Source organism: Profundibacterium mesophilum KAUST100406-0324 (genome assembly GCF_009835145.1).
Taxonomy (GTDB): domain Bacteria; phylum Pseudomonadota; class Alphaproteobacteria; order Rhodobacterales; family Rhodobacteraceae; genus Profundibacterium; species Profundibacterium mesophilum.
In genome coordinates, this window is sequence record NZ_APKE01000014.1 from 1 (window position 1) to 55871 (window position 55871).

Annotated in this window: 51 protein-coding genes, 1 tRNA gene and 1 pseudogene (1 of these 53 running past the window's edge); 30 read left to right on the forward strand and 23 right to left on the reverse strand. The window is 66.0% G+C overall.

Annotation, left to right across the window (positions count from 1 at the left end; translation table 11 throughout):
• Positions 1-321 precede the first annotated feature (321 nt).
• Complete coding sequence (locus PMES_RS04995; RefSeq protein ID WP_159964428.1) at positions 322-675, forward strand: hypothetical protein; 354 nt, start codon at positions 322-324, stop codon at positions 673-675.
• A 15-nt stretch (positions 676-690) separates the two neighbouring features.
• Here the strand turns inward: PMES_RS04995 and PMES_RS05000 are convergent, their stop codons facing one another.
• The gene (locus PMES_RS05000) at positions 691-1023 is read right to left on the reverse strand and encodes a hypothetical protein (protein ID WP_159964429.1); all 333 of its coding nucleotides are present in this window, start codon (positions 1021-1023) and stop codon (positions 691-693) included.
• 216 nt (positions 1024-1239) lie between these two features.
• Between PMES_RS05000 and PMES_RS05005 the strand changes: the two genes are divergently transcribed.
• On the forward strand, positions 1240-2475 hold the full coding sequence (locus tag PMES_RS05005; RefSeq protein WP_159964430.1) for a MobA/MobL family protein: 1236 nt from the start codon (positions 1240-1242) through the stop codon (positions 2473-2475).
• 119 nt (positions 2476-2594) lie between these two features.
• On the opposite strand, the gene PMES_RS05010 is transcribed toward PMES_RS05005, so the two are convergent.
• Positions 2595-3317, reverse strand: coding sequence for a hypothetical protein (locus PMES_RS05010; protein ID WP_159964431.1), 723 nt, complete (start codon positions 3315-3317; stop codon positions 2595-2597).
• 501 nt (positions 3318-3818) lie between these two features.
• Here PMES_RS05010 and PMES_RS05015 point away from each other — a divergent pair.
• Complete coding sequence (locus tag PMES_RS05015) at positions 3819-4214, forward strand: hypothetical protein (protein ID WP_159964432.1); 396 nt, start codon at positions 3819-3821, stop codon at positions 4212-4214.
• A complete protein-coding gene (locus PMES_RS05020) occupies positions 4211-4675 on the forward strand; it encodes a hypothetical protein (RefSeq protein WP_159964433.1) in 465 nt (154 codons plus the stop codon). Before PMES_RS05015 ends, PMES_RS05020 begins: the two co-directional genes overlap by 4 nt.
• 186 nt (positions 4676-4861) lie before the next feature.
• Here the strand turns inward: PMES_RS05020 and PMES_RS05025 are convergent, their stop codons facing one another.
• Positions 4862-6301, reverse strand: a complete 1440-nt coding sequence (locus PMES_RS05025) for a DUF6538 domain-containing protein (RefSeq protein ID WP_159964434.1) — start codon at positions 6299-6301, stop codon at positions 4862-4864.
• A 348-nt stretch (positions 6302-6649) separates the two neighbouring features.
• Between PMES_RS05025 and PMES_RS05030 the strand changes: the two genes are divergently transcribed.
• Complete coding sequence (locus PMES_RS05030) at positions 6650-7354, forward strand: SCO family protein (RefSeq protein WP_438943225.1); 705 nt, start codon at positions 6650-6652, stop codon at positions 7352-7354.
• Positions 7355-7378: 24 nt separating this feature from the next.
• On the opposite strand, the gene purU is transcribed toward PMES_RS05030, so the two are convergent.
• The 5 genes from purU to PMES_RS05055 form a co-directional block, all read right to left on the reverse strand.
• Positions 7379-8236: a formyltetrahydrofolate deformylase gene (gene purU / locus PMES_RS05035; RefSeq protein WP_159964436.1), complete on the reverse strand. Its 858-nt coding sequence runs from the start codon at positions 8234-8236 to the stop codon at positions 7379-7381.
• A gap of 196 nt (positions 8237-8432) precedes the next feature.
• A tRNA-Thr gene (locus tag PMES_RS05040) sits at positions 8433-8508 on the reverse strand.
• 52 nt (positions 8509-8560) lie between these two features.
• Entirely contained in the window at positions 8561-10207 is a 1647-nt protein-coding gene (locus PMES_RS05045; RefSeq protein WP_159964437.1) for a heme biosynthesis protein HemY, read from the reverse strand.
• Between the two features lie 10 nt (positions 10208-10217).
• A complete protein-coding gene (locus PMES_RS05050; RefSeq protein ID WP_159964438.1) occupies positions 10218-12224 on the reverse strand; it encodes a hypothetical protein in 2007 nt (668 codons plus the stop codon).
• A 106-nt stretch (positions 12225-12330) separates the two neighbouring features.
• Complete coding sequence (locus PMES_RS05055; protein ID WP_159964439.1) at positions 12331-13044, reverse strand: uroporphyrinogen-III synthase; 714 nt, start codon at positions 13042-13044, stop codon at positions 12331-12333.
• A gap of 124 nt (positions 13045-13168) precedes the next feature.
• On the opposite strand from PMES_RS05055, the gene tsaD reads away from it, so the two are divergent.
• The 3 genes from tsaD (at position 13169) to PMES_RS05070 (ending at position 16437) form a co-directional block, all read left to right on the forward strand.
• Positions 13169-14266, forward strand: coding sequence for a tRNA (adenosine(37)-N6)-threonylcarbamoyltransferase complex transferase subunit TsaD (tsaD, locus tag PMES_RS05060; protein ID WP_159964440.1), 1098 nt, complete (start codon positions 13169-13171; stop codon positions 14264-14266).
• Positions 14267-14277: 11 nt separating this feature from the next.
• Complete coding sequence (locus PMES_RS05065; protein WP_159964441.1) at positions 14278-14706, forward strand: EVE domain-containing protein; 429 nt, start codon at positions 14278-14280, stop codon at positions 14704-14706.
• Positions 14707-14895: 189 nt separating this feature from the next.
• Positions 14896-16437: an AMP-binding protein gene (locus PMES_RS05070; protein ID WP_159964442.1), complete on the forward strand. Its 1542-nt coding sequence runs from the start codon at positions 14896-14898 to the stop codon at positions 16435-16437.
• Positions 16438-16474: 37 nt separating this feature from the next.
• On the opposite strand, the gene PMES_RS05075 is transcribed toward PMES_RS05070, so the two are convergent.
• Together PMES_RS05075 and ahcY are read right to left on the reverse strand one after the other, a co-directional pair.
• Entirely contained in the window at positions 16475-16816 is a 342-nt protein-coding gene (locus PMES_RS05075) for a DUF2853 family protein (RefSeq protein ID WP_159964443.1), read from the reverse strand.
• 178 nt (positions 16817-16994) lie between these two features.
• Complete coding sequence (gene ahcY / locus PMES_RS05080) at positions 16995-18383, reverse strand: adenosylhomocysteinase (protein ID WP_159964444.1); 1389 nt, start codon at positions 18381-18383, stop codon at positions 16995-16997.
• Positions 18384-18552: 169 nt separating this feature from the next.
• Here ahcY and PMES_RS05085 point away from each other — a divergent pair, with 169 nt between their 5' ends.
• Positions 18553-19506, forward strand: coding sequence for a glycosyltransferase family 8 protein (locus PMES_RS05085; RefSeq protein WP_159964445.1), 954 nt, complete (start codon positions 18553-18555; stop codon positions 19504-19506).
• Positions 19503-20087: a YfbR-like 5'-deoxynucleotidase gene (locus tag PMES_RS05090; RefSeq protein ID WP_159964446.1), complete on the forward strand. Its 585-nt coding sequence runs from the start codon at positions 19503-19505 to the stop codon at positions 20085-20087. The genes PMES_RS05085 and PMES_RS05090 overlap by 4 nt, the downstream gene beginning before the upstream one ends.
• A 15-nt stretch (positions 20088-20102) precedes the next feature.
• On the opposite strand, the gene PMES_RS05095 is transcribed toward PMES_RS05090, so the two are convergent.
• On the reverse strand, positions 20103-20657 hold the full coding sequence (locus tag PMES_RS05095; RefSeq protein ID WP_159964447.1) for an ActR/PrrA/RegA family redox response regulator transcription factor: 555 nt from the start codon (positions 20655-20657) through the stop codon (positions 20103-20105).
• A 196-nt stretch (positions 20658-20853) separates the two neighbouring features.
• On the opposite strand from PMES_RS05095, the gene regB reads away from it, so the two are divergent.
• From regB to hslU, 9 genes and pseudogenes are all read left to right on the forward strand, one after another.
• The gene (regB, locus tag PMES_RS05100; RefSeq protein WP_159964448.1) at positions 20854-22239 is read left to right on the forward strand and encodes a sensor histidine kinase RegB; all 1386 of its coding nucleotides are present in this window, start codon (positions 20854-20856) and stop codon (positions 22237-22239) included.
• Positions 22240-22343: 104 nt separating this feature from the next.
• A complete protein-coding gene (locus PMES_RS05105; RefSeq protein ID WP_159964449.1) occupies positions 22344-23960 on the forward strand; it encodes a PAS-domain containing protein in 1617 nt (538 codons plus the stop codon).
• 42 nt (positions 23961-24002) lie between these two features.
• A pseudogene (tsaE, locus tag PMES_RS16660) lies at positions 24003-24413 on the forward strand (tRNA (adenosine(37)-N6)-threonylcarbamoyltransferase complex ATPase subunit type 1 TsaE); the annotation flags it as partial.
• Between the two features lie 87 nt (positions 24414-24500).
• Positions 24501-25169 (forward strand): nucleotidyltransferase family protein, encoded by a 669-nt coding sequence (locus tag PMES_RS16665; protein ID WP_236549723.1) that lies wholly within the window; start codon positions 24501-24503, stop codon positions 25167-25169.
• The gene (gene addB, locus PMES_RS05115; protein ID WP_159964451.1) at positions 25162-28116 is read left to right on the forward strand and encodes a double-strand break repair protein AddB; all 2955 of its coding nucleotides are present in this window, start codon (positions 25162-25164) and stop codon (positions 28114-28116) included. Before PMES_RS16665 ends, addB begins: the two co-directional genes overlap by 8 nt.
• Positions 28113-31493 (forward strand): double-strand break repair helicase AddA, encoded by a 3381-nt coding sequence (addA, locus tag PMES_RS05120; protein WP_159964452.1) that lies wholly within the window; start codon positions 28113-28115, stop codon positions 31491-31493. Before addB ends, addA begins: the two co-directional genes overlap by 4 nt.
• Positions 31494-31547: 54 nt before the next feature.
• Positions 31548-31868: a thioredoxin gene (trxA, locus tag PMES_RS05125; RefSeq protein ID WP_159964453.1), complete on the forward strand. Its 321-nt coding sequence runs from the start codon at positions 31548-31550 to the stop codon at positions 31866-31868.
• A gap of 181 nt (positions 31869-32049) precedes the next feature.
• The gene (gene hslV / locus PMES_RS05130) at positions 32050-32607 is read left to right on the forward strand and encodes an ATP-dependent protease subunit HslV (RefSeq protein ID WP_159964454.1); all 558 of its coding nucleotides are present in this window, start codon (positions 32050-32052) and stop codon (positions 32605-32607) included.
• Positions 32608-32652: 45 nt separating this feature from the next.
• The gene (gene hslU / locus PMES_RS05135) at positions 32653-33960 is read left to right on the forward strand and encodes an ATP-dependent protease ATPase subunit HslU (protein ID WP_159964455.1); all 1308 of its coding nucleotides are present in this window, start codon (positions 32653-32655) and stop codon (positions 33958-33960) included.
• Between the two features lie 18 nt (positions 33961-33978).
• On the opposite strand, the gene PMES_RS05140 is transcribed toward hslU, so the two are convergent.
• Genes PMES_RS05140 through PMES_RS05150 form a run of 3 tightly spaced genes read right to left on the reverse strand, consistent with a single transcriptional unit; the run spans position 33979 to position 36289 of the window.
• On the reverse strand, positions 33979-34593 hold the full coding sequence (locus PMES_RS05140; RefSeq protein WP_159964456.1) for a Smr/MutS family protein: 615 nt from the start codon (positions 34591-34593) through the stop codon (positions 33979-33981).
• 2 nt (positions 34594-34595) lie between these two features.
• Positions 34596-35624 carry a murein transglycosylase A gene (mltA, locus tag PMES_RS05145; RefSeq protein ID WP_159964457.1) on the reverse strand — a complete coding sequence of 343 codons (1029 nt, stop codon included), beginning with the start codon at positions 35622-35624 and terminating at the stop codon, positions 34596-34598.
• On the reverse strand, positions 35621-36289 hold the full coding sequence (locus tag PMES_RS05150; RefSeq protein WP_159964458.1) for a Tim44/TimA family putative adaptor protein: 669 nt from the start codon (positions 36287-36289) through the stop codon (positions 35621-35623). Before PMES_RS05150 ends, mltA begins: the two co-directional genes overlap by 4 nt.
• Positions 36290-36407: 118 nt before the next feature.
• On the opposite strand from PMES_RS05150, the gene PMES_RS05155 reads away from it, so the two are divergent.
• Both PMES_RS05155 and secB read left to right on the forward strand, forming a co-directional pair.
• Positions 36408-36944 carry an FxsA family protein gene (locus tag PMES_RS05155; protein ID WP_159964459.1) on the forward strand — a complete coding sequence of 179 codons (537 nt, stop codon included), beginning with the start codon at positions 36408-36410 and terminating at the stop codon, positions 36942-36944.
• A 54-nt stretch (positions 36945-36998) separates the two neighbouring features.
• Complete coding sequence (gene secB / locus PMES_RS05160) at positions 36999-37517, forward strand: protein-export chaperone SecB (protein WP_159964460.1); 519 nt, start codon at positions 36999-37001, stop codon at positions 37515-37517.
• Here the strand turns inward: secB and dnaQ are convergent.
• The 4 genes from dnaQ to PMES_RS05180 are packed head-to-tail and all read right to left on the reverse strand — an operon-like array spanning position 37510 to position 40244.
• Positions 37510-38223 carry a DNA polymerase III subunit epsilon gene (gene dnaQ / locus PMES_RS05165; protein ID WP_159964461.1) on the reverse strand — a complete coding sequence of 238 codons (714 nt, stop codon included), beginning with the start codon at positions 38221-38223 and terminating at the stop codon, positions 37510-37512. The genes secB and dnaQ overlap by 8 nt on opposite strands.
• Positions 38216-38815 (reverse strand): dephospho-CoA kinase, encoded by a 600-nt coding sequence (gene coaE / locus PMES_RS05170; RefSeq protein WP_159964462.1) that lies wholly within the window; start codon positions 38813-38815, stop codon positions 38216-38218. Before coaE ends, dnaQ begins: the two co-directional genes overlap by 8 nt.
• Entirely contained in the window at positions 38812-39648 is an 837-nt protein-coding gene (locus PMES_RS05175; RefSeq protein WP_159964463.1) for a shikimate dehydrogenase, read from the reverse strand. Before PMES_RS05175 ends, coaE begins: the two co-directional genes overlap by 4 nt.
• Complete coding sequence (locus tag PMES_RS05180; RefSeq protein WP_159964464.1) at positions 39645-40244, reverse strand: Maf family protein; 600 nt, start codon at positions 40242-40244, stop codon at positions 39645-39647. Before PMES_RS05180 ends, PMES_RS05175 begins: the two co-directional genes overlap by 4 nt.
• A gap of 405 nt (positions 40245-40649) precedes the next feature.
• Here PMES_RS05180 and hemJ point away from each other — a divergent pair, with 405 nt between their 5' ends.
• From hemJ to PMES_RS05215, 7 genes are all read left to right on the forward strand, one after another.
• Positions 40650-41099: a protoporphyrinogen oxidase HemJ gene (gene hemJ, locus PMES_RS05185; RefSeq protein ID WP_159964465.1), complete on the forward strand. Its 450-nt coding sequence runs from the start codon at positions 40650-40652 to the stop codon at positions 41097-41099.
• Between the two features lie 117 nt (positions 41100-41216).
• On the forward strand, positions 41217-42488 hold the full coding sequence (gene rho / locus PMES_RS05190) for a transcription termination factor Rho (RefSeq protein WP_159964466.1): 1272 nt from the start codon (positions 41217-41219) through the stop codon (positions 42486-42488).
• A gap of 24 nt (positions 42489-42512) precedes the next feature.
• Entirely contained in the window at positions 42513-43802 is a 1290-nt protein-coding gene (gene mnmE, locus PMES_RS05195; RefSeq protein ID WP_159964467.1) for a tRNA uridine-5-carboxymethylaminomethyl(34) synthesis GTPase MnmE, read from the forward strand.
• Position 43803: 1 nt separating this feature from the next.
• Positions 43804-45690 carry a tRNA uridine-5-carboxymethylaminomethyl(34) synthesis enzyme MnmG gene (gene mnmG / locus PMES_RS05200; RefSeq protein WP_201288954.1) on the forward strand — a complete coding sequence of 629 codons (1887 nt, stop codon included), beginning with the start codon at positions 43804-43806 and terminating at the stop codon, positions 45688-45690.
• The gene (gene rsmG / locus PMES_RS05205; protein WP_159964469.1) at positions 45680-46270 is read left to right on the forward strand and encodes a 16S rRNA (guanine(527)-N(7))-methyltransferase RsmG; all 591 of its coding nucleotides are present in this window, start codon (positions 45680-45682) and stop codon (positions 46268-46270) included. Before mnmG ends, rsmG begins: the two co-directional genes overlap by 11 nt.
• Positions 46267-47067, forward strand: coding sequence for a ParA family protein (locus PMES_RS05210; RefSeq protein WP_159964470.1), 801 nt, complete (start codon positions 46267-46269; stop codon positions 47065-47067). The genes rsmG and PMES_RS05210 overlap by 4 nt, the downstream gene beginning before the upstream one ends.
• Before the next feature lie 13 nt (positions 47068-47080).
• Positions 47081-47986: a ParB/RepB/Spo0J family partition protein gene (locus PMES_RS05215; protein ID WP_159964471.1), complete on the forward strand. Its 906-nt coding sequence runs from the start codon at positions 47081-47083 to the stop codon at positions 47984-47986.
• 3 nt (positions 47987-47989) lie between these two features.
• On the opposite strand, the gene hemW is transcribed toward PMES_RS05215, so the two are convergent.
• Genes hemW through rph form a run of 3 tightly spaced genes read right to left on the reverse strand, consistent with a single transcriptional unit; the run spans position 47990 to position 50449 of the window.
• On the reverse strand, positions 47990-49135 hold the full coding sequence (gene hemW / locus PMES_RS05220) for a radical SAM family heme chaperone HemW (protein WP_159964764.1): 1146 nt from the start codon (positions 49133-49135) through the stop codon (positions 47990-47992).
• Entirely contained in the window at positions 49131-49742 is a 612-nt protein-coding gene (gene rdgB, locus PMES_RS05225; RefSeq protein WP_159964472.1) for an RdgB/HAM1 family non-canonical purine NTP pyrophosphatase, read from the reverse strand. The genes hemW and rdgB overlap by 5 nt, the downstream gene beginning before the upstream one ends.
• Positions 49739-50449, reverse strand: coding sequence for a ribonuclease PH (gene rph / locus PMES_RS05230; protein WP_159964473.1), 711 nt, complete (start codon positions 50447-50449; stop codon positions 49739-49741). The genes rdgB and rph overlap by 4 nt, the downstream gene beginning before the upstream one ends.
• 120 nt (positions 50450-50569) lie before the next feature.
• Here rph and hrcA point away from each other — a divergent pair, with 120 nt between their 5' ends.
• Positions 50570-51634: a heat-inducible transcriptional repressor HrcA gene (gene hrcA / locus PMES_RS05235; RefSeq protein WP_159964474.1), complete on the forward strand. Its 1065-nt coding sequence runs from the start codon at positions 50570-50572 to the stop codon at positions 51632-51634.
• Between the two features lie 56 nt (positions 51635-51690).
• Complete coding sequence (locus tag PMES_RS05240; protein ID WP_159964766.1) at positions 51691-52257, forward strand: nucleotide exchange factor GrpE; 567 nt, start codon at positions 51691-51693, stop codon at positions 52255-52257.
• On the opposite strand, the gene mutS is transcribed toward PMES_RS05240, so the two are convergent.
• A complete protein-coding gene (mutS, locus tag PMES_RS05245) occupies positions 52217-54889 on the reverse strand; it encodes a DNA mismatch repair protein MutS (RefSeq protein ID WP_236549707.1) in 2673 nt (890 codons plus the stop codon). The genes PMES_RS05240 and mutS overlap by 41 nt on opposite strands.
• Positions 54890-55074: 185 nt before the next feature.
• Positions 55075-55871, reverse strand: the 3' portion of a protein-coding gene (locus tag PMES_RS05250) for a mannitol dehydrogenase family protein (protein WP_159964475.1). The gene runs 682 nt beyond the window's last position; only the last 797 of its 1479 coding nucleotides appear in the window; the start codon falls outside the window, past its right edge; its stop codon occupies positions 55075-55077.

The window sequence follows — 55871 nt, forward strand, 5'->3', positions numbered from 1 at the left end:
CGCAAAGCCGCCTCGACGACCTGCTGCCGTGGAACTTCAAGCCGTCAAGCTGAACCGCTGGTGCTGTTCAGCTAACGCTTACGGTAATCGTCTGGCGGATCGAAGCCGCCTTCGCCCGCATCGACCGGATCACCGATGAGGCCAGCCGCGCCGCCCATCTCCTCGAACGCTCGACGAGCGCCTGCTGGCCAAGGCCTTCCGCGGAGAGCTCGTCCCCCAGGACCCCGACGACGAACCCGTCGAAGCCCTCCTCGCCCGCATCCGCGAAGCTCGCGCCGCCGCCCCCAAGGCGAAGCGTGATCGCAAGAGGGTGGCATCAGGATGACGACCGAGTATCGCAGCGCCCCCATCACCGAGGGAAACCTCAACGCCTTCCGTATCACGGTGACTCCCTTCCGGCATCTGCTGCCCCACGATGTCATCGGCTCGAACGACAAGGCCGATGCCGCCCCCTCCGCGCTGAAGCTGCACTGGCGACATCATTCTGTCGCGACCGACATCCCCCGGTATCCGCATGACAAGGCGCCGCGAGGGTTCTTTCGAGATCGGTCCTTCGCGAAGCTCGTGCTTGACGACAGCGGCGCGGAGGTCGGAGACACCGTCGTCTTCGAGAAGCTCGGCTCTCACGAATTCCGCCTGCATGTTGAGAAGCCCTCCGGCCGCCGCATCTCCTGATTTCATGCGAGCCGCTCAGGAATTCCCGAAGGGGAGACCGGGCGTCTCGCCCGATCTATCCTCCGGCTTCCTGGGCGCTTCATTCTTCTTGTCCAATGCGGGCAACCCGAGAAAGACCCGGTCCTTCGGACGCGTGATGTGCGCCTCGACGCGGGCCAGACTGCGCCTGCGCGCATCCTCCGACAAGGTCTCGAGCCCGGCCAGATAGGCCGCCCCGTAAAGCACCTTTCGGCGCACGTCGTCCTTGCGCTCCTGCTTGGTTGCCTCGGCCTTCAGATCCTTCAACCGAGCGCGTCGCTGCTCCATCTCTTTCTCGATCTTCGCGATCCTGTCGTCGATCTTGGACATGGCCGTTCCTTTCGCCGCATGATTTGACGAGGGGGAGATCGTGCCTGCTCCGGTGGGCCGCACCTCTTTTGATGGGAGATTTTCGGGTCCCACCGAGAGACCCCGCCAAGCCCGCGGCCAAAGCCAAGGGCGCAATTACGCAAACCGAAGGTTTGCAGCGCGCCTGCCGCGGGCTTTTCTTCAGCGGAGATCGGTTGCAGGCCCGATCTCCACTCCATGGAACAGACAAAGCTTCATCCTGCGAGCCACTGCCCTCTCTTTGTCCTGTCGCGGTCAGACGGGCGCTCGTCGGTCGCGGCTGCCGCCTACGCCTCACGCTCCCGCATGACGGACCAACGGACCGGCCTCATTTACAATTACCGCAGCGTGCCTGGCCTGCTTGGCGAGGGTCTTGTCCACTGGGATGGTAGCGCAGAGGAACTCTGGAATGCGGCCGAGGCGAGCGAGAGTCGCATCAATGCGCGTGTCGCTCGGGAACTGCGGCCCGCGCTGCCTGCCGAGCTGCCGCTCGACGATCAGCTGCGCCTGGTTCGAGGGTTCTGTCTCTTCCTGAAGGATCGCTACGGTGTGGCGGCTCAATGGGTTGTGCATGCGCCAACGTTTCTTGATGAGGGCGTGGGTAAGCACCTTTGGAAAGGGCGCAACTCTGACGAGGGGCGGAAAAATTACCTCGATGCTCTCAACGATCCCGACAGAACGAACCTGAATTTTCACGCTCACATCCGATGGACAGTGCGGGAAGTCGATCGCGACACTGGAGTGTTTGGCAAGAAGACCCGAACCCTCGATGACAAGGCTACAGGGGCTAAGGAGGTCAAGGCGATCCGTGCCGAGTGGGAGCGGCGGACAAACGCCGCGCTGGAGAGAGCCGGGTCTCACGCGAGGATCGACCTCCGGTCCTACAAGGACATGGCGGCCGCGGGCGATGCGCCAGAAGACTTACAGGCGCAAGAACACGCGGGACCTCGCCGGACAGCAAAACTCCGGAAAGCGATGGACCTCTTCGACGAGCCCTTGGTCGCGGGGCGCAACGCGATGGTGCGCGAAGAAAACGAGATGCGGTGGGAGACCTGGTTCGAACTCCGCCGCCTCGCTCGCAAGAAGGCTCGGCTCGAGGGCGAGTCCGAACGCGTCGCTCAAGAGAACGAGCAGCGGCGGCGGGCGCAGGCCGAAGTCGACAAGAAAAAACTTCGGGAAGCTACGACGGCCGATGAGCGTGCTCTCGCACTCGCGCAAGCCGGCGCGGTGGATGCTCCTGTAGCGGGCGATGCGATGGATGCCGCGCTGGCGTGGGCGCAGAACTCTGATGCGTCGCCCGAAGGTTCGGGGGACGCATTCGAGCGGCCCGTTGATCTGGAGGCCCCTCGTGATCCAGATGCGCCGCCACCGCCCGGCGAACCTCTCCGGGTTAAGCGCTACGCGCCCGAAAGGGTCCGCGTCAGAAATGATTGAGGGGCTGGGTCAGTGGTCCCCCAAAGAAAGCTTTCCACTAAGGCAAGAGCCCCCCTGGCAGTTCCCCTGGCGTCGCCAACGACATCACGGCGCATGGCGGCGCGTGAGCCTGAGCGGGCCTATGCTACTTTCCGTGCGGATGACTTTCCGCCGCCGGCGCGTTTGGACCTCTTCGCGGCCTGAAGCTGGCCGAGATCGACGCGGCAGGTCCCCCCAGGAAGCCTCTTACGACTCTTCTCAAGGAAATCCCGGTAGGTGAAGATGGCTCGTGAGGCCGTGGGTAGATCCTTGCAGTCATAATGTGGAAGTCTACTCCGGTCGTGGGGCGCCAGGCTGTCCCACCAGGCGCTGGCTCGCAGTGCTTCAACGGCCAGAAACTCCTTCGCTTCAGCGAGGGCGGCGACCGCTTCCATTCGCGCATGGGCCGACTCGTCGCAACGTGCCTCACGCTCGTTCTTGGCGATCTCTGTCAAAACGGCGTCATTTAAGTGTTTCGAGCCGTCGAAATCGTGCACCGGTCTCCGATAGCCTGAAATCGCCTCCAGTTCCTCTACCGTCAGGGCAGCGAGTTCTCGGCCATGCGCGCTACGTCGGCGGGTGACCTCGTGTGCGAACCAGAAATCCTCCGCTGCCCGGCTCAGATCATGCTCGGCCCGCCAGAAACCCTCCGCCAGTGACATGGAACAATGGAACGCGTGGGGAGGCACTGAAGAGGGCTCAGCGGCCACTTCGAAGCTTGCCGCCTCGAAGGTGCCATCCTGCCCGCATTGCACAGACACGAGCACGCCGATGGAAGCGCCATGGTCCGGTGTCATGAAGCGCTCGAGTTTCTCGAGCGTCATTTTGCGAGCTGCCTCGCGAATTTCGTATGCGGCCGCGGACGCGGCCTCGACCAAAGGTCGTGGGCTTGGGCAGGGGCAAAGGATCATTTGGATCTCCATTATCTCTTGGAGTTCGGAAGATTGGATCGAGCCCTCGCAGACGAAAAAGCGGCAAGCCAATCTTTATGCCCCGGGTCGCACTTTTTTGGAGCAGTAGGCGTGAATAGACGCCTGATCTTGGTCACGATGGTGCAATGCGTGCTGGGGGAGGCGAAAGGTCGAGAGGGGGCACCCCTCTCGACACTCTCCCCGTCAGGCCGTGACCGCGGTCCCGCGGACAGAGCCGCGCATCCGGCTGCGCCGGGAAAGAAGAGGCGGTCCGCGTAGGTCCCTCCTTCCCGCCCAGCTCCTCGGGTGAGAGCCGAACGGGAAGGAGGGACGCGCCGGCTCGAGGAAGAGGTGGATCGAACATCCGAACATTGACCCGGCCCCAGCCGGAACACTCCGAAGAATGGAGACACCATGTTCGACTTCACCAACACCATCGCCACCCCACTGTCGCCCGCTCTCGGGGACCTGCGATCCTTCGCTGCCGAGAACGCCGAAGGGCTCGCCTGCGCCGCCGCGCTCTTGGGCGCGGCGCCGGGAGTGCGCACCGCCCTGACGGCGCTGGACGGTCTGGCCGTCCCCGGCCGCCCGACAGGACGCACGATGCGCGCGCTCGACGATCTGGTCGACCTTCTCACGCTCGAGCATGTGCATGAGCCGCATCGGATCGAAGCCGCCTGCTTCGCAGTGCTCGATCCGACCGAACCGGTTGTCGAGGAGATCTGCATCCTCGCCGACGGCCTCGCCGATGCACTCGACGCATACCGCGAGGAAGCGCCCGAGCAGGTCACCCCGGGTGTGGCGGCGTGAGCCGGCCCCTCACGCTCCCCCGCTTCTCCGCCCTGATCGACGGCATCGACATGACGCCCAATCTGATCACTGGGCTCGTCACTGCGGCGCTGTTGCAGGCCGATGCCGTCGCGAACGAACTCTACGACACCGTCATGCCGGAGCTGCCACCTGCGCAGCGCGCGTTCCCGTCCATGATCGCGAGCAAGATCGCACGTCGCGACATCTTCGACGACAGCTTCGCCCGGGATCTCAAGGCGCTCATCGAGCGGCTCGGCGGGCAGGTCAAAGACCGCACGCACGTCTACTTCCATGCAGACGAGAACCACGTCCGCGGCGGCTACGAGAGCATCTTCCGCGAGCCCGGCGCACAGCCTCTCGTCGCGGCCATCGGCGAACTCGATCTGCTCTACGATCTCGTCGCCGCAGCACTCAGCGCCGCCGGCGCGGCGCGCGTTGCGGAGAACCTGATCGACGGATGAGCATCACGGCGCCCCGCGAAGGGGCGCCGTCCTTGAGGGTCGAATGGCCCGTGTCCATGGAAGGATCACCATGGGCAGGCGTGTTGGCCTCCACTCCTTCTACTGCGCCAGCTGACACGCCCTTGACCCACCGCTTGCGATGCGGCCGATGAAATGCGCTGCCAAGACGATAGGATCTTGAGCGGTCTACTTCAGCCGGAAACCCTCCGCCTCGATCAGTCGGTCGATCTCCTTCCAGAGGCGCTTTACTGGTCGGGGTTTCCAGTCATGGGTCTCGAACGTGATCATTTCCTGAAGAAGTGCGCGAATGCGCAGGTCAAGATCGCTTCCATAGACTGGGCGTCCCCGGACGCGACCGATCGAGTGCCCCATGAGATAAGCCCGCTCCTCGTTGGGCATCCCAACTTTCCCCATGCGATCCTCAAAGGAGTGTCGGGTGCCGCTGATGACGTAGCGGTCGTCCTTCTTGTCCTCCGGCAAAGGAGGAAAGAGACCGTTGTCACGCAGAAAGCCATTCACCTTGCCCGAGTAGGTCGCTTTCCCCCGGTATTGGGTGAAGCCACGCGGATGACGACGCATGGCCTCCAGCGCCGGTCCCAACAGGACCACTGCGCGCTTCGAAGACGGACCTTTCAGTTGCCGGCGATCGGGGCCCTCCTTGACGACCTGTAGCATGAGATGCGGGATCGGATCATCAAGATGGATGTCTGCTTCCGGCAGATCGTAGATCTCGGACGCCCGGCACCCGCAGATCGCCGCGATAATGGCGATGTCGGAGGCCTCCTGATCCAGCCCTTCGAGAATTCGGTCCCGAACCAGTCGCTCTTTGATCCAAAGCTCCGGCAAAGGAAGCTTCTTCCGCTCGTCGCCGTCCTCGTGAGCGAGCTTCTCCACGCGCATGTCCTTGAACACGTTGATCCGCTTGCTCTTGGGAAGCCGGATATCCTCGAAGTGCGCGTCAATCATCTGGCGAACGTAGCGCACCTGCTTGTTCGCGTAGTTGGTAGTGACGGCGCCGGACCTGGCGCGCTTCTTCCAGAAGTCTTCGTAGTCAGCGGCGTCTTGCTCGGAGATCGTGAGGACTGTCCGCTTCCCGATGTGGGTGGCGAAGTCCTTGGCTGCCCGCTTGTAGTTGCCGAGCCACTCGCGACGCTGACGATCATTCTTGGCCCGGATTTCCGCCTCCCTCAACACCGGCATCCGTTTCGCCATCTCTTCAAGAGTGGCGTCCGGCAGATCGATGGCCCCGAGGGCCGCCGGAATGGCCGCCGAGTTGGGTTCCAAATTTGCGATCGCCTCGATCCGCGAGAGAAGGTCGTCGACGGGGCCGTTGAGGAGATCATCCATGGGGCTAAACGACATGCCCCAGCCCTTGAGCAACTCGATCGACGTATCAAAGATCGCGCGGGTGTCGGCGGCCTTTCCAGCGCGCCGTGCCCGCCATTCGTTGATGAGCGCTGCCCGCATGATCGCGCACTGCGCTTCAGCCTCAACTCTGTCGCGAGTCTTCAGAGATCGGTTGATCTCGTCGAGCGGCTCGACATCGGCGAACTCAGCCGGGACGCGCATTCGAAGGTAGTAGGTCTTTCCTCGAAGATCGAGGTAATCGGCGGTAGTCGTTGGCACAGGATCTGCCCCACAAAGTGCCCCACATTTGGGCGGTTTTCAGGAACCCCACCCGTCGCCAGATGGAGCGGTTTCGCCCTGAAAACTTGGGTTCATCTTGTCCGACAGGGAAAAACCGGATCTCCCTCAGGACAGCCTCTCCTGGGCACCAAAGTCGGCTCCCCTATATTGTCCGCAAGAATGCGTCCCCCGCTTATGGCCGGGTATGACTTTCTTTGGGAAACGGGTCGTGTTTTTCAGATTGGCAACGCTTGGACTGCGACAGTATGACCGGGCGCGTTCAGCGGACCCGGCGGCGATACACCGTTCACCGGCGCAACCGTGCGCGCAACGAAAGGTCGAGAAATGATGCACGTGAAACGTCTGATCCTGGCCGCGGGCCTCGCGATGTCGCTGGCCCCGCCCGCCGCGGCCGATCATCCCGGCGCGCATCTCGACCGCGAGATGTTCGAGAAAGAAACCTATTTCCAACCCGCGGATCACGAGACCGCGCCCGGCTTCGCGCTCGTCGACGCGCAGGGCACCCCCGTCTCGCTCGATGAGCTGAGGGGCAAGATCGTCATCCTGAACTTCATCTATGCGAGCTGTCCCGATTTCTGCCCCCTCCACAGCCAGAAGATCGCCGATGTCCAGGAGTTGATCAACGCCTCGGCGATGAAGGACATGGTGGAATTCGTCTCGATCACCACCGATCCCGAAGAGGACACGCCCGAAGTGCTCGCCGGCTACGGCGAACTGCACGGGCTCGACGGTGCGAACTGGCGTATCCTGACGGCCGGTCCCGACGACGCGGCCGATGTCACCCGCGAACTGGCCAGGGCCTACGGCGTCGACTTCATGACCAGCGAGATGAGCGATGAGATGATGCACGGCGTCGTGACATTCGTCATCGACCAGGAGGGTGAACTCGCCGGGCGTTTCCACGGGCTCGCGTTCACAGACACGAACTTGGTGCTCTACGTGAACGGGTTGATCAACAACGCCCAGCACGCGGCCGGCAAGGCGGAGCAGGGCGGGCTGAAGGGCTGGCTTGGGGGCCTCGTGGGCAACTAGCCGCCGCCCTTCCGCGCGCCCCGCTCAGCGGCCGAAGACAACCGTCTTGCTGCCATTGATGAGCACCCTATCCTCCAGGAAGGAGGACACCGCGCGCGCCAGGACGCGGCGCTCGATGTCGCGTCCCTTGCGCACCAGGTCATCCGGGCTGTCGACATGGGTGATCCGCTCGACATCCTGTTCGATGATCGGCCCCTCATCCAGGTCGGAGGTGACGAAATGCGCCGTCGCACCGATCAGCTTCACCCCCCGCGCATGGGCTTGGTGATAGGGCCTGGCGCCCTTGAAGCCCGGCAGGAACGAGTGGTGGATGTTGATGCAGCGCCCCGACAGGAACCTCGCCAGATCGTCCGACAGGATCTGCATGTAGCGGGCGAGAACCACCAGCTCGGCCCCGGTGGCATCGACCAGCTCCTTGATTCGCGCCTCCTGCGCGGGCTTGGTGTCGCGGGTGATCGGCAGATGCGTGTAGGGCACATCGCCCAGCGGGCCGAGATCGAGCGCCTCGAGCGGGTGGTTGCCCGCGATGCCGACAAGCTCCATCGGCAACTCGCCGATCCGGTGGCGATAAAGCAGATCGACAAGACAGTGATCGAACTTGCTCACCAGCAGCAGCACCTTCCGGCGCGTATCGCCGCGGCGCAACATGTGGTCCATTCCGAATTGCTCGGCGCAGGGCGCGAACGCCTCACGGAAAGCTTCGAACTCCTTTGGCGCCATGGCATCGAAGGCCAGACGCATGAAGAACCGCCCGGTCTCGGGATCGTCGAACTGCGCGGCCTCGACGATATTGCCCCCGTGCCGGGCAAGAAGGCTCGTCACCGCCGCCACGATGCCGGGACGGTTGACGCATGACAGGGTGAGCAGGTTGGGTCGGGTCACTGTGGTCAATCTCCTCAAGCGCCGGGCCGGCAGCGGGCTGCCGCGTGGCGGTCTGTCGCAAGCCCGGGGCCATGGCAGCCCGAGCATGAAAGCGCAAGCGCTATCCGCGACGCGCAAGGCTTCGGCCGGGGCTGCGGACGATCAACGATGAACTGGGAGAGGGGCTGAACCGGAACAATGCCCCGGTGGGGGCAAGTGGTGCCGCTGAAGGGACTCGAACCCCCGACCCCATCATTACGAATGACGTGCTCTACCAGCTGAGCTACAGCGGCCCCGGCGCGCTCTTAGCAAGCTTTGCGCCGGGGGAAAAGAGCTGTTTTCACATCAGACGACGCCGGTCTTGCGTTCGTCCGCCTGTGCCGGGGTCGTCGCGGCGTCCGAACTCGCCGGCGCGCCGGGTCCGGCAGGCGTGACGATCGGTGCCGTGTCATCGGCCGGTGCGCGTTCTGGCACGGGAGCGAGCGTCGGATCCTCGCTGCCGGGCGCTTTCGAAGCGGAAGCGGACACACCCTGCGCGCCGCCGGTGGAGGGCGCCGACGCGGTCTGTGTGTCCTCATGCGAGCGATCGGTTTCGACGACCGTCCCCTGCTCCTCGACCTGCCCCACGATGAGCGGCAGCATTTCCGGCGATCCGGGGAGGACCGTGGTGCCGCTATGCGGCTCGCGCCAGCTCAGCGTGTCGAAGGCGCCGCAATTCTCGCAGACGGGCGACCAGTCGGAATGGATGTTCTGACAGTTGTCGCACACCCATTGCGGCCCGCGCGAGACGCTCAGCGCACGGGTCAGCCAACCGCGCACGATCGCGTCGCTCGCGCCCTCGCCCCGCTCGATCGCCGCCATGATGGTGACGGAGCGCGCCGTGGGGTGGCTGGTGGCCAGATCGCCGAGCGCCCGGCGCGCCGCGGGGAAATCCTCGTTCGCGATATGCAGCTCGGCGAGCAGCATCCGCGTTTCGGGATCCTCTGGGTGGATGCGCGTGAGGGTGCCGAAGCGCCTGATCCTGGCCTCCGGCGTCTCGTTGGGCTCGATCTTGGCGAATACCGCGGCGAGATCGGGATGCGGCTGATTCTCCCAGGCCTTCTTGATCACCCGCGTGGCATAGCGCTGCTGATTGTTGGCGATATAGGCCTTCGCGGCCAGGACGGCGGCCGGGATCAGGTCGGGCGACAGACGGTTCGCCTCGATGGCGTGATCGCGGGCCGCCATGCTCATCGCCGGGCCGCCATCCTCGTTCGCTTCCGAAAGGGCGAGGACCGCGTCGCGGCGCTTGTAGACATCGCGCGGCAGGGTGCCGTGCTTGAGCTTGGCGCCAAGCGTGCGCCGCGCGCCGCCCCAGTCTTCCTTGCCCGCCTGAAGGCGCAGCAGGATATCCTGCGTCTCGTCATGCTTGGGCTTCAGGGCGAACGCCTTCTCGGCGAGCTTGAGCGCGGTATCCGTATCGCCCTCGTCGAGCTTGTGCTTGAGCAGGCCGCGCACACCCACGAAGCGCGTGCGATCGTCGGCAAGCAGCTCCTTGTAGACAGTCTCCGCGCGGCGCTTGTCACCGACCATCTCCGCCGCCTGCGCGGTGATGAGATTGGTCAGTTCGGGACGGTGCAGATATTTCTCGGCCTTCTCCGCCTTGGAAAGAGCGACCCGCCCCTCCCCGGAAGCCAGCGCGAGCATTCCGTCGGCAAGGGCACGATAGCCCTTCGATTCGCGGCGGCGCGCGAAGTGGCGCGACAGGGCCGTCTGATCACCGTTGAGAAAACGGATCACGGCCAGAAGCATTCCGAGGATCTTGATGACGATCCAGACGGCGAGGACGAGAAGCGCCGCGGCGATGGCCGCCTGGAGCGGGCCGAGGGTGAATTCGGTGCCGCCGAAGGCGACCCTGATGGCACCGTCGGTTTCGAGCAGGTAACCCGCCCCGATGGTCAACGCCACGACGACAGCGATGAAGAGGACGATCTTGATAAGGGACCAGAGCATTCGGACGTCCTCAGTTGCTGGACAGTTGGGCGGTCAGATCCGAGAGCGCAGCGCGCGCCTCGAGCCGTCGTGTGGCGCGTGAGAGCCATGTATCCATGGCCTCGCGGCCGGATTGGGGCAGCGCCTGGAGTTCTTCGACGGCAGCGGCGAGATCACCTTCGCGAAGGCGCGCCTCGGCCCGCGACAGGATCGCATCGGCATCCGCGCCTTCCTTCTCGCTGAGCGAGCGCGCCCCGGTCTGGGACTTGAGGAAGGCACCGATGCGGTTGAGTGCGCCATCGCCCGCCGTCTGCGACAGGGACGCGTCGAGCCCGGCCCGCGCCAGGTCGGGATACTCGGCCTGAAGCTGCGCGAGGGTGGCCACGCCCTCCGGCGCGGGATCGGCGAGGGCCTGGGGCACCTGCGCATCGCTGCTCGCCTCGAAGGCGCCCAGCGCGTCCTGATAGGCCGTGCCGTTCTCGAGGGCCGCCTCGATCTGCGACAGCGCGGCGCGGCTCGAGACGCGCCGCGTCTCCTCCTCCGCCGCGGCCTCGGCCTCGGCGATCTGGGCGGCCTGCGCCTCGATGGTGCCGTTCAACTCGGCGATACGGCTCTCGATTTCCTGGTCAAGCTGCGCGATGCGCTCGTCGATCTGCCCGTTGATCTGGGAGACCCGGCTCTCGAGCGCGGCAAGATCCTCGGTGCTGGGGAATTCCTGTGCCTCGATCTGCGCGGCGAGCGCGCCGAGCTGTTCGGTCACGGTCGAAAGGCGACTGTCGAACTCGGCAAGGCCCTGCGCATCCTGCGTGCCGCCCTGCCCCGCGATCTCCTCGAGCCGCGCGGAAAGGGCCGCGCTGCCTTCCGCCGCGCTGCGCCGGATCTCCTCCAGCGCTTCCTGCGTGGCGGCGGGGGTCTCGTTGCCGGAAAGGCCGGCGACCGCTTCGCGCAGATCGTTGAGTTCGGTCTGAAGCCCGCCCACGGTCTCGTTCACGCCGGCAAGACGGTCATCCTGCGGAGCCTGCGACATTTGCGCCAGCTCATCCTGCAGCGCCGCGATGCGCGCGGCCTGCTCGTCGAGCCGAACCGTCAGCGGATCGGACTGCGCCTCATCGGTGGTTTGCTCGGTCGTGAAGGGGCGGAACTCCGTGTAATAGGCGGCAAGATAGCCGATCGCGCCGGCCGCGATACCGCCAAGCAGCATCGTCATGAAGCCCGGTCCCGATTTCATCCGCGGGGTGCGGGGCGGGGTCGAAGACCCTCCGCCATGTCCGGTCGCATCCGCGCCGCCATCGCCCGAGCGGGCGGCCGCGCCGCCTTGGGTGGTGGCGGCATCGGCATCGCGCGCGCCCGGCCCGCGGCCGGAGCGCGGCACGGAGCTGCTCGTGGCCATGCCGGTTTCGGATTTGCCGGCTTCGGGCTTGCCGGCTTCGGATTTGGAGGTTTCGGATTTGGCGCCGGCGGCGGTGGCACTGCCGGAGGACGGCGTTCCCGTCACGCCCGCATTCGCCCTGTCGTTCTTTGTCATGTCGGTTTCAGGCGTGTTCGTCTTTGTCATATCCGTCTTTCCGGCCGATCCCGCATCCCTGGGCGCGGCGGCATCCTTGTCCGAGGCTTTCGACTCGGCATCCGTGCCCGCGGCCTTCGACAACGGCGCGGGCGCGGCGGAAACGCCGACCGGCTCGTTGAGGCCCGGCTCGGAGGGGGAGGCGCCGGCACCCGGTCCATCCGCCATCGGCGCGGTCTTTTCCGCATCACGTCCCGTCGGAGCGTCGCCGTGTCCCGGCGCGGTGCCGGATGCGGCATCCGATGTCGAGCCCGGACCGGTCGTCCCGGCGGAGGAGGCATCGCCCGCGGCCTTGCCCTCGACCCCTTCGGAACCTGCCGCGGTATCGCCGCGATCGGGCGCGCCGGATAGCCGGGCACTCGCCGCGTCGAGCCGGTCGATCTCGGTGTCCTGCCCCGTGGCATTAGCGGTAGAAGTCCCGTCTTGACGGGCCCGTTTCGCCGACGAAGACGCCGGTTTCCTCGATTTTGCCACGGTCGTCACACCTCTCGTGATTGTCATTCCGGTAATAAGATACGCCAGCGCAAGCCAAAATCGACCTTATAGTTCCGTATCCCGGTCAACAAGCCCGCCGGAGCGGTCAGGTCTGTGCCGCGAGACGCACGACGATCCGCAAGATCTCATCCAGCATGGCCCTTGCCGTGGGCATCGGAACAACACTTGCCGGCGTCGTTCCGTTCCAGCATGCCGCCACGGCGGCGCTCATCGCCACCGCCCGGACCGGCGCCTCGGCCGCCGCGCTCGCCGATGACAAAAGCATCGCCGAGCGCGGCGAGAACAGCGGAACGATGACCGGCACCCGACCCCGCAGAAGCCCCAGCGCCGCCGTTGATAGCGCCGCCGCTTCCTGTGCATAGACGGTGATCCCGGCCGCATCGAACCCCTCTGCCGCCAGCATCCCTGCCAGGTCACCGGCAAGATGCGTGCCATGCAGATGGCGCAGTGGCCCGTCGGGCGCCTCCCTCACGATCAGGCGCACCAGGTCGCCCATGTCTCCCGCCGAGGACAGGCAGACCGCCCCGGCGGCCCGCGCCGCCGCCGCCGTGCGCGCACCCACCGCGAAGGCCCTGCGCCCGGCCATCGGCCAGAGCGCGGCGGCCGCCTCGACACCGTGTACCGAGGTGAAGATCGCCGCCGCGTCGGGCTCGAGCGGGCGGTCCGGGCGGCAGTGCACGATCGACAGGATCGGCGAGACCACGATGTCTCCGGCGAAACCGGCGGCGCGACAATCCTGGGCGAAGCCATGCGACTGTGCGCCGGGGCGGGTCAGCAGGAGGGCGGGCATCTGCGGCATCGGGGGCCTCGCGGGTTCGGGGCGGCCTGCCGGCGAGGCTTGCCGACATCGTGCGCCGCGGGGCATTGTCTGAGCGACACCCAGATGCTACGCGCCCCGCGGCCCCCGTGCAACCGGCAGGATCATGACCAACACGCTGACCATACTCGGCATCGAAAGCAGCTGCGACGACACCGCGGCCGCGATCGTGCGCCATGCGCCCGGTACCGAACCCCGGATCCTGGCGAATATCGTCTACGGGCAGGCCGAGCTGCACGCGGATTTCGGCGGTGTCGTGCCGGAGATCGCCGCCCGCGCCCATGCCGAGAAGGTCGATCTCGCGGTCGAGGCGGCCCTTTCCGAGGCCGGACTGGGTCTGCGCGAATGCGACGGGATCGCCGTCACCGCCGGCCCGGGACTGATCGGGGGGGTCCTGTCCGGCGTCATGCATGCCAAGGGCCTCGCCGCCGCGACCGGCCTGCCGCTTGTCGGGGTGAACCATCTTGCCGGGCATGCCCTGACGCCGCGCCTGGTGGGCACGGCGCCCTATCCCTACCTGATGCTGCTGGTCTCAGGGGGCCATTGCCAGTTCCTGATCGTGGAGGGCCCGGAAAGCTTCGTGCGCCTTGGCGGCACGATCGACGACGCGCCGGGCGGGGCCTTCGACAAGACCGCCCGGCTGCTGGGCCTGCCGCAACCGGGGGGCCCGCATGTCGAGGCCGAGGCGGCGAAGGGCGATCCGGACCGGTTCGCCTTTCCCCGCCCGCTCCTTGACCGGCCGGGGGCCGACATGTCCTTCTCGGGGCTGAAGACCGCCCTGATGCGGGCGCGCGATGGCTGCGTGGCGCGCTCGGGAGGGATCACCGCGCAGGAGCGCGCGGACCTGTGCGCCGGGTTCCAGGCCGCGATGCGCGACGTGCTGGCAGAGAAGGCGCGGCGGGCCATCGCGCTCTGCGCCGAGCGCGGGACCGTCCCGACGCTGCTGGCCGTGGCGGGCGGCGTGGCGGCCAATCTCGAGCTGCGCTCGGCGCTGGAGCGGGTCTGCGCGCAGGCCGGGCTCGCCTTCACAGCGCCGCCGCTGCGTCTTTGCACCGACAATGCCGCGATGATCGCGTGGGCGGGCATCGAGCGGATGCGTGCCGGCGCGCGCGACGACTGGACCCTCTCGGCCCGGCCCCGATGGCCGCTCGACGCGCGCGCGCCGGCCTTGCTGGGTGGCGGGCGCAAGGGCGCCAAGGCCTGAGGGCGCGCGACATGCAACACTGGCTCTTCAAATCCGAACCTTCCGCATGGTCGTGGCAGGCGCAGCTGGCGCGCGGGGCGCAAGGCGAGGAATGGTCGGGCGTGCGCAACTACCAGGCGCGCAACAACATGCGCCGCATGGCGGTGGGCGATCTGGGCCTCTTCTATCATTCGCAGCGCGAGCGCGCGGTCGTGGGCATCGTCGAGGTGATCGCCCCCGCCCATCCCGACAGCACCGCCCCGGGCGCGCCCCCCATCTGGGACTGCGTCGACATACGGGCCGTCAAATCCCTCGCCCGTCCCGTGACGCTGGCCCAGATCAAGGCCCGGCCCGAGCTTTCGCAGATGGCACTGGTACGCTTCGGCCGGCTTTCGGTGCAGCCCGTGCGCCCCGAGGAATGGGCGCTCGTGCTCGCGATGTCCGGCACGTCGCTTCCCTGACCGCCCCGGCGCGGCGCGCGGTCACGACAGCGCTGGAATGCCGCGGCCCGCCGGTCCATGCTGTCACGGCATGCCGTGCGCGGGCCGGTCATCGCGCCGCCGAAGCGGGGCGGCCGCGGCCGGTGGCTCCGCGCATGGCCGGTAACAGGGACCGGCGGCCGCGTGCCGCCGCAGGGGAGTGAGACAACCATGCTCTACAAGAGCGAATCTGCAGATGTGACGATCCCCGAGCGCAGCGTGACCTCGCTGGTGCTCGAAACCTTGGAGCGGCGCGGCGGTGCCACGGTGCTGACGGAGGGGACCAGCGGGCGATCCATGAGCGGCGCCGAACTGGCCGCCGGGATCCGCAAGCTCGCCGGCGGGCTTGCCAAGCGGGGCATCGGACCGGGCAGCCGGGTCGCCCTGATGGCGCCGAACATCCCCGAATACTGCCTCGTGTTCCACGCCGTGCTCTGGGCCGGGGCCACGATCACCACCGTCAACCCCACCTACACGGCGCATGAGCTCAATCACCAGCTCGTCGATTCGGGGGCCGAGCTCCTGATCGTGGCCGCGCCCTTCCTCGAGACCGCACGCCAGGGCGCCGAGGAATCCAGGGTGCGCGAGATCGCCGTGATCGGCGCGGCGCAGGGCAGCCTGACGCTGGACGATCTGATGGGATCGCCGATGCCCGAGCAGACGCCGATCGACCTGCATGCCGACGTGGCCGCGATGCCCTATTCATCTGGGACGACCGGCATGCCCAAGGGCGTCATGCTCAGCCACAGGAACCTCCTGGCCAACACACTGCAGGTCCGCTCGGGCCTCGATTTCGCCGAGGACGAGACGACGATCGCCTTCCTGCCCTTCTTCCACATCTACGGGCTGACGGTCATGATGAACGTCTACCTCTCCTCGGGCGGCCACCTGGTCACGTTGCCCCGCTTCGACCTGCCGCTCTTTCTCGAGCTGACGCAGAAGCACAAGGCACGCAAGCTCTTCGTCGTGCCGCCCGTCGTCCTCGCCCTGGCCAAGCATCCGGCCGTGGAGGAGTATGATTTGTCGAGCGTCGAGACGATCATGTCGGGCGCGGCGCCCCTCGGGGCCGAGCTTGCCGATGCCTGCGCCGCGCGGCTGGGCTGCGACGTGATCCAGGGATACGGCATGACGGAAATGAGCCCGGTCTCGCATCTGGGCCGTCCCCTGAGCGGCAAGACCGCCACCTCCGGTCGGCCTCTCGCGGGCACCGAATGCCGGATCGTCGATCCCGAGACCGGCAAGGACCGCGCGGCGGGAGAGGAAGGCGAGCTGTGGGTGCGGGGGCCGCAGGTCATGCTCGGCTATCTCGACAACGAGCAGGCAACCCGCGAGACCATCGTGGAGGATGGCTGGCTGCGCACGGGCGATCTGGCGATCGTCGATGACGACGGTGACTTCGTCATCCAGGAAAGGGTCAAGGAGCTGATCAAGGTGAAGGGGTTCCAGGTCGCTCCCGCCGAGATCGAGGCGCTCCTCCTGGCCCATCCGCAGATCGCCGATGCCGCCGTGCGCGCGCGCAAGGACGAGGAGGCCGGCGAGCGGCCCGTCGCCTTCGTGGTGCGCGCCCAGAACAGCCAGATCGACGCCGACGAGGTCAAGGCGCATGTCGCCGCCAAGCTCTCGTCCTACAAGCATCTCGCGGCGGTGGAATTCCTCGACGCGATCCCCAAATCGGCCTCCGGCAAGATCCTGCGCCGGCAGCTTCCCGCGTGAGCGGGCCCGGGGCCGCGCGCCGTGTCGGCGGGCGGCCTCAGGCGAAGCGGTCCTCCTTGCCGAACTGCCTGACCAGAAGGTAGTGCAGCACCGCCCTGTAGCGCGGCTGCGTATCCGGCGCGTAGGTCTCGAGGGCGATCTGGAGGGCGTCATCGAGCGCCCCGCCATCGGGCAGACCCAGTTTCCTGACCATAAAATTGCGGCGCAGGGCGGCCCGCTCGCCGGGGCGGCGCGGATCGAAGAGTGCCTTCTCGCGGTCATAGACCGAAGGGCCGCAGCCGGCCACGATCCGTTTCAGAAGATCGATATCGGGCGCCTGGGCACAGCGCGTGCGCAGCTCGTGCGCGTAAAGACCTACGAGACGGTCGCGTTTTCCCATTCCATATCCCCACCCTGGCTGCGCGCGCCCCGGCGGCACGCGGGCCCCAGACTAGGCCGGTGCCGGGGCGCGGCAAGGGAATTCGCCAGGCGAGGCACCCGCGCGCCGCGCCTCGCTGGCACGGAAAAGGGCCCCGCAATCGCGGAGCCCCCCGGCCGGACGCTGCCGGCGCCCCGGATCAGTAGCGGTAATGCTCGGGCTTGAACGGGCCTTCCGGCGTCACGCCGATATAGGAGGCCTGCTCCACGCTCAGCTCGGTGAGCTTGACGCCGATCCGTCCCAGATGCAGACGCGCGACCTTCTCGTCGAGATGCTTGGGCAGGATATAGACGTCGTTTTCGTACTTGCCCGCGTTCTGCCACAGCTCGATCTGCGCGAGCACCTGGTTGGTGAAGCTGGCCGACATGACGAAGGATGGATGGCCCGTGGCGTTGCCCAGGTTGAGCAGGCGCCCCTCGGAAAGCAGGATGATCCGGTTGCCCGAGGGCATCTCGATCATGTCCACCTGGTCCTTGATGTTGGTCCATTTGTGGTTCTTGAGATTGGCCACCTGGATCTCGTTGTCGAAGTGACCGATATTCCCGACGATCGCCATGTCCTTCATCTCGCGCATGTGCTCGATGCGGATCACGTCCTTGTTGCCCGTGGTGGTCACGAAGATGTCGGCGCGCGCCACCTCCTCTTCCAGCAGCACGACCTCGAACCCGTCCATCGCCGCCTGCAGCGCGCAGATCGGATCGACCTCGGTCACCTTCACACGCGCGCCCGCGCCGCGCAGGCTCGCCGCCGAGCCCTTGCCCACGTCGCCGTAGCCGCAAACAACCGCGACCTTGCCGGCCATCATCGTGTCGGTCGCGCGGCGGATGCCATCGACGAGGCTTTCCTTGCAGCCGTACTTGTTGTCGAATTTCGACTTGGTGACGCTGTCATTGACGTTGATCGCGGGGAAGGGAAGCCGCCCCTGCTTCTTGAGGTCATAGAGCCGGTGCACGCCGGTCGTGGTCTCCTCGGAGACGCCGCGGATCGCGTCCCGGGTTCTGGTGAACCAGCCGGGGCTTTCCTTCATGCGCTTCTTGATCTGCGCGAAGACGGCCTCCTCCTCCTCCGATGTCGGAACCTCGATGAGACCCGTCTCGCCCTCCTCGACCCGCGCGCCCAGCAGGACGTAGAGCGTCGCGTCGCCGCCATCGTCGAGGATCATGTTCGCGCCTTCCGGGAACTGGAACGAGCGGTCGAGATAATCCCAATGCTCGGTCAGCGTCTGGCCCTTGATCGCGAAGACCGGGGTGCCGCCCTCGGCGATCGCGGCCGCCGCATGGTCCTGCGTCGAGAAGATGTTGCACGATGCCCAGCGCACATCGGCGCCCAACTCGACCAGTGTCTCGATCAGCACGGCGGTCTGGATCGTCATGTGCAGGCTGCCGACGATGCGCGCCCCGCTCAGCGGCCTGGACTGGCCGTATTCCTCGCGCAGCGCCATGAGGCCGGGCATCTCTGTCTCGGCGATGTCGAGTTCCTTGCGCCCGTAGGCGGCAAGGGCGATATCCTTGACGATGTAATCCTTCATCGGACGTCCTTTCGAAGACAAGTCGTTCAGATCGACGCCACCTAGCATTTCACGGCCGCCGCAACAACGCGCGGCGGCATGTCCGGCGCCCCCGATTGCTGCGGCATGACCGCCCGTGCTACCTCTCGGCGGGCCGGCGGCGGGGCCGGCGCAGGGCCGGAGACGCAACGTGCCGCCAGATCATCCACGGGACAGCCAGGCCCGGCCGCGCGGCTGCGCGGTGCTGTGCTGCGACGCGGCCTTCCTGCCCTATGCGGCCTTCGCCGGGCATCGCATCCGGCTGGGTGCGCCCGATCTCGACGTGCTCATCTGCTCGAACCGGCCGCTGCCGATCCCGCCCGCGCTCGGGCTGTCCGGCCGCGTGATCGAGACCGGCGGCGCCTTCGACGCGCTCGACGCCGACGCACGCGTGACGGCGGCGACCTATCTGCGCCTTGCCCTGCCGGACGCGCTCGCCGGGGATTACGACCGTCTCTTCTATCTCGATTGCGACATCCATGTGCATCGCGGGGCCGGCGCGCGGATCGCGGCCCTGCTCGGCGCGCAGATGGGCGGATGCCCCGTCGCGGCGGTGCGCGACACCCAGCAATGGCGCAGTCCCGATGCGCATCTGAGCGACATGCGCGCGCTTGGCCTGCCGCCGGGGCCCTACCTGAATGCGGGCGTCATGATGATCGACATTCCCGCCTGGCGCCGGGCCGGTCTCACCGGGGAGGCGCTCGCGTTCGGCGCGGACCATGCGGGACGTCTCGAGCACCGCGACCAGACCCTGCTCAACGCCGTGCTGCAGGGACGCTGGGCGGAGCTGAGCCCGGTCTGGAACTGGCAATATACCCGCGCCTCCCGGATGTTCGAGGCGATGACCGCGCCGCATCTTGTGCACTTCATCGGCGCGGTGAAGCCCTGGGCCGATCCCGAAGGACGGCTCGCGCCGCGCTTCGCCGCGGCCCTTGCCGCCTTCATGGCCGAGCACTTTCCCGATCTGCCCCGCCCTGCGCCGGGCCGCGGCCCTCTGGCGATCCCCGGTGCCGCGCGGCATCTGGCCTGGCGGCACCTGCTGGCCGCCGACAGGATCGAGGCCTATCTCGCGCGTTTCGCCCATGACCTGGAGATCCGGACATGAGCCGGGCCTGGCAAAGGATGCTCTCGGGCCGCAGGCTCGACCTGCTCGATCCCACGCCGGTCGATATCGAGATCGAGGACATCGCCCATGGCCTCGCCTTCGTCGCGCGCTGGAACGGCCAGACGCGGGGCGATCATGCCTATTCGGTGGCCGAGCACTCCTTGCTGGTCGAGACGATCTTCGCGCGGCTCAGTCCTTCGGCCCCGGCGAAATGGCAACTCGCCGCCCTGCTGCACGATGCGCCGGAATACGTGATCGGCGACATGATTTCTCCGGTGAAGGCCGCGATCGGCCCGCAATACGAGCAGCTCGATGCCCGGCTGACGGCGGCGATCCATCTGCGGTTCGGGTTGCCGGCGGCGCTGCCGGCGGAGGTGAAGCGGAAGATCAAGCAGGCCGACAAGATCTCCGCCCGCCTCGAGGCCGTCATGATCGCCGGTTTTTCGGAGGCGGAGGCCAGCCGCATCTTCGGCAGGCCGCGCGCGGGGATGGATGATCTCCAGATCGTCCTGCGCCCTCCCGCACAGACGCGCCGCGCCTTCACCGCGCGCCACGAGACGCTGCTGCGCGCGATCGGCTAGGCGGGCGGGGACGCCTCAGCGCGGCGAACGCTTGGCCAGGATCCGTTGCAGGGTGCGGCGATGCATGTTCAGGCGCCGCGCGGTCTCGCTGACATTGCGGTCGCACATCTCGTAGACGCGCTGGATATGCTCCCAGCGCACCCGGTCGGCGGACATCGGGTTCTCGGGGGGGGGCGGCAACGCGTCGCCCCCCGCCAGCAGCGCGGCCGTCACGTCATTGGCATCCGCCGGCTTCGAGAGATAGTCGAGCGCCCCGATCTTGACTGCCGCCACCGCCGTGGCGATCGCCCCGTAGCCGGTCAGAACGATGATCCGGCTGTCCTCGCGCCGGGCCCGGATCGCCTCGACCACGTCGAGCCCGTTGCCGTCGAGAAGCCGCAGGTCGACCACCGCGTAGGCCGGCGGGCTTGCCTGCGCCAGTGCCTTGCCGGCCGCCACGCTCTCGGCGGTCCGCACCTCGAAGCCGCGCTTCTCCATGGCCCGCGCGAGGCGTTTGACGAAGGCCTCGTCATCATCGACCAGAAGCAATGACTTGTCGGGTCCGATTTCGGCTCCAAGGGTCTCCGCCATGCTCAGTTCTCCCCCGATCCGCGCCGGTTGGCGCCACCGTCCTGCCAATGATCTATGTCTGCAGGCCGATCCGGTCAAATCGAGGCGGCTGCAACGTGGCGGCAGGCGCACCGCCTGTGGCCATCATGCCGATCGCGGATTGCCCCGCCGGGGACCGCGGGCCATACTGCGCCCGTCGCGGGGCAGGAGCCGTTGGATGGACCAGACATCGCCGGTCTTTGCCCATACGCACAGGCCGAACTGGGTGCGGCTGCGCACGCTGCTTCTGCTGCGCTGGAGCGCCGTGATGGGCCAGATCGCCGCGGTCGTCGTGGCCCAGCGCCTCTTCGGATTGCAGCTCGAGGTCGGCTGGACCTATCTCGTGATCGGCTCGCTCGTCGCCTCGAACCTCGTCTCGGGCTTCGTCTATCCCCAGAACCGGCGGCTGAGCGAGGCGGAGCTGACGGCGCTGCTGCTCTTCGACATCACGCAATTGGGCCTGCTGCTTTTCCTGACGGGCGGGCTGAACAACCCCTTCGCCCTTCTGATCCTCGCTCCCGCCACGATCGCGGCGGCGGCGCTGCACCTGCGCGGATCGCTCCTCGTGGGCGCTGTCGCCATCCTGATCGTGACAGTGGTGACGCGCTGGCACTTTCCGCTCGTCACCCGCGAGGGCGCGATCATGCGGATGCCCACGGATTTCATCTTCGGCTTCTGGATCGCGATCATGATCGGCATCGTCTTCCTGTCGATCTATGCAAGGCGCGTGACCACCGAGGTGACGGCGATGTCGGACGCGCTCGCCGCCACGCAGATGGCCCTCGCCCGCGAACAGAAGCTCACCGACCTCGGGGGCGTCGTGGCCGCGGCGGCGCATGAGCTGGGAACGCCGCTCTCCACCATCACCCTGGTCAGCGGCGAGCTTCTCGACGAGATCGACGATCCGCTCATCCGCGAGGACGTGCAGCTGATCCGCGAGCAGGCCGACCGGTGCCGGGTGATCCTGCGCTCGATGGGCCGGGCGGGGAAGGATGATCTGCACCTGCGCCGCGCGCCTTTCGGGGCGGTGATCGAAGAGGCCGCGGAGCCGCATGCAGACCGCGGCAAGACCCTCCATTACGATATCCACCCCGCCGAGGGGGCCGTGGCCGCGCAGCCGGTGATCCCGCGCCGCCCCGAGATCATTCACGGGGTGCGCAACCTCGTGCAGAACGCCGTCGATTTCGCACAGAGCCAGGTCTGGATCGAGCTGCAATGGAGCCAGAGCTCGCTGTGGCTGCGGATCACCGATGACGGGCCCGGCTTTCCGCCCGTCATGCTGCCGCGCCTGGGCGATCCGTTCCTGCGCCGGCGCCGGGAAAGCGGCACCCAGTCTCCCCGCCCGGGCTACGAGGGTATGGGTCTGGGCCTCTTCATCGCCAAGACGCTCCTCGAGCGATCCGGCGCCGAGCTCAGCTTTGCGAACGGGCATGACCCCTTCGAGACCGGCCCGGTTCCGGAGCGCTGTGGTGCCGTCGTCGAGGCGATCTGGCCGCGCAGCGCCTTCGCGCCGGGCGAGGCCGATGCCCGCGAGCCGCTGGGTGAGAACCAGGTCTTCTCGTGACCCTCGCGGGGGCTGCACGAAATGGCGTTTGCGAAGGCCGACCCCGGGGCGAATCGCCGGGCGGAGCTGTGTGGTTAATCTCCCTTTAACCAAATGGCAGCACCGTGGACGGACCGCTTCTCATCCGCGAGGTTCTGCCCTTGTCCTTCCTCTGGCTCCAGGTGGCGATCGCCGCGCTCGCCGCGGGCACGATGCTGATCTACGTGACGCATGGCGTGCGCACGCGCCGCGATCCGCTCGAAAGCACGGTCCCGCTCAGCCTGCAGAGCACGCAGACGAGCTTCCTTCTCGATGGCGAGCGGATCGTCGATGCCACCGAGGAGGCGCGGCTCATGCTGGCGCGTAATCGGATACCCCAGTCGGGGCGGGCCGAACTCGCCGCCCTGCTCACCCGCAGCTTCGGCGATCTCGAGAGCGTCTGGCCCCGCGACGACGGGCCGGCCAACGGTGCCCTCCTCTCGCCCGACGGCACCCGCTGCCTGTCGCTGCGCCGCGAGGGGCAGATGATCAGGGTGACCATCTCCGATTGCGAATTGCTGGCCCGTCCCGGCGAGCGCGACCCCTGCCAGCATTCGGCCGAAACCGAGGAGCTGGACCATCTGCGCCTGGTGACCGACCGCATTCCCTTTCCCGTCTGGCGGCAGCGTCCCGACGGCGTCATCACCTGGTGCAACAAGGCCTATCTCGATCTCGCCTCCCAAGGGAGCGACGCGCCTGTCGGAACCTGGCCGCCGCCGATGGTGCTCAGCGTGGACGCGCAGACCCGCTGGCCCGAACACGAGGATGGGCGGCTGCGTCTGCAATCCTCCTGCAAGCCCGATCAATGGTATGATTGCCACCTGTCGCGGATCGGCGAGGACATGCTGATCTCGGCGAGCGACGCAAGCGGCATCGTGGAGGCCGAAACCTCGCGCAGCGACGTGGTGCAGACCCTGTCGAAGACCTTCGCGACCCTGACCATCGGCCTCGCCGTCTTCAGCCCCGATCGCCGGCTCGCCCTCTTCAACCCTGCGCTGACGGACCTGACCACCCTGCCCGTCACGCTGCTTCTCGAGCGGCCCGACTTCTTCAGTTTCATCGACGCGCTGCGCAGTCGCAAGAAGATGCCCGAGCCCAAGGACTACAAGACCTGGCGCGCGCAGATCGCCCGCTTCGACAGCTCGGACGCCGGCGCACCCTACAGCGAGGCCTGGCACCTGCCTTTCGGGCAGACCCTGAAGATCACCGGGCAGCCGCAGCCGAACGGCGCGCTCGCGCTGCTCTTCGAGGATATCACCGCCGAGATCAGCATGACGCGCAATCTCAGGGCCGAGCTCGAGACGGCGCAGACGGTCTTCAACGCGCTCGACGACGCTTTGGCGGTTTTCGATGCGGGTGGGACGCTGACCATGTCGAACGATGCCTACGACATCCTGTGGAAGGTCGAGACCCGCCATGGCGTCCTGGCCCAGACGATCGGGAACGCGGCCGAGCGCTGGCGCAATCTCAGCGTTCCTTGCGAGACGCTGAACGCGTTGCAGGCCTATCTTGCCGAGAGCGGCAAGACGGATGGCTGGGAGGGGGAGCTGCGCCTGCGCGACGGGCGCTCCCTGATCTGCCGTCTCGCGCCGATGCCCGGCGGTGCCCTGCGCGCCATGTTCACCCCGATGATCCAGCATCCCGCCCCGCGCCTGACCCCGGTCCACGACACGGCCGAGGAGGAGCTGCGCGTGGAGGGATGATCCGCCTTGCGGCCCTTCCGTGCGGGGGGTTAACTGCGCCGCATGACGGCCTCCATCTCCCTTTACCTGGACACGCCAGAGGATACCGATGCGCTGGCGCGCGAGATCGCCGGCCGGCTTCGTGCCGGCGACACGCTCCTGCTCGAAGGGCAGATCGGCGCCGGCAAGAGCCATTTCGCCCGCGCGGCCATCGCCTCCATGATGGAGCGGACCGGCGAGATCGAGGATATCCCCTCACCGACCTACACGATCGTGCAGGAATATACCGTCGGCACGCATTGGATCGTCCATGCCGATCTCTACCGCATCGGCGATGCGCAGGAGGTCATTGAACTGGGGCTCGACGGGGCCTTCGATGAGGGGATCTGTTTCGTCGAATGGCCCGAGCGGCTCGCAGAGCATCGCCCGCAAGAGGCCCTGACGCTGCAGCTGGAGCCCGAGGGGGAGGGCCGCAGGCTGACGGTGCGGGGTCCTGCGCCTATCGCGGCGCGCCTTTTCGCACGCGATGCCGCGCAAGGCACCGCTCCGGGCCGGGCCCTGATGGTTTTCGCCGCCGGGTTCGGCACGCGGATGAGGCCCCTGACGCTCGATCGCCCCAAGCCGCTGATCGAGGTTGCCGGCCGCACGCTCCTCGACCATGCGCTCGAGCTTGCCATACCCGCCGGTGCCGGGCCCGTCGCCGTCAATACCCACTATCTCCCCCGGCAGATCGAGGATCACCTGCGAGGGCGCGGGATCGCCATCTCGCACGAGCCGGAGCTTCTCGACACGGCCGGCGGTCTGCGCGCGGCCCTGCCCCATCTGGGCACGGCACCGCTCTTCACCCTCAATTCGGACATGGTATGGAGCGGTCCGAACCCCTTGCGGCAGCTCGGCGAAGCCTGGCGTCGGGGCATGGGTGCGCTCCTCCTCCTGGTGCCGGGCGAACGCGCAGCGGGCCGCAAGGCCGCCACCGGAGATTTCGATCTGGACCCCTCCGGCCGGCTGATCCGGGGCGGGCCGCTCGTCTATACCGGCGCGCAGATCATCGACCCCGCCATTCTGGGCGCGCTTCCCCCGGGGCCTTCGTCGCTGAACGCGGCATGGGACGCACTCGCCGCGCAAGGACGGTTGCACGGGATCGTGCACGAGGGGGGGTGGTGCGATGTCGGCCATCCTGGCGGGATCGCCATCGCCGAGGCCATGCTCGCGGAGGCAGGCGATGTTTGACGACGGCGACGGCCTTCCGGGCGCGCGGCTTTTCGGCCTGCCGCCGGGTGCGGATTTCCCCGCCGCCTTCGCGGACGGGCTCGTGGATCGCCTTGGGGCCAGCCCACCGCAGGACTGGGCGCGGGTCGAGATCTTCGTCAACACGCGCCGCATGCAAAGGCGCCTGCGCGAGATCCTCTCCAACGGCCCCGCACGGCTGCTTCCCAGGTTGAGGATGATCACCGATCTCGGGGCCTCGGCATCCTCGGACCTGCCGCCCCCGGTGAGTGGGCTGCGCCGTCGCCTCGAGCTTGCCGCGCTGATCAACGCCCTCGTGCAACAGGATGCGAGCGCCGCGCCGCGCGGGGCGGTGCATGACCTCGCAACCAGCCTCAACGCCCTACTCGACGAGATGGAGGGAGAAGGGATCCCCCTCGACAGCCTCGCCACGCTTGATGTCAGCGACACGTCGGGACATTGGAAACGCGCGCTGAAATTCGTCGAGATCGCCGCCCGCTACGTCGAGACCCTCGGCCTTCCCGGAGGCGAGGCGCGCCAGAGGGCCGCCGTCATGGCCCGGATCGCCGCCTGGGAGCGAGATCCACCGCGCCATCCGATCCTGATCATCGGATCGACCGGCTCGCGGGGCACCACCGCGATGCTGATGCGGGCGGCGGCGCGACTGCCGCAGGGCGCGGTCCTGCTGCCGGGCTATGATTTCGACATGCCGGAGCGTGTCTGGGACCGTCTCGACGAGCCTTTGACCTCCGAGGATCATCCCCAATACCGCTTCGTGCGCCTGGCGCGCGATATGGATCTGGGTTTCGGAGACATCGCGCGCTGGACGCAGGAGCGCCCCGTCGCCGCACGCAACCGGCTGATTTCCCTTGCGCTCAGGCCCGCGCCGGTAACCGACCAATGGATGGAGGATGGCCGCCGGCTCGACGATCTCGCGGGGGCCACGGCGCCGATGACCCTCATCGAGGCGTCCGGTCCCCGGCAGGAGGCGCTCGCGATCGCCTTGCGCCTTCGGGCCGCGGCGCAGGATGGCCAGCGCGCGGCGCTGATCACGACCGACAGGATGCTGTCGCGGCAGGTGACCGCCGCGCTCGATCGCTGGCGGATCGAGCCCGATGACAGCGCCGGGCGCCCGCTCGGACTTTCCGCGCCCGGCCGCCTGCTGCGGCAGGTGGCGGAAGGCATGGCCGCGAGGCCCGATGGCGAGACCTTCCTCGCCCTGCTTAAGCATCCGCTGTGCCATGCGGGCGCGCAGCGGAACCTGCATTTGCTGCGGACGCGCGAGCTCGAGCTGTGGATGCGCCGCAACGCGCGGCCCTTCATCGACGCCGCCTGCCTCGCCGACTGGGCCGCCACGCGCAGCGACCCCGAGGATACCGCCTGGGCGCATTGGGTGGACGCGCATGTGCTGGCATCCCCCGTCGAGGGCACGAGCGCCCTGCCCGATCTCGTCGAGCGGCTGGCCGGCTGCGCCGCCGAGATCGTCGCAGGACCCCTCGGCACGGCCGATCCCCTCTGGTCGGCGGCCGCAGGGCGCGCCGCGGCGGAGGCCATTGCCGAACTGCGCCTCGAAGCGGTCCATGGCGCCGAGATGACGGCCGGCGAGTTCCGGACGCTGCTCGATGCGGTCCTGGCGGGCCGCGAGGTGCGCGATCCGGTCGAGCCGCATCCCGAGATCATGATCTGGGGCACGCTGGAGGCACGGGTGCAGGGCGCGGATCTGGTGATCCTCGGGGGGCTCAACGACCGGGTCTGGCCGGAGCAACCGGCAGCCGATCCCTGGCTCAACCGGCAGATGCGGCGGCAACTTGGCATGCTCCTTCCCGACCGGCGCATCGGCCTTTCGGCGCATGACTTCCAGCAGGCCGTCGCCGCCCCCGAGGTCGTCCTGACGCGGGCCGTGCGCAATTCCGAGACCGAGACGGTCGTCTCGCGCTGGCTGAACCGGATGCTCAACCTGCTGGACGGCCTGCCCGAGCAGGGCGGCCCGCAAGCCCTTGCGCAGATGCGGGCGCGCGGCGCGCATTGGCTGAGGATGGCCGCTGCCGCCGATACCCGCCTGATCGCGGCGCCGCCCGCGTCCCGTCCCGCGCCGCGGCCGCCCACGGACCGGCGGCCAAGGCAGCTTTCGGTCACGCGGATACAGACGCTGATCCGCGATCCTTACGCGATCTACGCGCGGGAGGTGCTGAACCTGAAGCCTCTGAAGCCGTTGCAGGTCAATCCCGACGCCCCCCTGCGCGGCACGATCGTGCATGACATCTTCGAGGCCTTCATCGGCACCGGCATGGCGCCGGACGATCCCCGCGCGGCCGAGACCCTGCGCGGGATCGTGCACGAGACCTTGACGCGGGAGGTGCCGTGGCACTCGACGCGGACCTTCTGGCGCAACCGGGTCGAGAGGGTCATCGCTCCCTTCCTCGCCGGCGAGATCGACCGGCGCGCCGAAGGGATGCCGATCCGCCTCGAGGGGAACGGGAAGCTGACCCTGCCATCGGTGGAGTTCACCCTCGTCGGCAAGGCCGATCGCATCGACCAGAGGAGCGACGGGCGCCTGCTGATCTATGATTACAAGACCGGCAAGCCGCCCGACAAGAAGGTGATGGCACATTTCGACAAACAGCTCCTTCTGGAGGCCGTCATGGCCGAGCAGGGAGCCTTCGACGGGGTGCCGGCGGCGCCCGTGGCCGAGGTCGGCTATATCGGGCTGGGGGGCGATGCGACGTTCATCAGGATGCCGCTCCGCCAGCACGAGGACGAGACGCCGCTCGATCCCGCGTGCACCCGCGACGAGCTGATCCGCCTGATTTCGAGCTATGCCCGGCGGCAGACAGGCTACACCGCGCGCAGGGCCATGCAGAAGATGCAGTGGCAGGGCGATTACGACCATCTCGCCCGCTTCGGCGAATGGGCCGACAGCGACCCGGTCTGCCCGGAGGATGTGGGATGAACGAAGCCACACTCAACCAGATCCGCGCCGCCGATCCGCGGGCGTCGACCTGGCTGTCGGCGAATGCGGGCTCTGGCAAGACGCGGGTGCTCACCGACCGCGTGGCGCGGCTGCTGCTCGACGGGGCCTCGCCGCAGAACATCCTGTGCCTGACCTATACCAAGGCGGCGGCCAGCGAGATGCAGAACCGCCTGTTCCAGAGGCTCGGCGCCTGGGCGATGCTGCCCGAGGCGGAGCTGCGCGCGGCCTTGCGCGCCCTCGGCGCCGGCGGGGATATCGACGCCGAGAGGCTGGCAAGCGCGCGGCGTCTCTTCGCCCGCGCGATCGAGACGCCGGGCGGGCTCAAGATTCAGACGATCCACTCGTTCTGCGCCTCCCTGCTGCGCAGTTTCCCGCTCGAAAGCGGCGTGACGCCGCAATTCACCGAGATGGACGAGCGCACGGCCGAGCGCCTGCTTCGAGACTGCATCGAGGAATTGGCGGCCGATGACGACGCCCCCGGCGTGGTCGACGCGGTCGCGCGTCATCTGAGCGATGATGCCGCGGTCGGTTTCGCCGCGGCCGTGATCCGCAACAGGGACGCGTTCCGAACCCCTTTCGACGAAGACCGGCTGCGCGGCGCGCTCGGCCTTGCTCCGGGCACGAGCGCCGAGACCGCCCTGGCGAATGTCTTCCTGGGCTCGGAGGCGGACCTGCTGCGCGGTCTCGCCGCCGCGCTCGCCGAAGGCACCGCGGCCGAGCAGCGCACGGCGCCCAGGATCGCCGCCCTCGCCGATGGCTTCGCGCCCGAGCTCTGGATGATCGCCGAGCTGGAGACGTTCATGCTCCTTGGCGCCGGCGCCAAGGAGCCCTTCTCCTCGAAGGCGGGGAGCTATCCGGCGAAGAAGACCCGCACCGCGATGGGAGAGAGCATCACGCAGCTCGACGCGCTGATGGACCGGCTCGCGGAGGGACGCGACACACGGATGCGTCTCCAAGCGCTCGAACGCAGCCTCGCATTGCACCGTTTCGCCGCCGGCCTGCTGCCGCTCTACGCGGCGAAGAAGCAGGTGCGCGGCTGGCTCGATTTCGACGACCTGATCCTGAAGGCGCGCGATCTTCTGACCAATCCCGACGTGGCCCAATGGGTGCTCTACAGGCTCGATGGCGGCATCGACCACATTCTCGTGGACGAGGCGCAGGATACCAGTCCGGTGCAGTGGCAGGTCATCGCGGCCCTCGCGCAGGAGGTCACCGCCGGGGAAGGCACGCATGCGGCAGGTGAGCGGACGATCTTCGTCGTCGGCGATCGCAAGCAGTCGATCTATTCCTTCCAGGGGGCCGATCCCGATTCCTTCGAGACCATGGCCGCCGATTTCGGTGAACGGCTCGATGCAACGGGCGGCCTGGCGCGGCGCGAATTGCTGCATTCCTTCCGCTCCTCGGCCGCCGTGCTCGGTGCCGTGGACGCCGTCTTCGATGCCGAGAGCCAGAGCGGGCTGGGCCGCGACGTGCGCCACCTGGCCTTCCACGAGGCCCTGCCCGGACGGGTCGATCTGTGGCCTCTGATCGAGAGCGAGGAGGAGGAGGATCCCCCCGACTGGCACAATCCGGTCGATCATGTCTCGCCCGAGGCCGCCTCCGTGATCCTGGCGGACATGATCGCCGGCGAGATCAGGCGCCTGATCGACCAGGGCGAGACCATACCGCATCCCGGCGGCACCCGGCGCCCCCTGCACGAGGGCGACTTCCTGATCCTGCTGCCAAAACGCAGCCGCCTCTTCTACGAGATCATCCGCGCCTGCAAGCGCCGCGACCTCGCCATCGCGGGGCCCGACCGGCTGGGCCTGACCGATCAGCTTCCCGTCAAGGATCTCAGGGCCCTGCTCTCGGTCCTCGTCACGCCCGAGGATGACCTGTCGCTCGCGGCCGTGCTGCGCTCGCCGCTGTTCGGCTGGAGCGAGGCGGAGCTTTACGATCTGGCCGCGGGCCGCGGACGCCGCTACCTGATCCAGGCCCTGCGCAAGCGCGAGGATTGCCCGCGGACCCGCGCGGTCCTGAGCGATCTGGCGGAACATGCCGACTTCCTGCGACCCTACGAGCTGCTCGAGCGGATCCTGCAGCGCCATGACGGGCGCGCGCGGCTCCTTGGCCGGCTTGGCGCCGATGCCGAGGATGCAATCGACGAGCTGCTCAACCAGGCACAGCTCTATGAGCGGGCCGATATTCCCAGCCTGACCGGCTTCCTCGCTTGGCTCGACAGCGGCGATGTCGTGGTCAAGCGTCAGGCCGATGCCGCCGGCAGCCGGATCAGGGTCATGTCGGTGCATGGCGCCAAGGGGCTCGAGGCGCCGGTCGTCATCCTGCCCGAGACGATGTCGCGCACGGCGCCTGACCGCACCGTGATCGACCGGCTCGGCGACGGCACTCCGATATGGCGGATGTCCAAGGATGTCGCACCCGAGATCATGCGCAGCGCGCAGGCGCTCAAGGAGCAGAAGAACAGGGCCGAGGATGACCGCCTGCTCTATGTCGCGATGACGCGTGCGGAATCCTGGCTCATCGTCTGTGGTCACGGCACCCGGCCGAAGGAAACCTCGAAGGCGCAGAAAAGCTGGTATCTCAAGATCGAGGAGGGGCTCGCCGCGCTCGGCGCCACCAGCACCGCCACGCCGGCCGGTCCCGGACTGCGCAGCCTGCACGGCGACTGGGAGGCGGGCACACGCGCCCCGCGCCCCGCGCCCCCGGCCCCCGGCGCGCACCTGCCGGACTGGTTCGACACCCCCGCCCCGCCGCCGCCGCCCGTGCAGGCGCCCCTCTCCCCTTCCGGGCTGGGCGGGGCCAAGACCCTTGCGGGCGAGCCCGGGATCGAGGGTGAGGCGGCGCTGCGCCGGGGCACGGCGATCCACAGGTTGCTCGAGCACATGCCCGGCTGGCCCGTGGCGGACCGTGCCGACCGCGCGGCCGCCCTGCTGCATGACGATGCCGAGCCGCTTTCCCCCGAGGAGATTCGCTCGGCGCTGGAGGAGGCGGCCGGGGTCCTCGATGCGCCCGGTCTTTCCCACCTGCTGACCGGGGACGGGCTGTCGGAGGTCGAAGTGACGGCGCGGCTCGAGGCGCTTGGCGGATTGCGGGTCTATGGCGCGATCGACAGGCTCGTCTTCGATGACGACGAGATCCTCGCGGTCGATTTCAAGTCCAACACCCGCGTTCCCGGCACGCCCACTGAGGTTCCCGAGGGCCTGCTGCGGCAGATGGGCGCCTATTGCGCGGCGCTCGAGCAGATCTATCCCGGCCGCACGGTGCGCACCGCGCTTTTGTGGACGCGCGGCCCGAGCCTGATGGAACTGCCGCGCGAGCAGGTCATGGCCGCCCTGCGCCGCGCGGCGCCGACTTGACCCCGGCCGGGGCGGTTCATACCTATCCCCTGACACATCTCAAGGAGAGACGACATGGCAACCACCGCCGTTACCGACGCCACCTTCGATAGCGAAGTCAAGCAAAGCGACCTCCCGGTCGTCGTGGATTTCTGGGCCGAATGGTGCGGACCGTGCAAGCAGATCGGACCCGCGCTCGAAGAGCTCAGCGAGCAATACGAGGGCAAGGTCAAGATCGTGAAGGTCAATGTCGACGAGAACCCCAACTCGCCCGCCGAGATGGGTGTGCGCGGCATTCCCGCCCTCTTCATGTTCAAGAATGGCCAGGTCGTCTCGAACAAGATCGGCGCCGCGCCCAAGGCCGCGCTCGAGAGCTGGATCAAGGAAGAGATCTGATCGGCGCGAAGGACGTGTCCGCATCGGATCGGAAGGGTGCCTGCGGGCACCCTTTTTCTTGAGCCGCGGCCATCCTTGGCATTCCCGCCCCCTCGGCTCCGCGGGCCCCGGCCCCACCGGCGGCCAGCTTGGCAATCGGGGGAGGGATGGCCATATACCCCGAAACGACATGAGGCGAGATATGGCACAGAACGAATTTCCCGGCTGGCACGGCACGACGATCATCGGCGTGCGCAAGGGCGGCACGGTGGTGATCGCTGGCGACGGACAGGTCAGCCTTGGCCAGACGGTCATCAAGGGCACCGCCCGCAAGGTCCGCAGGCTCAGCCCCGGCGGCCATGACATCATCGCGGGCTTCGCCGGCTCGACCGCCGATGCCTTCGCGCTGCTCGAGCGGCTCGAGGCCAAGCTCGAATCCTCACCCGGGCAGTTGCAGCGCGCCGCTGTCGAACTGGCCAAGGACTGGCGCACCGACAAGTATCTCCAGAAGCTCGAGGCGATGCTGATCGTCTCCGATGGCGCCGATCTCTACGTGATCACCGGTGCGGGTGACGTGCTCGAGCCCGAGCATGACGTGACCGCGATCGGCTCGGGCGGGAACTATGCCCTGGCCGCCGGACGCGCGTTGATGGAGAGCGACATGGATGCCGAGGCGATCGCCCGCCGCGCCATGGCGATCGCCAGCGAGATCTGCGTCTACACCAACGGAAATCTCACGGTCGAGACGATCGGCAAGTAGGGCGTCCCCCTGCCCTGCCCGGCTCCATCGCGTGAAAGGAACATCATGACCGACCTGACCCCCCGCGAGATCGTCAGCGAACTCGACCGCCACATCATCGGCCAGAAGGACGCCAAGCGCGCCGTTTCGGTCGCCCTGCGCAACCGTTGGCGGCGCCGCCAGCTCGGCGCGGAGATGCGCGAGGAAGTCTATCCCAAGAACATCCTGATGATCGGACCCACCGGCGTCGGCAAGACGGAGATCAGCCGGCGCCTCGCCAAGCTGGCCCGCGCGCCCTTCCTGAAGGTCGAGGCCACGAAATTCACCGAGGTCGGCTATGTCGGCCGCGACGTGGAGCAGATCGTGCGCGATCTCATGGAAGCCTCGATCACCATGACCCGCGAGCACATGCGCGAGGAGGTCAAGGCCAAGGCGGAGGCCAATGCGGAGGCCCGCGTTCTGCAGGCGATCGCCGGCGAGGGCGCGCGCGAGCAGACGCTGGAGATGTTCCGCCGCAAGCTGCGTGCCGGCGAGCTCGATGACACGATGATCGAGCTCGACCTGCTCGATACCTCCAACCCGCTGGGCAACATGGAGCTTCCCGGAATGCCCCAAGGCCAGGGCGGGATGATGAATATCGGTGACATCTTCGGCAAGGCCTTCCAGGGACGCACCGTGCACAAGCGGATGAGCGTCGCGGAAAGCTACGACGTGCTGCTTGGCGAGGAGGCCGACAAGCTGCTCGACGACGAATCGGTGAACAAGGCGGCGCTGGAAGCGGTGCAGGAGAACGGCATCGTCTTTCTCGACGAGATCGACAAGGTCTGCGCGCGCAGCGACGCGCGTGGCGGCGAGGTGAGCCGCGAGGGGGTGCAGCGCGACCTGCTCCCCCTGATCGAGGGCACCACGGTCAGTACCAAGTACGGATCGGTCAAGACCGACCATATCCTCTTCATCGCCTCCGGCGCCTTCCACGTGGCCAAACCCTCCGACCTGCTGCCCGAATTGCAGGGCCGGCTTCCCATCAGGGTCGAGCTGCGCGACCTGACGGAGGAGGATTTCGTGCGGATCCTGCGCGAGACCGACAACGCGCTGACGCGCCAGTACACGGCTCTTCTGGGCACCGAGGATGTCACGGTGAGCTTCACCGACGAGGGCATCGCCGCCCTCGCGCGGATCGCGGCAGAGGTGAACCGCTCGGTCGAGAATATCGGCGCGCGGCGGCTCTACACGGTGATGGAACGTGTCTTCGAGGATATCTCCTTCGAGGCGCCCGATCGTGCGGGCGAGCAGATCACCGTCGATGCGGCCTTCGTGGAAGAGCATCTGGGCGAGCTTTCGCGCTCGGTGGACATGAGCCGTTACGTCCTTTGAACGCTGGCGGCGCAGCCCTTAGCGGCCGCGCCGCAGATAGACATAGAAGGCACCCGATCCGCCATGGCTCTGATGCGCCGGCGCGATCTGAAGCACGGCAACGCCCATCATTCCGCCCTGCAGCCATTGCGGCACCTGATGCTTGAGGATGCCGTGCCGAACCGGGATCGGTCCATCCTCGGATGCCCGCCGTCCCTTGCCCGTAATCACGAGAACCAGGCGCAACCCCTGGGCATGGGCGCCCATGATGAAACTGTTGAGCCGCGGATAAGCCTGGTCGAGCGTCATCCCGTGAAGATCGATCCGCGCCTCGATGGGCATCTTGCCACGTTTCATCCGCGTGAAACGTTTTGCGTCCATCTTGACGGGCTGTGCGGCAAGGCGTTCGCGCAAGGGAGCCTGAAGATCGTTCGGCGCCGCCGTGCCGCTGCGTTTCTGGCCGATGCTGAAGGGCGGCGGGGACCACGGAGGCGCGGCAGGAGGGGACGCGGCCGGTGCCGGAGGGTCAGAGAGCCGGGATGCGGCGGGATCGGCGGGCTTGTGGGGGTGGAGCGGATCGGCCGTCTTGGCGATTTTCTGCCACAACTCCCGCTCCTCGGGGCGCAGGCCACGCGGTTTGCGACGTCCCGCCATGCTCAGAGGCCCGGCACGAGTGCGTAGGCGCGCTGGATCGGCATGAGCACGACCATCTGTCCACCATCGCGGATGCGTCCCGCCGCCCGTCCCGCCGCGCGGCCCGTGCCGAAGAAGATGTCCGCCCTTTGCGGTCCCTTGATTGCCGATCCGGTATCCTGCGCGATCATCAGCCTGTTGAGCGGCGTCTCGCCGTCCTTCTCGATCCAGACCGGCGCGCCGAGGGGGGTATGCTGGGGATCGACCGCGATCGAGCGCATCGCCGTGATCGAGCGGTTCATCGCGCCGAGCGGACCGCGCTCGGCCGGCACTTCGCTCACCTCGCGGAAGAAGACGTACGAGGGGTTGTGACGCAGCAGCTCGGCGCCCTCCTCGGGATTGCGCTTGACCCAGTTGCGGATGACATCGGCGGAAACCTCGTGCGGCTGATAGATGCCGCGCCTGACCAGCTCGAGACCGATCGAGCGGTATTCATGGCCGTTCTTGCCGCCATATCCGACCCGCAGGCGGTTTCCGTCCGGAAGCTTCACCCGGCCGGATCCCTGGATCTGAAGGAAGAAGACATCGACGGGATCGTCGATCCAGGCGATCTCGAGGTCGCGCCCTTCGAGAAGATCCTGCTCCTCGATTTCCGCCCGGGAGGCGAATTGCGTCTCCGCGGCTTCCGGCGGCAGGGCATAGAGGGGATGTTGATAGGGGCCGTAGCGCCGCCGCGACCCGCGCAGCTCCGGCTCGTAATAGCCGGTGAAGAGCATGGGAGTGGCATCGCTGACGCGCACCGGGCGGAAGAGGATCTCGAAGAAGGCCCGTGCATCCGTCTGTTCGGCGGCAGCGGCGCAGACGGCGCGCCATTCCATGTCGCGCATGTCCCGGCAAGTCTCCAGGAAGACCGCAAGCGCCGCACCGTGATCGTCCTCCTCCCAGCCGTCGAGCTGGGAGAAGTCAAGGATCTCGTAGGAGGTGTCGGCGGCGGCCGGACCGGCGCCGCTCATGAGGGCCAAGGCCAGCGACGCCGCCCATCCACGCATCATTCCCCCGTGGCGACGAGCTGCCAGTTGGGGTCATTGGCACCCATGGTCCGCGCGAAGGTCCAGACATCCCGCTGGCGCTTGATGCCGCGCGGATCGCCCTCGACGATCTCGCCCTCGGCATTGCGGACGACAGAGGTCATCTCCGCAAGGAACGTCACGGTGATCTCGCCAAGCTTGCTGTCCCGGTCCATCGCGGCGCGGCTGAGCTGCACATCGCGCACGCCCACGATATCCGCCTCGACGGTCAGGCCCTGTTCGGCGCGGCTGTCGATGACGCCGTCGAAGGCCTCGGCAACCTCTTCGGAGAGGAAACCGCGCACCTCCGAGATATCGCCCTTCTCGAAGGCGGTGAGAATCATCTCGTAGGCACCGCGCGCGCCTTGCAGGAACTCGCTGACCGAGAATCCGGGCTCCGCCATCTTCATGGCGGCAAGCGCCTTGGCGCTTTCGGTCCCATCCTCGACATGATCGGTGATGTCGCGGTCGGGCCCGCCCTCGATCACCTCGAAATCGTGGCGTCTCGATATACGGCTCTCTGGCTTGTCGGTCTTGCCGACCGGGGGCTTCTCGAAGCCATCGCGCGTTCCCAGCACGTTCTTGAGCCGAACGATCAGGAAGACGGCGATGCCGGCCAGAACCAGGAGCTGGATGACGGCTGAACTCATCTAAACCTCATTCGTGCTGCGGGATTGGAAACATCCAGGTGTTGCTCTTATGTAGGTGCTAGCCGGGGGCAAGTCCACACCGCCGCCAGCAGAGCATCTTGCCCTCAGGAGGTATGTCATGTGGCTCTTCGCGTTGTTCGTCGCGATTCCGTTGATCGAGATCGCCCTCTTCATCCAGGTCGGCGGTTTTCTCGGCCTGTGGCCGACGCTCGGTATCGTCCTGCTGACCGCCTTTGTGGGCACCGCGATGGTGCGCGCGCAGGGTGCCCTGGCGATGCGGCAGCTGCGCGGGTCGATCAACGCGCTGCGCGACCCGACAGAGCCGCTGGCCCATGGGGCAATGGTGCTCGTCGCGGGGGTCTTGCTGCTGACGCCGGGATTTGCGACCGACGCGCTCGGCCTTGCCCTGTTGATTCCGGCCGTGCGGCGGCGCGTCTTCGAGGCGGTCCGCCGGCGGGTGGAGCTGCGGCGGTTCGATTACGGCGCGCCGGGGGCGGCAGGCCCCTCGGCCGCGCAGCCCGGTGGCCCGCGTGCAGGTCAGCGCCCCGGTGCAGGCCGGCCTTCGCCGGCCGGTGAGATCATCGAAGGGGAATACAGCGAGACCGAGCCGGTGAAGACACCGACCCATTCCCCCTCGGGCTGGACCCGCCATTGAGCGCCACCGCGCCGTCTGCTACCGATTGCGCAGTGTAATATAGCGGAGTTATCGATGGCCGAATCCGAGAATAACGGCGCTGCGAGCGAGCAGCCCGCCCAGCCCCAGATGCGTATCCTGGGGCAATTCATCCGTGACCTTTCCTTCGAGAACATCATCTCGCGCAAGGGCGCGGCAGGCGAGGTCACGCCGGATGTGAAGGTCCAGGTCAGCCTCGACGCCAAGAAGCGGTCGCAGGAAAACCAGTATGAGGTCGTCGGCAAGTTCAACGTCACCTCGCGCAACAAGGGCGGTGACGAGACGCTTTTCGTCCTCGAGCTCGAATATGGCGGGCTGTTCTCCATCGAGAACGTCCCCGAGGAGCAGCTTCACCCGTTCCTGCTGATCGAATGCCCCCGGATGCTGTTTCCCTTCGTGCGCCGGATCATCAGCGACGTGACCCATGATGGCGGCTTTCCGCCGCTGACGCTCGACACGATCGATTTCGTCGCGCTCTACCGCCAGAGCCTTGCCCAGCGTCAGGCACAGCAGGCCGCGCAGGGACAGCCCTCCGACGACACGCCCGTCAACTGAGCCTGCCGGCCAGTTTCGACCAGATCGCGGTGTCGCCCATCTTCGTCACGAAATCTTGATGGGCGGCACGCTCCTCCTGCGTCAGGCGGGAGGGCAGGGCGGCGGGACGCGGTGCGAGCCGCGCCGGCCGCCCCTCATCCTCGCCGCTCCCGCCGGCAGGCGATTCCTCGCGGGTGCCAAGAACGAGATCGGGCTGCCGCCCGCCGATCAGTTCCAGATAGACCTCCGCCAGGATTTCCGAATCGAGCAAGGCGCCGTGCAGGGTGCGCGAGGAATTGTCGATCGCGAAGCGCCGGCAGAGCGCGTCGAGCGAAGCCGGCGCGCCGGGGAAGCGGCGCCGCGCGATTGCCAGCGTGTCGAGCGCCTGCTCCCAGGGGAGCTGCGGCAGGCCCATCCATTTGAGCTCGGCGTTGAGGAATTTCATGTCGAAGGCCGCATTGTGGATAACGAGCTTCGAATCCTGCACGAAATCGAGGAAGGCGCGTCCCACCTTGGCGAAGACCGGCTTGTCGCGCAGGAAATCGTCGCCCAGCCCGTGCACGGCGAAGGCCTCCGCCGGCATGCCGCGCTCCGGGTTGATGTATTGGTGGTAGGTCTTGCCTGTCGGCATGTGGTTATAGAGCTCGACCGCACCGATCTCGACGATACGGTCGCCGCTTTCGGGCTCGAAGCCGGTGGTTTCGGTGTCGAGGACGATTTCACGCATCCGCCAGTTTCCTTCTGATCTGCGCAAGGAGGGCTTGGACCGCGCGCCGCGCGGTATCGGGGCTGTCGGTCTCGATGACGGTATCGGCCTGCGCGCGTTTCCGGGCATCGGGAAGCTGGCGCGCGAGGATGGTCTCGAATTTCGCGTCCGTCATTCCGGGGCGCGCCATGACCCGCGCGCGCTGCGTCCGCGCATCGGTGCTGACGACGACGACATGATCGGCCATGGCCGCGCCGCCCGTCTCGAAAAGCAGGGGAATATCGAGCACGACGATTGGCGCATCGGTGCGCGCGATGAAATCGGCGCGGTCTTGCGCGACGAGGGGATGCACGATCGCCTCGATCCGGGGCAGGGCGCCGGGATCGTCGGCGATCCATTCGGCAAGGACGGCGCGATCGATACCCGCCTCGCCCAACGCGGCGGGGCAGAGCGCCCCGATCCGCGCTGTCGCCGCACCGCCGGGCCCATAGAGCCGGTGCACCGCCGCATCGGCGTCCCAGACCGGCACGCCCTCGGCCTCGAAAAGCGCGCAGGTCGTGGATTTGCCCATGCCGATGGAGCCGGTGATCGCGATGACGAAGGGTGCGTTCATGCCTTCAGGATCACGTCGCGCACCGTGTCATCGACCACCGGACGCATCCCGAACCACCGCTCGAAGCCCGGAACGGCCTGATGGATGAGCATGCCGAGCCCGTCGACCACGCGGCAGCCGCGTGCCCGCGCGGCCGCGAGCAGGGGCGTCTCGAGCGGGGTGTAGACGAGATCGGTGACGAGGGCATCGGATGAGAGCGCGTCGAGCGGGATTTTCAGCTCCGGCTTGCCGGTCATGCCCAGAGAGGTCGCGTTGACGACCGTGCCCGCGCCGGAAAGCATGCGCCCCGCATCCACCCAGTCATAGATCACGATCCGCGCCCCGAATTCCCGCCGCAGGACCTCGCTGCGGACCTTGGTGCGGTTGGTGAGGCGGATCTCGGGCACCTTGGCCTCGATCAGCGCCGAAATCACGGCACGCGAGGCGCCGCCGGCGCCGATCACCGCGGCCGGAGCCGCGCTCGGCTGCCAGTCGGGTGCGTTGGCGCGCAGGTTGGCCATGAAGCCGTATCCGTCGGTATTATCGGCATGCACGCCGCCACCGGGGCGAAAGATCAACGTGTTGGCCGCGCCGATCAGCGCCGCGCGATCGGAGACCTGATCGGCGAGGGCGAGGGCGGCCTCCTTGTGCGGGATCGTCACGTTGCAGCCGACGAAGCCCATCCGCGGCATCGTGGCGACCACCTGTGACAGATCGCCGGGCGTCACATCCATCGGGACGTAGAAGCCGCGAATGCCGAGGCTCCGCAGCCAATGGCCGTGCAGGGCGGGGGAGCGGCTGTGCGAGATCGGGGATCCCAGGACGCCGGCGAGGGGGATCTTTTCATGACTCATGCCGGCAGGATGCCCCGCAGGATCAGCCACGACAAGAGCGGCAGCATCGGCAGGCCCAGGACGGTGAAATAATCCCCGTCGATCTGCGTGAAGAGGCGGGCACCCTCCTCCTCGAGCTTGTAGCCGCCGACGCTGTGGCGGATGCTCTCGAAATTGCGCGCGACGTAATCGTCGATATAGGGCGCGCCGAGCGTGCGCATCGACAGGCGCACGACCCCGACATGACGCCAGACCGGCGCGCCATCCTCGTAGGCGACGATCGCGCTCAGAAGACTGTGACGATCGCCCGAAAGGCGCGTGATCTGCGCGCGGGCCGCGTCGGGGCTGCCGGGTTTGCTCAGGGTGTCGCCGCGATGCTCGAGCACCTGGTCGCAGCCAAGGACGAGCGCACCGGGATGTTTTGCCGAAACCTTGCGCGCCTTGGCCTCGGCGAGGGCGTCGGCGATGTCGCGGGGCAGGGCTCCTTCGGCCTGCAACGCGGCCTTGATCGCGTCCTCGTCGACCATCGGGCGCACCGCCTCGAAGGGGACACCCGCATTGGCGAGGAGCTGGCGTCGGCTTTCCGACGCGGATGCCAGGATAATGGGCCTGCTCATGGATAACCTCGTGGATAAGTTCGGCTGGAGCCTCTGGACGGGCGTGGGCGGAACGGGGATGATTCACGGGTTGCCCCGATCTCGCCGATATCGCGCGTCCTCATCCCATTTTCTCCCACAGGGAGCAATCTTCGCGGCGGGGCTGTGCATAAACCGAGTCGTCCCGAGGTTGCTCACCGGGATCTTCTCCGGTCTTATCCCTGCGCCACGATTTCCACAAGTTATTGCCGTAAAACAGTTTTTTCGGAAAAGATTCAAACAACACCCAGACTTATCCACAGGAGGAAGGAGAGCCGTGGGAAAAGCGTGCATATCCCTGTAATTCGACTTATCCAGCGGCCTACTAAGAACTACATCCTTCTAAACTCTTAGATCTATTGAGAGTGGAACAGAGAAAGACACGGTATGGACTTCCTGATCATCGCCTATCCCTGGATCAAATCGGCGCATGTCGTTTCGGTGATCGCCTGGATGGCCGGGCTGTTCTATCTGCCGAGACTTTTCGTCTATCACACCGAGCGCGGGCAGGGACGTGGCGAGTTCGAGGAACTCTTCGGCGTAATGGAGAACAAGTTGCTGAGATTTATAATGAATCCGGCAATGATCGCGACATGGATCTTCGGACTTGCCATGGTTGCAACGCCCGGAATGATCGACTGGTCGGCCGCCTGGCCCTGGATCAAGGCCGTGGCGGTCTTTGCGATGACGGGTTTTCACATGTGGTGCGCGCGCCATCGCAGGCTCCTCGCCAATGGCGTCTACACGCGCGAGGGAAGCTATTATCGCAAGATGAACGAGGTTCCGACGCTCCTGATGCTGGTGATCGTCGTGGCCGTCATCGCGCGGCCCTTCTGAGCGCAGGATTGACCGACGGCGCGAGATGGATTAGCAGCGCCCCAGGGCCGTCCGGCCTCAATGCCTCCCGAAGCTGAAAACGGACCGCATCTTGCGTGCGGTCGAGGAATGTCGATCATGTCCCAGGACCGTCTGAACCTTGCAGATCTCAAGGCGCAGAGCCCCAAGCATCTGCTGGCGCTCGCCGAAGAGCTCGAAATCGAGAATGCGAGCACGATGCGCAAGGGCGAGATGATGTTCTCGATCCTCAAGGAACGCGCCGACGAGGAATGGGTCATCGGCGGCGACGGCGTGCTCGAGGTGCTTCAGGACGGTTTCGGGTTTCTGCGCTCGCCGGAGGCCAACTACCTGCCGGGTCCCGATGACATCTACGTCTCGCCCGACATGATCAGGCAGCATTCCCTGCGCACCGGCGACACGGTCGAAGGGGTGATCCGCGGACCGGACGAATCCGAGCGTTACTTCGCGCTCACCGAGGTCGAGAAGATCAATTTCGAGGATCCCGCGAAGGCCAGGCACAAGGTCGCCTTCGACAACCTGACGCCGCTTTATCCCGACGAGCGGTTGAAGATGGAGATCGAGGATCCGACGATCAAGGATCGCTCGGCCCGTATCATCGACCTGGTGGCGCCGATCGGCAAGGGCCAGCGTTCGCTCATCGTGGCGCCGCCGCGTACCGGCAAGACGGTCCTGCTGCAGAATATCGCCCATTCGATCGAGGCAAACCATCCCGAGTGCTATCTCATCGTCCTGCTGATCGACGAGCGGCCCGAAGAAGTCACCGACATGCAGCGCAACGTGAAGGGCGAGGTCGTTTCCTCGACCTTCGACGAGCCCGCGACACGCCACGTTGCCGTCTCCGAGATGGTCATCGAAAAGGCGAAGCGGCTCGTCGAGCACAAGCGCGATGTCGTCATCCTGCTCGATTCGATCACGCGGCTCGGGCGTGCCTTCAACACGGTCGTCCCCTCCTCGGGCAAGGTGCTGACAGGCGGCGTGGACGCGAATGCCCTGCAGCGGCCCAAGCGCTTCTTCGGCGCGGCGCGGAACATCGAGGAGGGCGGATCGCTCACCATCATCGCCACCGCGCTGATCGATACCGGAAGCCGCATGGACGAGGTGATCTTCGAAGAGTTCAAGGGAACCGGCAACAGCGAGATCGTTCTCGATCGCAAGGTCGCTGACAAGCGGGTCTATCCGTCCATGGATATCCTCAAGTCCGGCACCCGGAAAGAAGAGCTTCTGGTGGAAAAGATCGATCTGCAGAAGACTTTCGTTCTACGGCGGATCCTCAATCCGATGGGCACAACCGATGCCATCGAGTTCCTCCTGTCGAAATTGAAACAGACGAAATCGAATTCCGAGTTCTTCGATTCGATGAACACCTGATCCGCATGAGCGTCGGGCGAAAAGATGGATACGATCTACGCGCAGGCGACGGCACCAGGTAAGGCCGGTGTCTCGATCATACGCATATCTGGGCCACAAGCTTCTGATATAGAACGATATTTTTCGATAAAACTACCTCCGATAAGGCAAGCGGGGTTGCGTTCACTGCGCGGCGCTGACAGCGATCTGATCGATGAGGCGCTCGTTCTGCGTTTCGACGCGGAGAAGAGCTTTACCGGGGAAGCAACGGTTGAGCTGCAGACCCATGGAAGCGTTGCGGTCATCCGCGATGTCTTGGATATCCTTTCGACCATTCCCGGGTTCAGGCTGGCCGAACCGGGTGAGTTCACCCGCCGGGCGCTCGAGAACGGCAATCTCGATCTGTCCCAAGTCGAAGGTCTTGCCGACCTGATTGACGCAGAAACCCGGGACCAGAGACAGCAGGCCCTTAGGGTCTTCTCGGGAGAGCTTGGCCGAAAGGTTGCCGAGTGGCGCAAGGATCTTGTCCGGGCCAGTGCGCTGATCGAATTGTCACTCGACTTCTCGGAAGAGGACATCCCTGATGATATCGCCGAGGAAATCGCGGGTCTTCTCGGCGAAGTACATGAGGCATTGAGCCGCGAGATCGAGGGGACGCATGCCGCCGAACGCATTCGGGACGGGTTTACGGTCGCGATAATCGGAGCACCGAATGCTGGAAAGTCGACGTTGCTCAACCGTCTGGCAGGTAGGGAAGCTGCGATAACGTCCGAGATCGCCGGTACGACGCGGGACGTGATCGAAGTCCGCATGAATATCGGCGGTCTGCCAGTCATGCTCTTGGATACGGCCGGACTTCGGGAGACCCATGACGAGATCGAGGCTCTCGGTGTTCAACGCGCCGTTCAGCGTGCAACAGCGGCTGATCTCAGGATATTTCTGATGAGCGATGCCGACGAAGCATTCCCTATCGATGCGTTGGATGGTGATCTTCGGCTATGGAGCAAGGCTGACCTTAATCCCCAGAGGGTCCCAGGCATCTCCGGTTTCAGCGGAACCGGGGTCGCCGACATGCTGGCAGAAGTCGAAAGCACACTTCGAGCCAGGATCGTTCCCTCGACCGCAGCGGTGAACCATCGGCACAGAACCGCTTTGATCCGAGGACGCGATGGCTTGGATTCGGTGTTGGAACGGATTAAAGAAGGGGAAAGCGCTCCTGAAATATCGGCGGAACTGGTTCGTGCTGTCATCATCGATTTGGAGAGCCTGATCGGTTCCGTGGATGTGGAAACACTCTACGACGAGATTTTTTCGAGTTTCTGTCTTGGAAAATAGGATGTTTCACGTGAAACAGTATGATTACGATGTAGTTGTCGTTGGCGGTGGGCACGCTGGGACTGAGGCCGCTGCCGCTTCTGCCCGTTGCGGGCTTCGTACTGCATTGGTCACGCCGGACCGCCTAAAGATCGGAACTCTATCCTGCAATCCTGCCATAGGCGGCGTTGGAAAGGGGCATCTGGTTCGTGAGATCGATGCCTTCGATGGGCTTATGGCTCGCGCTGGCGACGCTGCGGGGATCCAGTATCGCCTGCTGAATGCTTCAAAAGGTCCTGCGGTCCATGGCCCGCGAACTCAGACCGATCGGAACCTCTACCTTGAAGCGATCCAAACACTTATCGCTGCGCAAAGTAATCTGGACGTTGTCGAGGAGATGGTGGACGACTTGATCGTCGAATCGGACGAGATCAAAGGCGTTTCTCTTTCGAACGGAATAGCGATCAATGCATCGGCTGTCGTTCTGACTACGGGCACTTTTCTGGATGGTGTCATTCACATTGGTAGAGAACAGATCCCGGCCGGACGGATGGGCGAGGCACCGTCCAACAAGCTGGCCGATCGTATCCGAAGCCTGAAGCTTCCGTTGGGGCGTCTTAAAACTGGGACACCGCCACGCATCAAACGCAGTTCGATCGACTGGGATAATCTCACCCAGCAAGAGGCTGATCCTGACCCGGAGTTCTTGTCCTTCGTAACGAGCGAGGTCGCCGCGACACAGATCTCCTGCGCCTTGACGGAGACGAACGAGCGGACACACGCGATCATCGCCGAAAACCTGCATCTTTCCGCGATGCATGCTGGGAACATCCAAGGGAAGGGTCCACGTTACTGCCCATCCATTGAAGACAAGATCACGCGTTTCGCGGACAAGGCTTCGCATCAGGTGTTTCTCGAACCCGAGGGTTTGGATTCCAATTTGGTCTATCCCAACGGTATTTCGACATCTTTGCCTGCAGACGTTCAGCTCGATTACGTTCGTAGTATCAAGGGATTAGAGATTGCGGAGATCGCGCAGCCGGGCTATGCGATCGAATACGACTACGTCGATCCCCGGAGCCTCGACCTTGATCTACAGTTGAAGGCTATCAAAGGGTTGTTCCTGGCAGGTCAGATCAACGGAACGACAGGCTACGAAGAAGCGGGGGCGCAAGGCCTCTTGGCCGGCATCAACGCTGCCAGGATCGCGCGGGGTCTCGATACGGTGACCCTGTCACGATCTGAGAGCTATATCGGGGTCATGCTTGATGATCTTACCTCGCGCGGGGTTACCGAACCTTATCGCATGTTCACCTCCCGGGCCGAGTTTCGTCTCAGCCTGAGGACGGACAACGCAGATCTCCGCCTGACCCCTCTGGGCATTGAACTGGGTGTTGTGGGTGAAAGCCGCGCTGCGGCTTTCCACGCGAAGGTTGACCAGCTTGCTCACGCCCGTGAACGAAGCAAGTTGATTTCATTCAAGAAGGATGACCTGGCAGGTCGGGACATCGTGCTTGGAGGGAGTGGTCAGAGGCAGACGCTCTGTTCTCTCGCGAACACAAAAGGTATGTCGGCAGAAATTTTCCACGATCTATTAGGTAAGGATCAATACACCAAAGCGGTCGCGACTTCGGTTTTTGCCGAATCCCTGTATGGGAGTTACATCGAGAGGCAATCTGCAGATATTGCCATTCTCCGCCGCGAGGAAAATCTGCGCATTCCGGAAGACATTGCTTTCGATCGTATCACCGGCCTCTCGAATGAGTTGATCGGAAAGTTGGAGTGGATCCGTCCGCAGAATCTTCGCAGGGCGACCCAAATCGAAGGGATGACTCCCGCAGCTCTCTCGTTGTTGGTCCGTGCCATCAAGTCGTCCTCCGCGCCGACACGGGCTCAAAATGCAAGCTGATGTTTCACGTGAAACAGAAGAAGGGTTGAACTACTTCGCTGATCTCGTGGCGAAATGGACCAAACGGATCAACCTGATCTCACCGAGTGACGACATACGGGCGAGGCATCTTCTTGATTCATTGCAGCTTGCGAAATTAGCTGGGAACCCGAGAATATGGGTGGACCTTGGCAGTGGGGGTGGGTTTCCTGCGATCCCACTCGCAATCCAAGCTAAGCAATCTTCCGATGTCACGAGATTTGTCCTGATTGAATCGGATCAACGCAAAGCCGTTTTCCTGCGTACAGCTATTCGTGACCTTGGTCTCAACGCCGAAGTCATAAACGAACGAATCGAGAGAGTTGGTCCAATGAACGCAGACGTCATCTCCGCCCGTGCGCTCGCTGATCTTCCGCAATTATTGGCTTATGCTTCCATGATCGGCAGGAGGAATAGTCGCCTACTTTTTATGAAGGGCAGCTCCTACCGAGAAGAGATTCGTACAGCGCAGGAACGATGGTCCTTCGATCTAGCCGTCATACCGAGTTCGACTGATGAAAAAGCCGCAATCCTCTCCATTACGGACCTGAGCACACGATGACCGACACAGATGTTCCCTGCCGCGTGATCGCGCTCGCCAACCAGAAGGGGGGCGTGGGAAAAACAACGACGGCGATAAACCTTGGTGCCGCTCTCGCCGAGAAGGGTAAGCGTGTCTTGATTGTCGATCTCGATCCCCAGGGGAATGCATCCACGGGTCTGGGAATCGATAACAATCTTAGGGTCAAAACGACTTACGATCTTCTGCTGGAGCCTGTTACCCCGACCGAGATCATGATGCGGACCTCGGTTGCGAATCTATATGTCGTCCCTGCGACGGCTGATTTGAGTTCGGCCGATCTCGAGATGGTCCGGAGTGAACGACGCAGTTATCTTCTTCGGGACGCGATCCGGCGAGACGAAAACCTGAACGCCGAGCTTGATTTCATCCTGATCGATTGCCCGCCCTCATTGTCATTGCTGACGATCAACGCAATGGTTGCGGCTAACTCCGTCCTCGTTCCGCTACAAAGCGAGTTCTTCGCGCTCGAAGGGTTGTCGCAGCTCATGCTGACAATCCGGGAGGTGCGCCAGGGAGCCAATCCAGAATTGAGGATCGAGGGCGTTGTCATGACGATGTATGACGGGCGGAACCGGTTGGCGCAGCAGGTTCAGATCGACGCACGTGAAACCCTCGGCGATCTGGTCTTCAAGACCGTTATTCCGCGCAATGTCAGGGTAAGCGAGGCGCCATCCTTTGCGCAGCCCGTGCTCGAATATGATACCAGTTCAAAGGGCAGTATCGCATATCGTCAGCTGGCGAAGGAACTGATCGCCGCGGGACCGTCCGCGGCATGACTAGAGGCATGAAATGACAGATAAACGCAATGATCGCAGAGGCTTGGGTCGAGGACTGTCGGCTCTTATGGCTGATGTCGCGATCGTCACGGAAGATGCTCCGACCGTGCAGCAAACGGGGGATGGCGTGCTTACTCTACCGATCGAGAAAATCGCACCAAATCCGGATCAGCCGCGTCGCAGATTTGCCCAGGATAACCTTGATGAGCTTGCGGCCTCCATCAGGGAAAAGGGCGTTCTACAGCCCCTGATCCTGCGTCCCGATCCCGAGAAGGAGGGGCATTACCAGATCGTCGCGGGCGAGCGGCGCTGGCGTGCATCGCAGATGGCACGGCTGCACGAACTGCCGGCGATCGTTCGGGACTTCGACGATACCGAGGTTCTCGAGGTCGCGATCATCGAGAACATTCAGCGCGCCGATCTCAACGCAATCGAAGAAGCTGCCGGTTACAGGCAACTCATGGACAAGTTCGGTCATACGCAGGAACAGATGGCGCAGGCCTTGGGAAAAAGCCGAAGCCATATCGCCAATATCCTGCGCCTGCTGAACCTTCCAGATGATGTCAGGGAACTGGTGAGCGAAGGGCGGCTTTCTTCCGGCCACGCCCGTGCCTTGATCACCAGTGAGCATCCCGGCGCACTGGCCCGCGAAGTCGTTGCGAAGGGCCTGTCTGTGCGTCAGACGGAACAGCTTGTGAAACGCGGTGATGCGCCCAGTCGGTCTGCACCGCGTCCCAAGCCTCGCAAGGATGCCGATACGGTCGCGTTGGAGCAGGATCTCGAGAGCAATATCAAGATGCCAGTCTCGATCGACCATGACGAGGCCGCAGGAAGCGGTAAGTTCGTTATCTCTTACAGATCGCTCGAAGAACTCGACAATTTGTGCCGAATCCTCACGGGAGCATCCGAGGACCGCTGAGGTTCAAGCAAGGAGATTTCGCAGGACGCCGTTCAAAACCGGGCGTCCTGCCCGCGTAACGCGAACACGATCTTCAGTTAATTCAATAAAATCATTCTCTACCATATCTTGGAACGAACTAATCCAGTTGGTATTAAGTTCATCGAGCCGCTGTCGCTCGGCGCCTTCGGTAATCCGAAGCGCCATCATCAGGTATTCGGCATATTGATCGTGGACGGGGAGGGGGGCATCGTCCCAGATTGTCTGCCCCGCCTCGACATCGGCAAGCCAGCGTCCGGGGGCGGAGGGCGCGACCGTCGCGTGCCTTGCCGAGCCTGCGCCTATGCGACCATGCGCGCCGGGACCGATCCCCACGTAATCGCCGCCGCTCCAATAGATGAGGTTATGACGCGAACGATCCTCCGTCGCGGCATGATTGGAGACCTCGTAGGCCGGCAGACCGGCATCCTCGCACAGCGCCTGCGTCAGCTCATAGAGATCGGCACTCAGATCCTCGTCCGGCAGACCCTTCAGGCCACCCTGGCTGAACCGTGCGTGAAATGCGGTGCCCGGCTCGATCGTCAGCTGATAGAGGGACAGATGGTCGGCCGCCATGCCGAGTGCCTCGGTCAGTTCGAGCCGCCAACCCTCGAGCGTCTGGTCCTGCCGCGCATAGATCAGATCGAAGCTGCATCGATCGAAGGTGGCGCGCGCGGTGTCGAAGGCCCGTCTCGCCTCGTCCGCGTCGTGCAATCGTCCCAGACGTTTCAGATCGCCATCATCGAGTGCCTGTATGCCCATGCTGACCCTGTTCACGCCAGCATTCCGATAGCCGCGGAACCGCTCCGCCTCGACCGAGGTCGGGTTCGCCTCCAGCGTGATCTCCGGCGCATTCGACATGGGCCATGCGGCCGCGATCGCGTCCAGGATGCCCGCGGTGACGCGCGGCTCCATCATGCTGGGCGTGCCGCCACCGAAGAAGACCGAGGAAACGGTGCGGTCAGGGCAACGCCGTGCCCACCGTGCGATCTCGGCGCGGTACGCCGCCAGCCAGCGGTCCTGGTCTATGTGGGCGGCGACATGGCTGTTGAAGTCGCAATAGGGGCACTTGGCCTGGCAGAAGGGCCAATGCACATAGATGCCGAAGCCGGCCCTTTGCCAATTCTCAATCAAGGGCGCCAGCGATCAGCTTGGCAAAGGCATCCGCGCGGTGGCTGATGCGGTTTTTTGCCCAACGATCCATCTCACCGAAGGTCTCCTCATGGCCCTCCGGCACGAAGATGGGGTCATATCCATGGCCCTCGTCACCGCGCGGCGGCCAGACGACACGGCCGGGCATCACCCCCGGAAAGACCGCATCCTCGCCATCAGGCCAGGCCAGCACCAGCGTGCAGCAGAACCGCGCCGTCCAAGGCTCAGCGGCGCCGCTGGCCTTCAGGGCGTCATGGGTCCGGCGCATCGCCATCGCGAAGTCCCGCCCGCTCGGGGTTTCGGCCCAATCGGCGGTATAGACACCGGGCGCGCCGTCGAGCGCATCGATCTCGATCCCCGAATCGTCCGCAAGCGCCGGCAACCCGGTCGCCTTCGCGGCGGCATGGGCCTTGATCCTGGCATTCTCGACGAAGCGCGTTCCGGTCTCCTCGGGCTCCGGCAGCCCGTGATCGGCGGCGGAGCGGGTCTCGATGCCGTAGGGGGCCAGGAGCGCCGCGATCTCCTCGAGCTTGCCACGGTTGTGGGTGGCCAGAACCAGCTGGCCCTCGCTCAGCCGCCGGCTCACGCGGTCGCATCCTTCTGCGCGGCGACCAGGGTCTTCACGCCGTCCTCCGCCAGATCGAGCAGCTCGGTCATTTGCGAACGCGAGAAGGTCGCGCCCTCGGCGGACATCTGGATTTCGATCAGCCGGCCGCTGCCGGTCATGACGAAATTGCCGTCCACACCCGCCTCGCTGTCTTCGGGATAGTCCAGATCGAGCACCGCCTGCCCGGCATAGAGCCCGCAGCTCACGGCGGCGACCGGGTCGGGCAGGGGATCGGTGATCACGTCACCCACCTTCATCAGCTTGTTGACGGCAAGGCGCAGGGCGACCCAACCCCCGGTGATCGCGGCGCAGCGCGTGCCGCCATCCGCCTGGATCACGTCGCAATCGATGGTGATCTGCCGCTCGCCCAAGGCCACGCGGTCGAGACCGGCGCGCAGGCTGCGCCCGATCAGGCGCTGGATTTCCTGCGTCCGGCCGGACTGCCCGTTCTTGGCCTCGCGGCGCATGCGCGTGTGCGTCGCGCGTGGCAGCATACCGTATTCGGCCGTCACCCATCCCAGACCCGAGTTCTTCAGGAAGGGCGGCACGCGTTCCTCGAGCGAGGCGGTGCACAGCACATGGGTGCCGCCGACCCGGATCAGGCAGGAGCCTTCGGCGTGACGGGTCACGTCGGTCTCGATTGAAATCGGGCGCATTTCGCTTAACTGTCGTCCGGAGGGGCGCATGGGGTTCACCTTTGCTGGTTCGTTCGTGTGATACGCGTCCGCTTCGGCAAGTTTCAACCCCGTTCGGCGGGCTCCGGGACGCGCCGGAAGGGCCAAACACAGGTGGATGGGTCATCACGCATGAAAGGTCGCGGCACACTTCTGACAGAGCTCAACGATCGCAGCCGAGAGGTTTTCCGGCGGGTGGTCGAGGACTATCTCGACAGCGGCGAGCCGGTCGGATCGCGGACCCTGTCACGGACCCTGAGCGAGCGCATCAGCGCGGCGACGATCCGCAACGTGATGCAGGACCTCGAGTATATGGGCCTGCTCGACAGCCCGCATGTCTCCGCCGGGCGCATACCCACGCAGCACGGGCTGCGCATGTTCGTGGACGGCCTTCTGGAGCTGGGCGATCTGACCGAGGATGACCGCTCGCGGATCAACGCGACGCTGGGCAGCAACGAGCGCGATGTCGGCACCTTGCTCGACCGCGTAGGCTCCGCCCTTTCGGGTGTCACCGCGGGCGCCAGCCTCGTACTCACGCCCAAGCACGAGGCACCGATCAAGCATATCGAGTTCGTCAGCCTGTCGCCGGAACGCGCGCTCGTGGTGTTGGTCTTCGCCGATGGCCATGTCGAGAACAGGGTCTTCACCCCGCCGCTGGGACAGACGCCCTCCTCGATGCGGGAGGCGGCGAATTTCCTCAACGCGCTCGCCGAGGGGAAGACGCTCAGCGAGTTGCGACGCGTCATCGAGCATGAGATCAAGAGCCGCCGCCGCGAGCTCGATACGCTCGCCGCCGGCATGGTCGAAAGCGGCCTGGCGATCTGGGAAAACGAGGGGCAGCCCTATGAGCGGCTCATCGTGCGGGGCCGGGCGAACCTTCTGGGGCAAGCCGGCGAGGCCGAGGAGCTCGAACGGATCCGGACCCTCTTCGACGATCTGGAGCGCAAGCGCGACATCGCCGAGTTCCTCGAACTGGCCGATGAAGGCGACGGGGTGCGGATTTTTATCGGGTCGGAGAACAAGCTTTTCTCACTTTCGGGTTCCTCTTTGGTCGTCTCTCCATATATGAACGCTGACCGTAAGATCATCGGCGCGGTGGGCGTCATCGGTCCGACACGTTTGAATTATGGCCGGATCGTTCCCATCGTCGATTACACGGCCCAACTGGTCGGCAAGCTCTTGGCCGACCGCGGATAGCAGGTAGAAGCATGGCGAAAGCGCAAGACGGCAAACTCGAAGCCGAGATCGAGGAGATGTTCAGGGCGGGTACCGATAACGGCGCCGAGGGCGGTGACGCGCAGGGCGACACTGCGGAGGCCGCCGGCGCACCGGACGCGGAGATGGAGACGTTGCGCGCCGAGCGCGACGAGCTGCGCGACCGCTTCATGCGTGCCCTTGCCGATGCCGAGAACGCCCGCAAGCGCTCCGACCGCGACCGGCGCGAGGCGGAGAATTACGGTGGATCGAAGCTGTCGCGCGACATGCTTCCGATCTTCGACAACCTCAAGCGCGCGGTCGATTCGGTCACGGACGAGCAGCGCGAGGCCGCCGGCCCCCTGATCGAGGGTGTCGAGCTGACGATGCGCGAGCTGATCAACGTCTTCTCCAAGCATGGCATCAACCGCATCTCGCCGCAGGTCGGCGAGAAGTTCGACCCCCAGCACCACGAAGCGATGTTCGAGGCTCCCGTCCCCGATACCCGTGCCGGCGAGATCATCCAGGTGATGGCGGAGGGCTTCATGCTCCATGACCGCCTCCTGCGTCCCGCGCATGTCGGTGTCAGTTCGACCCCGGCTCCGAAGGATGCGCCAAAGACTTGAGCTCATAGAGCAGGGACAATGCCTCGAGCGGCGTGAGCCGGTCGGGGCTGACCTGTGCCAGCCGCGCGTCGAGGGGCGATCCGGCTGGGGCGGGCGCCGCCGGTGCCGCCGCTGTCCGTGCCGCCGAGAAGAGCGGCAGATCGTCGATCAGCGTCTCGCGCCGGGTCCCGTCATCGCCCTGCTCGAGGGCATCGAGCACCACGCGCGCCCGCTTGAGGACCGCCTCCGGCAATCCGGCGAGACGCGCCACCTGCACCCCGTAGGAGCGGTCCGCACAGCCGATGCAGACCTCGTGCATGAAGATGACCTCTCCGTTCCATTCCTTGACTGTCACGGTGGCGTTGGTGATCCCGTCCAGCCGTTCCCCAAGCCGCGTCAGTTCATGGTAATGGGTGGCGAAGAGGGCCCGGCAGCGGTTCACGTCATGCAGATGCTCGAGCGTCGCCCAGGCGATCGACAGCCCGTCATAGGTCGCGGTGCCCCGCCCGATCTCGTCGAGGATGACCAGCGCCCGGTCGTCCGCCTGGTTGAGAATCGCCGCCGTCTCGACCATCTCGACCATGAAGGTCGAGCGCCCGCGCGCCAGATCGTCGGCCGCGCCGACCCGGCTGAAGAGCTGGCTGACAAGGCCGATACTGGCGCTTTGCGCAGGTACGAAGGCCCCCGCCTGCGCAAGGAGCGCGATCAGGGCATTCTGGCGCAGAAAGGTCGACTTGCCCGCCATGTTCGGACCCGTGATCAGCCATAGCGCGGCGCCCTCGTGCCCGTCGGACAGGGCGCAGTCATTGGCGACGAAGGCACTTCCCCCCGCGCGGCGCAGCGCCTGCTCGACCACGGGGTGGCGTCCCTTGACCACGTCGAAGCCGCGCCCCTCGTCGACGGTGGGCCGCGTCCAGTCATCGGCGCGGGCGAGATCGCCGAGGGCGAGGGCGAGGTCGATCTCGGCCAGGGCCGCAGCGGCAAGGCCGATCGGCCCGGCGGCATCGAGCACGGCCCCGCAGAGCCGGGCGAAAAGTGCCCGCTCCAGCTCCAGAGCACGGCCGCCGGCATTGTGGATGCGCGTCTCGATCTCCGAAAGCGCGACCGTGGTGAAGCGGACCGCGTTCGCCGTCGTCTGGCGGTGGATGAAACGCTCGCTCAGCGGCGGCGAGAGCATCTTCTGCGCATGGGTGGCCGTGACCTCGATGAAATAGCCAAGGACATTGTTGTGCTTGACCTTCAGCGCCGCGATGCCCGTCTCCTGCGCGAATTCGGCCTGCATCGCGGCGATCACGCCGCGGCCCTCGTCACGCAGCTTGCGTGCCGCGTCGAGCTCTGCGTCATGGCCGGGCGCGATGAAGCCGCCATCGCGCAAGAGAAGCGGCGGCTCGGCCACGAGGGCTGCATCGAGCGCGGCGCCCAGTTCCGGAATGGCCGCGATGTCGCGGACCGCCCCGGCGAGGATCTCGGGAAGATCGGCCTCCCCGAGCGTGCCCGCGATGCGCGCGCCTTGCCCGAGGCCGTCGCGGATCGCCGCGAGATCGCGCGGCCCCCCCCGTTCCAGGCCGATCCGCGACAGGGCGCGGTCCATGTCGGGCACACGCCTGAGCATCTCGCGTGTCCTGCCGCACAGCGTCTCCTGCGCCGCGCCGAAGGCCACCGCGTCGTGACGGGCATGGATCAGCGGCAGATCGCGTGAGGGACCGGTGATGCGCCGCTCCAGAAGGCGGCCGCCGGGCGCCGTCACGGTCCGGTCGATGGCGGCCAGCAAGGAGCCCTCGCGCCGGCCCGACAGGCTCCGCGTCAGCTCCAGGTTCCGCCGTGTGGCGGCGTCGATCTGCACCGCGCCCTCGATGCCCTCGCGGACCGGGGGACGCAGGAGCGGCAGCTTTCCCTTCTGCGTGATCTCCAGGTAGTCGAGGATCGCGGCCATCGCCGAGATCTCGGCACGCGTGAAAGTGCCGAACGCGTCGAGCGTGCCCACCTCGAACGCGGCGCAGAGACGCTTCTCGCCGCCCGCGCTGTCGAAGCTGGCCGCGCCGAGGGGGCTGAGCGCGGCGCCGCCCTCGCGGATGATCTCCGCAAGCTCATCGGGCAGCTCCTGCTGGACCACCATCTCGCGCGGTGACAGGCGCGCCAGTTCCGGCCCGAGCCTGACCCGCGGACAGGCGGCGACGTTGAACGCACCGGTGGAGATGTCGACCCAGGCAAGGGCGCCGCCATCCCTGATCTCGGCATAGGCGGCGAGGTAGTTGTGCCGCCGTGCCTCCAGAAGACCGTCCTCGGTCAGGGTGCCGGGCGTCACGAGGCGCACGACCTCGCGCCGGACCACCGATTTCGAGCCGCGCTTCTTCGCCTCGGCCGGATCTTCCATCTGCTCGCAGACCGCGACCCTGAACCCCTTGCGGATCAGCGTCAGAAGATACCCCTCGGCGGAATGCACCGGCACTCCGCACATGGGGATGTCGCGCCCCTGATGCTTGCCGCGCTTGGTCAGCGATATGTCGAGCGCCTCGGCCGCCGCGACGGCATCATCGAAGAACATCTCGTAGAAGTCGCCCATCCTGTAGAAGAGGAGGGCACCGGGATGCCCGTCCTTGATCTCGAGGAATTGCGCCATCATGGGCGTCACGCTGGTCTCGTTCGATGCCATCTGGTCCCCTTGGCTGGCGCTTCGCGGACCTTAACGAATGCGGCTCCGGGGATGAATGCGCAACTCGCCCCGGCAGGACACAAAAGCCGACGGCCGGTGCGGCGATGCGCACCGGCCGGTGGTTGGAGGCGGAGGGGCGGGCCCGCCATCGGTCCGATCGTCTCACGGTCCGGCGGGCGGCGGTCTCAGGCCGCGCCGGCATAGTCACGCAGCACCGCGTCGGGACCGCGCTCCGCGACATCGCCGTAGCGGCGGGTGAATGCCTCGATGAAGCGGCTCTCATGCGCGAGATCGCCGTAGATCCACTCCTGCGCCGCCCAGAGGGCCGGATCGGTACGGGCCGCCTGTGCCGCATCCTGAAGGCGGGCCCAGTTGGGATCGTTCGGCGCGATCTGGGTGCCGTCAAGCCGGGTGCCGATGCACATGCGGGCCCAGAGCACTTCCGCAAGGGCCAGCCCCTCGATCGACATGTCCGCCGCGAGGCCGTCGCGGATGGATGGAAGCACGAAGCCGGGGTGGCGCGACGATCCGTCGAAGGCGACGCGGCGGGGTGTATCGACGATGGCGGGATTGGAGAACCGCCGCGAGACAAGCTCCACATAAGCGCCCGGCGTCCGTTCCGGCACGGGGGCCACATGCGGCACGATCTCGTCGTTCAGCACCTTGTGGAAGAAACCCGAGATTTCCGGATCGGCCATGCATTGCGCGATGGTGTCATGGCCGCGCAGCTCGCCGATATTGGCAAGCAGCTGGTGACCCGCGTTGAGTATGCGCAGCTTCATCGCCTCATGCGCGGCGACCTTCCGGGTGAAAGTGGCACCGACATGCTCCAATGCGGGACGCCCGGCGCAGAAGTCATCCTCGATCACCCATTGCCTGTAGGTCTCGTGGGTGACGGGGCTGCGATCCGCGATCCCGTGTTGCTCCACCAGGGCCAGTTCCTTCGGACCCGTGGCCGGCACGATGCAATCGACCATGGAAT

What these genes read in the sequence shown, in the direction of transcription:
- PMES_RS05065 (WP_159964441.1), top strand. Translation starts at nt 14,278, where the DNA reads ATGCAACACTGGCTCTTCAAATCCGAACCTTCCGCATGGTCGTGGCAG.
- PMES_RS05010 (WP_159964431.1), bottom strand. Translation starts at nt 3,317, where the DNA reads ATGACGCTCGAGAAACTCGAGCGCTTCATGACACCGGACCATGGCGCT.
- mnmG (WP_201288954.1), top strand. Translation starts at nt 43,804, where the DNA reads ATGTTTCACGTGAAACAGTATGATTACGATGTAGTTGTCGTTGGCGGT.
- mnmE (WP_159964467.1), top strand. Translation starts at nt 42,513, where the DNA reads ATGGATACGATCTACGCGCAGGCGACGGCACCAGGTAAGGCCGGTGTC.
- regB (WP_159964448.1), top strand. Translation starts at nt 20,854, where the DNA reads ATGGACCAGACATCGCCGGTCTTTGCCCATACGCACAGGCCGAACTGG.
- PMES_RS05075 (WP_159964443.1), bottom strand. Translation starts at nt 16,816, where the DNA reads ATGGGAAAACGCGACCGTCTCGTAGGTCTTTACGCGCACGAGCTGCGC.
- mutS (WP_236549707.1), bottom strand. Translation starts at nt 54,889, where the DNA reads ATGGCATCGAACGAGACCAGCGTGACGCCCATGATGGCGCAATTCCTC.
- PMES_RS05240 (WP_159964766.1), top strand. Translation starts at nt 51,691, where the DNA reads ATGTTCAGGGCGGGTACCGATAACGGCGCCGAGGGCGGTGACGCGCAG.
- rho (WP_159964466.1), top strand. Translation starts at nt 41,217, where the DNA reads ATGTCCCAGGACCGTCTGAACCTTGCAGATCTCAAGGCGCAGAGCCCC.
- trxA (WP_159964453.1), top strand. Translation starts at nt 31,548, where the DNA reads ATGGCAACCACCGCCGTTACCGACGCCACCTTCGATAGCGAAGTCAAG.
- PMES_RS16665 (WP_236549723.1), top strand. Translation starts at nt 24,501, where the DNA reads ATGGTTTTCGCCGCCGGGTTCGGCACGCGGATGAGGCCCCTGACGCTC.
- rsmG (WP_159964469.1), top strand. Translation starts at nt 45,680, where the DNA reads ATGCAAGCTGATGTTTCACGTGAAACAGAAGAAGGGTTGAACTACTTC.
- hemJ (WP_159964465.1), top strand. Translation starts at nt 40,650, where the DNA reads ATGGACTTCCTGATCATCGCCTATCCCTGGATCAAATCGGCGCATGTC.
- tsaD (WP_159964440.1), top strand. Translation starts at nt 13,169, where the DNA reads ATGACCAACACGCTGACCATACTCGGCATCGAAAGCAGCTGCGACGAC.
- addA (WP_159964452.1), top strand. Translation starts at nt 28,113, where the DNA reads ATGAACGAAGCCACACTCAACCAGATCCGCGCCGCCGATCCGCGGGCG.
- PMES_RS05030 (WP_438943225.1), top strand. Translation starts at nt 6,650, where the DNA reads ATGCACGTGAAACGTCTGATCCTGGCCGCGGGCCTCGCGATGTCGCTG.
- coaE (WP_159964462.1), bottom strand. Translation starts at nt 38,815, where the DNA reads ATGAACGCACCCTTCGTCATCGCGATCACCGGCTCCATCGGCATGGGC.
- PMES_RS05045 (WP_159964437.1), bottom strand. Translation starts at nt 10,207, where the DNA reads ATGCTCTGGTCCCTTATCAAGATCGTCCTCTTCATCGCTGTCGTCGTG.
- PMES_RS05015 (WP_159964432.1), top strand. Translation starts at nt 3,819, where the DNA reads ATGTTCGACTTCACCAACACCATCGCCACCCCACTGTCGCCCGCTCTC.
- PMES_RS05210 (WP_159964470.1), top strand. Translation starts at nt 46,267, where the DNA reads ATGACCGACACAGATGTTCCCTGCCGCGTGATCGCGCTCGCCAACCAG.
- secB (WP_159964460.1), top strand. Translation starts at nt 36,999, where the DNA reads ATGGCCGAATCCGAGAATAACGGCGCTGCGAGCGAGCAGCCCGCCCAG.
- ahcY (WP_159964444.1), bottom strand. Translation starts at nt 18,383, where the DNA reads ATGAAGGATTACATCGTCAAGGATATCGCCCTTGCCGCCTACGGGCGC.
- PMES_RS05000 (WP_159964429.1), bottom strand. Translation starts at nt 1,023, where the DNA reads ATGTCCAAGATCGACGACAGGATCGCGAAGATCGAGAAAGAGATGGAG.
- hslV (WP_159964454.1), top strand. Translation starts at nt 32,050, where the DNA reads ATGGCACAGAACGAATTTCCCGGCTGGCACGGCACGACGATCATCGGC.
- PMES_RS05090 (WP_159964446.1), top strand. Translation starts at nt 19,503, where the DNA reads ATGAGCCGGGCCTGGCAAAGGATGCTCTCGGGCCGCAGGCTCGACCTG.
- PMES_RS05055 (WP_159964439.1), bottom strand. Translation starts at nt 13,044, where the DNA reads ATGCCGCAGATGCCCGCCCTCCTGCTGACCCGCCCCGGCGCACAGTCG.
- dnaQ (WP_159964461.1), bottom strand. Translation starts at nt 38,223, where the DNA reads ATGCGTGAAATCGTCCTCGACACCGAAACCACCGGCTTCGAGCCCGAA.
- hrcA (WP_159964474.1), top strand. Translation starts at nt 50,570, where the DNA reads ATGAAAGGTCGCGGCACACTTCTGACAGAGCTCAACGATCGCAGCCGA.
- addB (WP_159964451.1), top strand. Translation starts at nt 25,162, where the DNA reads ATGTTTGACGACGGCGACGGCCTTCCGGGCGCGCGGCTTTTCGGCCTG.
- PMES_RS05155 (WP_159964459.1), top strand. Translation starts at nt 36,408, where the DNA reads ATGTGGCTCTTCGCGTTGTTCGTCGCGATTCCGTTGATCGAGATCGCC.
- PMES_RS05095 (WP_159964447.1), bottom strand. Translation starts at nt 20,657, where the DNA reads ATGGCGGAGACCCTTGGAGCCGAAATCGGACCCGACAAGTCATTGCTT.
- rph (WP_159964473.1), bottom strand. Translation starts at nt 50,449, where the DNA reads ATGCGCCCCTCCGGACGACAGTTAAGCGAAATGCGCCCGATTTCAATC.
- hslU (WP_159964455.1), top strand. Translation starts at nt 32,653, where the DNA reads ATGACCGACCTGACCCCCCGCGAGATCGTCAGCGAACTCGACCGCCAC.
- PMES_RS05180 (WP_159964464.1), bottom strand. Translation starts at nt 40,244, where the DNA reads ATGAGCAGGCCCATTATCCTGGCATCCGCGTCGGAAAGCCGACGCCAG.
- PMES_RS05150 (WP_159964458.1), bottom strand. Translation starts at nt 36,289, where the DNA reads ATGAGTTCAGCCGTCATCCAGCTCCTGGTTCTGGCCGGCATCGCCGTC.
- PMES_RS05175 (WP_159964463.1), bottom strand. Translation starts at nt 39,648, where the DNA reads ATGAGTCATGAAAAGATCCCCCTCGCCGGCGTCCTGGGATCCCCGATC.
- PMES_RS05070 (WP_159964442.1), top strand. Translation starts at nt 14,896, where the DNA reads ATGCTCTACAAGAGCGAATCTGCAGATGTGACGATCCCCGAGCGCAGC.
- PMES_RS05215 (WP_159964471.1), top strand. Translation starts at nt 47,081, where the DNA reads ATGACAGATAAACGCAATGATCGCAGAGGCTTGGGTCGAGGACTGTCG.
- PMES_RS05005 (WP_159964430.1), top strand. Translation starts at nt 1,240, where the DNA reads ATGGAACAGACAAAGCTTCATCCTGCGAGCCACTGCCCTCTCTTTGTC.
- PMES_RS04995 (WP_159964428.1), top strand. Translation starts at nt 322, where the DNA reads ATGACGACCGAGTATCGCAGCGCCCCCATCACCGAGGGAAACCTCAAC.
- mltA (WP_159964457.1), bottom strand. Translation starts at nt 35,624, where the DNA reads ATGATGCGTGGATGGGCGGCGTCGCTGGCCTTGGCCCTCATGAGCGGC.
- PMES_RS05140 (WP_159964456.1), bottom strand. Translation starts at nt 34,593, where the DNA reads ATGGCGGGACGTCGCAAACCGCGTGGCCTGCGCCCCGAGGAGCGGGAG.